Source organism: Proteiniclasticum sp. (assembly GCF_032054185.1).
Taxonomy (GTDB): Bacteria; Bacillota; Clostridia; order Clostridiales; family Clostridiaceae; genus Proteiniclasticum.
In genome coordinates this window covers 114,848-172,518 of sequence record NZ_DAMBTF010000003.1, presented here as the reverse complement: position 1 = coordinate 172,518, position 57,671 = coordinate 114,848, and the positions used below count along the sequence as shown (strand labels likewise).

The following is a 57,671-nucleotide window of genomic DNA, read 5'->3' as shown; positions in this document are numbered from 1 at the left end:
TTGTTCCGCCAAGAGGTATAATCTTTACATTATCCTTCTCTTTTGTCATTATTCAGTTCCTCCTTAATCTTTTCCTCTTTAGCGCACTCATTACAAATACCGTAAAACTTTAGGCTATGATCGAGAACTTTGAAATTGTACTTTCTTCCAATTTCCTCTTCCAAAGGATCCAGGAGGTCGTCCATAAATTCAAATACCGTTGAACAGTTCAGACATACGAGATGATGGTGAGTATGATGTTCATCATCTCTTGCCAGTTCATAACGCGCTGTTCCGTCAATCAGGTCAAGACGTGTAACGATATTCTGCTCATGCATGAGCATGATCGTTCGGTACACTGTAGCAAGACCAATCTCTGGTCTTCTCTGTTTAACGATGTCAAATATCTCTTCCACTGTCAAATGCTTACCCACGCTGTCAATTATGGTATCCACAATTGCCTGTCTCTGCGGAGTAAGTTTATAGCCACTTTTCTTGAGCTTGTTGGTTATTTTCAGGATATCCTCACTGGTATATGAATTAACCATTTTAGTTTAGCCCGTCTTCATCGAAAATGACGCTGTATGCCTCTTCAATCATGGCAATTTCCACGTCGTCATCAACAGTCTCGAAAAATTCTGTACCCTCTTCGTCATATACAACTTTTAGTGCTGTAAATACCGGGTCTTCTTCGTCGCTGTCTACTGGAGAAACGATGAAATATTCAACTTCTTCAATTTCAAGTCTCGTTACGATCTCGACTTCAACTTCATTTCCTTCGTCATCTGTCAGTACAATTAAGTCTGTCATATCTTCCATAATTTTCACCTCTTTGCTTATTTTGTGCTGCTTATTTTATCTAAATATCCTTGAAGTATGTAGGTGGCTGCGATTTTATCCACCAGACCTTTTCTCTTTTTCCTCGACATATCCGCTTCCAGCATGGCTCTGTGTGCAGCCATGGTTGTCAGTCTTTCGTCCCAGAAAATCACCTTGTGTCCGAACTCTTCTTCTAGGACCCTTCCAAATTCCATGGCTTTTTCAGCCTGGGGTCCAATGGTTCCATTCATGTTCTTCGGGAGTCCCACAATGATCTCTGAAATTTCATAATTACTGAAGATCTCCCTCAGATTCTCAAAATCCTTCTCAAGAGATTTTCTTCTTACGGTGGTTATGCCTTGTGCAGTGTAGCCTAAAGGATCGCTTACAGCAACCCCGATGGTTCTATCGCCAACATCCAGTCCTATATACCTCATCAATAAATTTAAATCCTTTCAATGGTGATACAATCATATTGTATCAAACTTTTACCAAAAAAACCTTAAGTTTTTTGTCGTATCATTCTTGCACATTATGAGAATAAAAGCAATAGGGATACCTGCTTCAGGTATCCCCTCCTATTATTTTATGTTCAAATAGGACTTCAGAACCTCTTCAAGGATTTCATCCCTCTCAAGTTTTCTTACTAGGGCTCTTGCTCCGTTATAGTTTGTAATGTACGTCGGGTCACCTGAGATGATATATCCAACCAGCTGGTTTACAGGATTATATCCCTTTTCATTAAGCGCATTATATACTTCTTCAAGTATCGCCTTGGTCAGATTGCTCTTATCCTTCTCAAAGTCAAATTGCATGGTATGATCTTTATTGTTCATAACAACGCTGCAGAAGCAGCTTCACCCCCCTTGAAAATAGTATCTCAATATCTATATTATAAGTTATTCCGTTTAAATTGTATAGACAACTTAAGGAATTAACTTATTTCATCAGAAGTGCACTGACGAGATCAAGAGCTTCATCTAGCTTTTCCGGATTCTTTCCTCCAGCCTGAGCCATATCCGGCCTTCCACCGCCGCCTCCGCCCGCAACTGCTGCGATTTCCTTGATCAGCTTTCCTGCATGAAGACCGTCCTTCACTTTATCCTTGGAGATCATTACGGAGAAATTCACCTTGCCTTCACCTTTTGAGGCAAGAACGACAACTCCGGACTGAAGCTTGTCCAGGACTTTTTCTGTGAGATCTCTAAGATCTCCAGCTTCCACATTCACCACTTCACCCTTGACAAGATGAGTACCATTGATCATTTCCTTTTTAAGCAGAAGCTCATCAACATAACCAAGTGACTGGGACTTTCTGGATTCCTCTATTTCTTTGTGCAGTGCTCTGACTTCCAAAAGATTAGATGAGACTTTGCTGACAATGTCGTTTTTCCCTGCCTTAAGTAACTGCTGAAGCTCAGCAAGAACAGCTTCCTGTTCATTGAATAGCCTGAAGGAGTTCATACCTGTAACCGCTTCAATTCTTCTCACGCCTGATGCGATTCCGGCTTCAGATACTATCTTGAAAAGCCCGATTTCTCCTGAGTTTCGAACATGGGTACCCCCACAGAGCTCTTTTGAGAAATCACCCACTGACAGTACTCTTACTTCATCGCCATATTTTTCATCAAAAAGCGCCATAGCACCAGAAGTTTTCGCTTCACTCATAGACATGATATCAGTGCTGACCGGTGTCGCTTTCTGTATTTCCTCATTGACGATCTCTTCCACTCTTCTGATTTCCTCATCCGTCATCGCCTGGAAGTGATTGAAGTCAAATCTCAGTTTATCAGGAAGTACAACCGATCCAGCCTGATTGACATGGCTTCCAAGTACAAGTTTCAGAGCTTTGTGCAGGATATGAGTTGCAGTATGGTTTCTTTCCGTACTTCTTCTGATGTGTCCATCCACCTTAAACAGAGCTTTGCCTGGCACGAGGTTTCCTTCCGTCACCACGACAAGATGTACTGTGTTTCCATTTCTGCTCTTTTTTGTATCGATAACTTCTGCTGTGAAATCTTCAGTAGAAATTGTACCGATATCGCCCACCTGTCCGCCCATTTCCGCATAGAAAGGCGTTCTGTCAGACACAACATACCCTTTATTTCCACTCTCCATCTGGTCTAGAACATGCTGATCATTATATATGAATAAAATATCAGCTTCAGTTTCCAGCGCGTGATATCCGGTGAATTCTGTTGAAACAGGCTCTTCCAGAAGATCTATTCCAGAGTTTTCCGAACCCATGTATGAGCTCTCGCCTCTGGCAGATCGGGCACGCTGCCGCTGATCGTTCATTTCCTTCCTGAACGCATCAAGATCGATCTTCATGTTCTTCTCAAGAAGAATCTCTTCAGTAAGCTCAAGAGGAAAACCGTATGTGTCGTACAGCTTGAAAGCATGCTCTCCACTGAATGTGTCACCTTCTGTCTCACGCATGAATCCGAGCAGCATTTCCATCCCGGCATCAAGAGTTTCATGGAATTTCTTTTCTTCAAGATCCACAATTTTTTCGATATATTCTCTTCGGTCCAGAAGATCGGGGTAGGCTTCGCCATAGCTGTCCATGACAGCCGCTATGATTTCATTCAGAAACTGCTTTTTATGTCCAAGAACTCTACCATGCCGTGCAGCTCTTCTTAACAGTCTTCTCAGAACATATCCTCTTCCCTCATTGGAAGGAAGAACGCCGTCACCGATGAGGAAGGCAATACTCTTAGCATGATCCGCAACGATTCTGATGGACACATCTTCTTCTTTGCTGTGCCCATAGGTTTTTCCGGTTACTTCAGAAACCTTGTCAATTACATTTCTGAGTATATCAATTTCAAATATGGAATCCACACCCTGCATGATGGTCGCCATTCGTTCAAGGCCCATACCAGTGTCGATGTTCGGGCTGGAGAGAAGGTTATAGTTACCCTCTTCATCCTTATCAAACTGAGTGAAAACAAGATTCCAGAATTCCGTCATCTCGTCACGGTCTGAAGCGGCGATAAAATCTTCAGTGGTTCTGATTTCATCCGAACCCTTGTAGTAATGGATTTCTGAGCATGGACCACAAGGTCCTACACCGATCTCCCAGAAATTATCTTCTTTTCCGAGTCTGAATATCCTTGCAGGATCGATGTCGGTCTTCTCTTCCCAGATTTTGAAAGCTTCATCGTCTTCCAGATAGACTGTTGCGTAAAGCTTTGATTTATCGATTTTAAGGACTTCAGTGACAAATTCCCATGCCCATGGAATGATTTCTTCTTTGAAATAGTCACCGAAAGAGAAATTCCCGAGCATTTCAAAAAATGTCGCATGTCTCTTCGTTCGACCTACATTGTCGATATCACCTGTTCTGATGCATTTCTGACAGGTCGTCACCCTCTTTGATGGAGGAATCTTAACCCCAGTGAAATATGGCTTTAACGGTGCCATTCCGGCATTTATGAGTAGCAGTGACTTATCGTCCTTAGGGACAAGTGGGAAACTCTCCATGACATAGTGTTCTTTCTCTCTGAAGAATTCGAGATATTTTTTTCTGATTTCATTTGTTGTCAGTTTTTCCATTATAATTCCTCCATCTTTTCAGGTCTCATTTTTATATTGATGTAAATAAAAAAGCCCTCATCCCAGCAAGGGACGAAAGCATACTTCCGCGGTACCACCCTAATTATGAATGCACAGCACTCATCTCTTAAGAACTGACTCCAAGGCGGCTTCACGACATTTCTCCAAAGGCTTGCACCAGACCGCCTTCTCTCTGCAGGTAGAAAATATAGCTACTCTTCCTCATCAACGTCACATATTGAAAACTTTGATTTATTACTTATAAAGTATACTCATTACGTTTCATAAAGTCAATCACTCCCTGCATGATCCAGCCGACATCCGAGTGATTTTTCATCTCATTCTGAAGAAATCTTTATTATTGAAGCATAAAATGCGTGCGGGCATCCTCTTTCATGACATTTTTTGTCAATGAACCCTTCATGGTCTGGATATAACATTCATAGACTCCGGTAAGTTTAGAATTTTTATTAATATCATTCAGATAATGTTATCAGCCTATTTCAGGGTTGTTTATAATTCAGTCACCGGCTGTTCCGAAATACCCCTTAGAATGGAAACATGACAAGCAGTAAAATGAATAAAACTAAAATTTAGGAGGTCAATCATGAAAAGAATCGTAGGTATTTTTCATTCAGAAGATCAGGCAGTAAGAGCGATCGAAGGTTTAAGAACATCGGGCTACACTGATGATGAAATCTCAATCATTGCCAAGGATGAAGATAAGTATAATGCCCTTACCAACAGAGTTGGAACTGACATAGGTAATGATATCAAGGACAGCAGCGGAGCAGCAGCAGGTGCAGTTACCGGTGGAACAATCGGTGGACTTGGCGGATTGCTTCTTGGATTAGGGGCACTGGCAATACCTGGTGTGGGACCCATTATCGCTGCCGGACCAATCGCAGCAGCTGTCACCGGAGCATTAGCCGGTGGAGCATTAGGCGGACTTGCAGGAGCCCTCATTGATTACGGTGTGCCGGAAGTTGATGCAAAGGAATATGAGGAAAGAATCAACGCAGGAGATATTCTAATTCTGGTTGATGACAAGGATGACGATACCAGACGTGATACCGTATATAATAACTTCTATGAGAATGACAGTATAAACAGAGACACCTATAGACATAGAGACAGAGATCCGATCGGAGACAACCGTGACTACGGAACAGACACAGATATGGGTGTCAAAGGACATAGCGGAAATACAAACAATATGGTAGACAGCTATCAGAAAACGGTACAGGATGATCCTCTCTACAAAGATAAAGTAAACCCTGCATATGATGACTCAGTCACACGTGACAGAGGTATTAAAGAGGATAACTTCGATACTGACTCAATCAACCGAGATATGGACAGAAGTCAGAGCGATCTGGACAATCCGTTGAATCCGGATGTAAGCAGAAAACCGTTTAATACAGATGACGATCCGATCAACAGAGACAGAGACAGGAGCAATCTCACTGATGAGCCAATGACAACAAACGTCAATGATCCGATTAATAGAGATATGGACCGGAACCTGCCAGATGCTGATGATGATCCATTAGGCAGAAATGCTCAAAGTCCAGCATACAGTGGTGGAATCGCTACGCCGGATAAGGGCTGGAACGAAGACATCAATAATCCGGAAGAAAATCTTGAAAATACGGATCATGTGGTTGAGGGTCATGATCAATACATCGATGAGAACGATCCGCTGAAGCCCAAAAAGCCTCATGAACTGGATCCGAACCTGAGAGATGTAGATAAAGGTTTAAGATAATCTTTCCCCCCTTGGAATCGAAGAGGCTCTCGCCTGAGAGCCTCTTCCTTCTGTACTTCATTCATCATCTGGTCATCTTTTAACTTTCTTCTTTCTTTTTTTCGGTTTCCACCCGCCTGAGAGCTGGAGCCAAAGCACCATGATGAGCATGGAAGCACCAATGAAAAATGTATCATTCCGATACAGAAAGTAATAAATGAGTGCAGTGATTAGAAATAGTCCCGTGATCAGATATGTTCTTGGCTTCATTTTCAGCATTCTATCCTATCTCCTTTGAATCTCTTTCTACTGTCCCAGCTGCCCTTCATACGTTGTAAGCTCCAGGACAAATTCCTCTTTCCAGTCAGAAAGTACTGCATCCCCTTGATACTCCACTTCCATAAACCTGTCATCCTATCGAAGGATCAGATACTGAGTTCCATTTCCTTTGTAAAATATCGTATCAGCTCCATCATGCTCTTCTTCCAGTCCATCTTCTGAGCCTGTATTTTCAGCAGCTGTTTTCTCGGACTCATCCAAAAGTACGTCTATGAAATAGGGTGAGACCAGGTCGTAATAAGTTACGGTCATTCTTGAAATGGATGAACCGTACCTTCCTTTTATGCTGGACTGATATACAATCTGTTTTTCCTGAATGATGATGCTGCTGCTGCTGAGCGAGTAAATATCGAAAATATGATTTTCAGAACCTCCATCTGGATCCGATGATCTGTCAACTCGTTCCAAAGAAACAGAAGGATATTTTTCAGCCTCATACTGTCCTTCCTGAATAATGTTGAAATCCTCTGTGAAAACTGTATATCCCGACCATAACATGACCAAAGTAATCATCCCGGTTCCGAAAATTTCTACTGTCCTGAACATTCCAGTTGACGTATTATGCGATTCATCATCAGTATCAAGCTTGTCCATAATTGTCTTGTATCTTCTTAAGGCAATCACCCTGCCGAACAATCCGGATACAAGAATAAGAATCAATCCTCCGAGGGTGAAGATATCCAGATCCTCAACTATCCAAAGCTTAGGATTTCTTGACAGTTTCTGTATGTCTATCTGAATCAGGAGCAAGATAAAGGCAAGTATGGATCCTAAGATTCCCCATTTCTCTGACTTCATCTTTCTTTGCAGTTTCAGTTTCTGTGCATCTTTATCCACCTGCAAAAGAGGTGTACCTTCGGGTGCGTGGAAGATATGATAATGATTTTTAAGAGTCCCGGCATAGGTCCATCCGCTCATTTTACTGCTTTCCAGAATCTCTCCCTCTGGTTTATCCCAGTCTTTCAGAGCCGGTTCAATATGATAGATCAGTTCTACCCGGTCACTTTCTTCAAAAACTGCAAAATAGGGTCTCATTTTATGCAGTCTGTAGCCTTCCCCTGCCTTTTCTTCAAACCATACCTTCAGACTATCCAATTCATAGGGATCATACGGTACCCAGAAACGTTTCTTTCTGACCATAAATCTATCACTCACTTTCCGTCATATTACGAATTGTCTTCAGTACTGATTATTCCTATAGGATTCGAGTTTTGCAGTGAATTCCTCTTTCCATTCTGACAGATCGGCTTCTCCGAAATACCTGAGCTCCAGAAGCTGCTGTGCATCATTAAGAATCAGATACTGCACATGAATGCCATCATAATAAGTTATGCTGACCCCGTCGAGTATTTCACTCTCTCCTTCAGCGCCAGAGCTCTCCTTTGCGCGCTTTCACGCTTCCCTGGCCAGAACCTCTATCGCCTTTTCTAAACGCGGCTTGTAATAGACACTGGAAAGATCTGAGCTGTAGTGCTCCACATGACCAATAGACGCGTACTGATCAAGATAGAGTCTTTCTTTCAGAAAAAGACTGCTGGTGCTGCCGCTATTATAGTTGTATTTGACATATTTTGCCTCTCCAATCGACGGATTCTCCTTAAGCTCAATGTCTTCAATAGTAATAAAAGGATACTGATCGATTTTCAAGGCAGATCCGATATCCTTTGTGCTGCCCACCTCAAATATCATCGACAGTCCCAAAACGATCACGGCCAGATAAACCAGAACTTGTCCCATTAAGCCAATCACCCTGAAATTATCACTTGATACAGGATAATCATCACCATTCCCGGCCATCCTTTCCACAATTCTCTTCTGATTCCGGTAATTCAGGTGCTGGCTGATCACGCCAAGCACCAGAGGAACAAAGGCGAGCAGATGGAATAAACTCAGTTCTTCGATCATCCATATGACAGGATGGTGAAAAAGATTCCAAAAACCCATCTGAAGAAGAAAGACATAGACAAATAACGGGATCTTCCACAGCAGTTTCCACTTATCTCTCTTCAGCTTCTCTTCCAGTTTCCATCTCACAGAGTGTTCGTCTGCATGAAAATCCTTTGTGCCTGCCGGCGATCGAAATACATGGAAATGGTCTGCAACTGTTCCGGCGTAAGACCATCCTCTCTCTTTTCTGCTTTCAAGTATGTCATCCATTGGCCTTAATGAATCCTTGAGCGTAGGCTCAAGGTGGTACTTCAGATCCTGCCTTTCCGTTTCTTTGAAGACGGCAAAGTAGGGCTTCATATTTTTCAGTTCATAACCTTCTCTGGCCTTTTCTTCCAGCCACTCTTTCATGGCCTCTATATCATAAGGCTCTATCGGGACCCACAACCTCTTTCTCTTTCCCACTATTACCTCCATTTATGTTCACCATCAATATTCAATATATAATTATCATAACGGTATTGTATCTTCAGGTCAAGAATTTATGACAATGAAAAAGAGGTTCAAATGAACCTCCAGATCAATGTAAATATATTCAGTTTATTAATCTTCTATCTCGTAAATGGTTCCCCCACCTAAGACAAAATTATCCTCATAGAAAACCACAGCCTGCCCCTTTGTGATGGCTCTCTGCTTTTCCTCGAAAACAACTTTAACGCTTCCGTTTTCAAGCGGATAGATGGTACAGTCAGCGGGCTTTGCAGAGTATCTTATCTTGGCTTTTGCCTTATAAGGCTCAGTAACTGCATCACGGGATATCCAGTTCAGTTTGTCTGCAATGAGGGTATTCTTGAACAGCGCACTTTCATCGGTAAGGACGACCTCATTGGTATCTTTATTGATATGCGATACAAAAACCGGTCTGCCGATGGATAGTCCCAGTCCCTTTCTCTGACCGATGGTGTAATAGGCGATACCCTTATGAGTGCCCATGACGTTACCTTCCGGATCCACAAAGTTTCCGGGTATCCTAAGCTCAGGCTTTTTCTCATAAATATATCTTCCATGATCATTATCATCTATAAAACAGATTTCCTGGGAATCTCTCTTGTTGTGCACCCCAAGATCCATTTCTTTGGCAATCTCTCTTATTCTGGTCTTGCGATATTCTCCGCAAGGCATAAGCGTTTTTCTCAGCTGTTCCTGAGTTAGATTATAAAGCGCATAAGTCTGATCCTTGGTATCGTCCTCTGCCTTTTCTATGACCATTCTTCCATCTTTTTCGTAGATCTTTGCGTAGTGTCCAGTGGCAACAAAGTCTGCTCCTAGAGTTTCTGCCCTATGCAGAAGCTCGTCGAATTTGATGTATTTATTGCAGGCGATACATGGATTAGGTGTTCTGCCTTCAATGTATTCTTCCATGAAATAGTCAATGACTTTTTCTCTGAAGACCTCCTTGAAGTTCATGACATAAAACGGGATTTCAAGCGTATCCGCCACCATTCTGGCATCATCCACAGCCGAAAGAGAGCAGCATCCGCCTTCTCTCTCCTTGAATCCGTTGTCGTCCTGCCATACCTGCATGGTCACTCCGATGACCTCATAACCCTGTTCTCTTAAAAGGTATGCCGCTACTGCGGAGTCTACTCCGCCTGACATACCCAGTACTACTCTTTTTTTCATTTCTTCACCTTTACTATGTTTACTCTAACATCACACATGTTATGGTCTGTCCAGTTTACGCTGCCTCCTGAGGATTTCACGAATCGTTTCTATGGTTTTATCCACTTCTTCCTCTGTATTATATTTGCTCAGTGTCAGACGAAGGCTACCCCTGATAAATGATTTTTCCACACCGATCGCTTTAAGCACATGGGATTCATCAATGGCTCCAGATGTGCATGCACTTCCTGAAGATGCAAGTATGCCTGCAAGATCAAGGTTCAGAAGCAGCGCCTCCCCATCAACACCTGTGAAAGAGATGTTGATGTTATTGGGCAGTCTTTCTTTCCCTGCCGGACCATTCAGTCTGCTTCCTTCTATTTCAAGCAGTCCCTTAATGAATCTGTCCCTTAACGAACTGAGTGTATCGTTCTTATGATTCATTTCGTCCAGAACTGTTTCCAGTGCCTTTCCAAGTCCCACGATGCCGGCAACATTCTCAGTGCCTGAGCGTCTGCCTCTCTCCTGATTTCCACCGTGTATCAGATTTTCAATGACGATTCCACTTCTTAAATAGAGAAATCCCACACCTTTCGGCCCATGGAATTTATGTGCAGAAGCGGAAAGAAAGTCGATGTTCATCTCTTCCACATCAATATGGACCGAACCGATTGCCTGAACAGCATCTGTATGAAAGAAAGTCCCCTTCTCCCTGCAGATTCGACCAATCTCTTTAAGCGGCAGAATCGTTCCGATTTCATTATTCGCAGCCATGATACTCACAAGAACCGTATCCTTGCGAATCGCCTGTTCAAGGACTTTAAGATCAATAAATCCTTCATCATCCACATCCAGGTAAGTGACTTCAAACCCCATCTTTTCAAGAAACTCAAGGGTATGAAGTGTAGCATGATGCTCCACTTTTGTGGATACGATATGTCTTCCTTTATCAGGATTTCCGTATACCACACCTTTGATTGCCCAGTTGATGGCTTCACTTCCGCCTGAGGTGAAGTAGATGTCTTTAGGCTTTGCGCCAAGAAGCTTTGCTGCCACATCCCTAGTTCTCTTCATAGCAGATTTGTTCTCTCTGGAAAATGAATAGACACTGGAAGGATTGGAATATCTCTCCATGAAATAAGGCTCCATCGCTTCTTTCACTTTCTCATCCATCCATGTGGTCGCTGCATTATCAAGATATATAAAATCATTCATTTAGGAAAATCCCCTCTTTGATCGGAGTTGCCTGCATCGATCTGTAATCATTCAGCATATCCTGAAGGGTAATCCCTCCCATCACTGAATTGATCGAATCTCTTATCTTTCTCCATAATACTCTTGTTGCACAGGCATCAAGGTAATCACACTCATCATTTGTGAGACAGTCTGATATTTCAACGGGACCTTCAAGCACATCCATAATTTCAAGGATGGTAATTTCTTCAGGCAGTTTATTGAGAATATAGCCGCCCTGAGCACCTCTCACACTTTTGACAAGCTTTGCCCTTCTAAGAGGAGCAAAAAGCTGTTCCAGATAATATTCAGATATTCCCTGTCTTTCAGAGATACTCTTTATGGATATGGGCAGGTTCCCGTAATGAACTGCAAGATCCATCATCGCTTTAACGCCGTATCTTCCTTTTGTTGATAGTTTCATTGCACACCTCCAAGGCATTTCATCAATAAATTGTATCAATTCCGAGTGAAAGTGTCAACTTTATCCGGATATCAGTCTTCTTTAATATTTTTCCAGTAAAGCTTTGTGGCTTCTTCATATTTATTTGTACCAGGCTTGTAGAAAATCTTTCTTTCCAGACCCTTTGGCATATAGTTCTGCTTGACATAATTGTTTTTGAATCCATGAGGATAAACATACTTCTGCATACGCCCAAGAGATTTTGCACCCTCATAGTGTCCATCTCTAAGATGTGCAGGAAGCTCCAGAACTGATGTACTGTCAATGATATTCATTGCAGAATCCACTGCAGTGATAACAGAATTTGACTTAGGAGAAGTTGCCAGCAGTATCACTGCCTGTGCAAGGGGTATCCTAGCCTCGGGCAGCCCTAAGGTCAGTGCGGCATCCGTACAGGCTTTCACGATTGCAATAGCCTGAGGATTGGCAAGCCCGATGTCTTCTGCGGCAATGACAAGAAGTCTCCTGTTTACCGATATCAGATCTCCGCCCTTAAGGAGCATAGCAAGATAAAGAAGTGAAGCATTTTCATCACTTCCTCGGATGGATTTCTGGAAAGCACTGAGCAGATCATAGTGATAGTCCCCATCCATATCGAAGTTGATGATTTTTCTCTGAAGAATCATCTCCACATCACTCTGACTGATTTCCATTACATTCTGATTCACTTTGTCGTTGGCCATAAGAATCAGTTCAAGATTATTGAGCGCTTTTCTCATATCACCATTGGCAAGACTCGCAATAAACTGAAGAGATTCTTTAGTGATATGGATATCGGTAATATCATGTTCTTCTTTATAATACTCCAGAGCTCTTAGGATGCCATTCATGACATCTTCAAACTCCAGAGGTTTGAATTCAACCACGATTGCCCTTGAAATGAGCGCTTTAAACACGGCAAAATGAGGATTTTCCGTGGTCGATCCCACAAGGATAATCCGTCCGCTTTCCATATAATCAAGAAGGACCTGCTGATTTCTGCGGTTGAACAGATGAATTTCGTCGATATAAAGGAGCAGGCCCTTCTGTCCCATGAACATATTCAGTTCATCCAATGCATTCTTGACATCTTTTAAGGAATCTGTGGATGCATTCAGACTGATGAACTTTCTTTCAGTAAGATCTGCAAGAAGACGCGCAACAGTCGTTTTACCGATTCCGGGCGGTCCGTAAAAGATCATATTCATGAGTGTCCCACTTTTCACCATACTGGTCAGCAGTTTCCCCTCACCGATGAGGTGCGTCTGACCCAGAACTTCATTCAAAGATTTTGGCCTTAATTTACTTGCTAAAGGTTCCATCTTTTATCACCTCAGATAAAATTATACCACCGTTCACGGAATATTTCTTCACCATCACACATGCCGATGATATAATAGAACCAAAGTAAGGTGATGAAAAATGGAAACCAAGTATATTATCGGGCTTCTAGTTGGCCTTCTCATCTATGTCGGCGCTGTATCCGGACTTTATCTGGTATACAAGCCTAATATTGATTATCAGAGAGAAAGACGAAGAAAACTGAAAGAAGACCGTAGGAAAGCTCTTGAGATGGCAGCGGAGGCAAAAAAATTCCAGAGGGAGAACACTGAAAAAGATCCGGACAGTAAGGAAACTGATCACAAGTAAAAAAGATGCGATTTCTTGAAGAGATCGCATCTTTCTTATTTTCATCTTTTTATTTTTTTGCACGCGTTCTGGCAGCTGCTTTCAGAAATTCCCCGTTGGCTATATGAACAAGCACTTCTCCCATATATTTCGGCATTTTATCCGGAGACACAAGAGTCAGCCTTTTTATAGGGGTCTGCATAAACATGGCATGAATCACCTTGTAGGCACTGTCATTCCTGCTTTTTATTCCTGATGCCTCCATGAGCATATTGCTGAGTTTCCTGATGACGATTTTCATCTGGGGGACCTCGCTCATCTCGAATAATGTGTTGTCTACCGTGAAAGGTTTCTCGCTGATTCTTGAAGGCATCTTTTTACCGATGAGCGTTTCAAAATCTTCAAGTGAAGGCTTACCTGAAGGTCGACTATAAAATTCCGGAACAGGAACTTTTATGTATGGTTCACCGGAAATATAGACTGTCCCTTTAAGTCTGATATCCCTTGAAGATGAGCCGATCAGGATGTCATATTCCCCTTCGTAGATCATTTCTTTCCCGGAAGAAAGATCATACTGAAGAAAATCTTCTCTCTTCAGCTTCATCATGACTTCTTTCTCTTCCCCTGGTTCCAGCGATACTTTCTTAAAGCCTTTCAGATCTTTAACCGTCATGTACCCGTCACTTTCGGTTTTTCCGACATAAAGCTGTACCGTTTCTTTTCCTGCCACGTTTCCGGTATTTCTGATTCTGAGCGAAATCAAGATTTCTCCCTTACCCTCACGGCTTAACCGGTCATGCGAAAGACTGAGGTCATCATATCCAAAACTGGTATAGGACAGTCCGTAACCGAACGGATAAAGAACCTCTTTCTTCGCTTTATCAAAATAGCGGTAACCAACATATATTCCTTCTCGATAGCCCACTTCGTAATTTTCTCTACCGTAGATTTCCGAAGTGACGTGATCGTTATAGCGTAAAGGATAGGTTTCCGGAAGCTTGCCTGATGGGCAGGCTTCACCAAAAAGAATATCAGCTGCTGCCTCTCCTCCCGCCTGTCCAGGCAGATACAGATTGATAAGGCCTCTTACCCGGTCTATCCAGGGTAATTCCACAGGAGCTCCTCCATAAAGAAGAACGATGATGTTACTGCTGATACGTGCAATCCTTTCTAACAATTCATTCTGTTCATCAGGCAGCCTCATATGCTCACGGTCGAACCCTTCCGACTCGTACTCGTCAGGCAGTCCCGCTGCAAAAACAACGGTATCGTCTTTGCCGATTGCCTTAAGGATATCCTCAGAAAATCTATCCGGTTTATGTCCAGTTTCAAGGGAGTACCCTTCAAAATAGGTATATTCAACACCTTTTTCCTTCAGTGCATCAAGGAGAGAAGTCAGTCTGTAGGGAATGATATGTGAGCTTCCTGCACCCTGAAATCTCGGTTTCTCAGCCAGTGCACCGACAACGAATATTGTTCCGTGCTCCTTTTTCCTCAGCGGAAGGATATGATCTTCATTTTTCAGAAGAATCACTGATTCCAGTGCGATCTTTTTGGCTAATACATGATGCTTTCCGATACTGAAAGTATCTGCCGGTTCCGAGACATGCTTATCCCTTGCGGTTTTTATGATCAGTTCCAGAATACGGTCAACTGCCTGATCAAGTATGCCTTCATCCAGCCTTTTACTTCTGATATTCTCTTCGAGTTCATCATCAAAATAATCAGCTCCTCCTGGCATTTCCAGATCAAGTCCTGCTTTCATTGAAGCAGTTTTGTCGTTCATGGCCGCCCAGTCACTAACAATGACTCCTTCAAACCCGAATCTGTCACGTAGAATATCTTTCAGCAGCACTGTGTTTTCACTGGCATAGACACCATCTACAAGGTTATAGGAACACATTACGGTATAGGGTCTGCCTTCTTTAACAGGTCTTTCAAAAGCCTTCAGATAGATGTCATACATCGCTTTTCTATCCACGATACTGTTGGACTTCATTCTGTTTTTCTCCTGATTATTCAAGGCGAAGTGTTTGAGGCTGGCACCCACGCCCACTGACTGAAGCCCTTTAATCCATGCCGTACTGAGTTCAGCAGCAAGATAAGGATCTTCTGAAAAATACTCAAAATTTCTGCCGCAGAGCGGATTTCTTTTAATATTCACTCCAGGTCCAAGGACCACCTCAACATGATCGTTAAGTGCTTCAATTCCTATAGCTCTGCCCATCTCATAAAGAAGCTCTTCATCAAAAGAAGCGGCACTGAGACAAGCTGGGGGAAAGCAGGTGGCAGGATTGCTTTCATTGATGCCAAGATGGTCCTGTTCCTCTTCCTGGTGCCTCAGTCCGTGAGGTCCGTCACTGAGTGTGATTTTCGGAATGCCAAGTCTAGGGAATTCTTCTGTTCTCCAGTTGTCCTTACCCGATGTGATTCTGATTTTTTCAGTTAAACTCATTTTATCGATCAGTTCCTGATGTTTCAGCATTTATATCCCTCGCTTATCCATATTTTCTAAGATCCTAGTCCATTATTTCTATTCTTCTTTTCAGTTCATCTAAAGAAAGCTGACCTGGTGCGGAGGACTGATTAAGCGGAGCAAATGTTATGCAGGTCTGAGAACCGGTTCTGGCATATCGTGAAGACATTCCATGATCACCCATGACCAGTGCGATATGTGGAACATCAAGAATCTCAGCTGCATGCCTTGATACCTCTAGCACCCTTGACGTATCCTCCTCGGTTTTTGCCATGGTGGTGATTTTACAGATGTCCGCGCCAAGACGCATCTGTGTAACAAGAATTTTCAGCAGCATATTCTCTTCAGGTGTACCATTAAAGTCATGCCAGGAAAGTATGCAGCGGATTCCCGAAGACTTCATCTTCTCAAGAAGACGGACATACATCTCCATTTTTTCATCACTCTGAGTATTGCGCAGCCAGTGCATTTCCACATCCATAAGATCGATATGTCCTGATTCCGCAGCCATATTTCTGACCAGATAAAGATCTGAGATACTGATCGGATTCTTCCCACCCTCCTGATCCCAGCGAAAAGTGAATAGTATGGGCTTATCCGGAAACGAAATCCTGATGAGTTCAAGTCCCTCTGAAAGCTCGCTCATCAGCTCGTTCTTATTGATGAGATAGTCCGCTCTCCATTCCAGAAGATCGAACTCCTTGGATTTCAGCTCTACCAGATCCTTTCTGAGTTCCTGAATGCCCGTAGAAGCCAGAGTTACACAAAGTCTGAAAGAACCATCCCGAAAAATAGTATCACGTATGATCAGCGGTTTCATCTTTCTACCTCTCTCCCGCTTCAAATAAGATATCTTCGATGTTATAGAGTGCGTCAAAAACAAATTTATCCTGAATTCTTTTCAGTCTCATGATGGAACAGTTGTAGATTTCTATACTGAAAAATGAATCGGTTTCGTGTCTGAATATATGTGAGAATATGGTTTTCATCGTTCCGCCATGGCAGACAACAAGAACTTTGTCTCCACTTCTGTGATTTTTGCTGATGTCGGACAGAAAGCTTTCTATGCGTCTTTGAAAATCATAATGGCTCTCTCCGCCGCCTGGCTTATAGTTCAGCCAGTCACTGTTCCACTCTTCAAAAAGCTGAGGCTGCTCCTCATGAAGCACTCTGTAATTCAGTCCTTCCAGATCTCCAAGATGTCTCTCATCCAGTCTGTCATCCTTCAGAGCATCCTCCAGAGAAAAACCCATATTCTCGAGCGTTTCATGAGTCCTGACCAGGCTTGAAACATAGACTTTATCCGGAACGAACTTCATGTTTCGGATGATCTTCCCTGCACTTGCCGCCTGCTTCTTCCCTACCGGTGTCAGTTTGTAATTGCTTGATCCGTACATGAGATCCAGAATGTTCGCTTCCGATTCCCCATGTCGTACAAATAATATTTCCAATTATTTTCTCCTCCTGTATAGAAATAGGGAAAAGCGAACTTTTCCCTATTTTTTCATTTATTCTCTTAAGATCTGTATTTCTCATCAAAAAAACCGATGAGTTTATTAAGGGCCTGAATCAGAACCTCTTCTTCTCCATCATCCAGCGCTTCGATGACACTGCTGATCATATCCTGATGAAATGAGTCATGCATCCTTCTAGCCTCAATTCCTTTTTCGGTGAGTTCTACTAGAACTACTCTTTTATCTTCTTCAGATCTTTTTCTGACCAGATACCCTTTCTTGATCAGTTTGTCCACCCCAGTTGTCAGCGTACCCATAGTGATGTTGAGATCCCTTGAAACTTCAGTCATTGTTCTGGGCCTTTCTTCACCTACTGCATGAATGGTATGCATCTCCGTGATGGTTAAATCGCTACCGCTCTCACGTAGTGATTTCTCTTCAATTTCCAGAATATCATGAAAAAGATCGACTAAAAGTTCATTCAGTATGATTTTACTCTGGTTGATACGACTCACCCTCTTCCAAATTCCCTATTACCTGCTGCATAGGATTCTTTTTCTGTTCTTATAATAACAAATCTCAAGTCCGATATCATCCATCATTCTTACGGCATCATCAAAATTCCTGCCCACATCTTCAGCGATATGTGCATCTGATGCCAGAGTGATGTATCGGCCGCCATTGAGATAATAACCCTCATAGACACTCTTGAATGAATCATAGACTTCGCCGACAAGCGGTCTTTTGAGATTGATTTCGAGTGTCACATCCTTATCCATCATGGCTTTGAAGAGACCCTTGAATTCTGTTTCGTACTCCTCATAACGAAGCTCACGAAAACCTGAATATCTTGTGGGATAGTCAAAATGAGCCAAAGTATCTATGAACGGACTGTCTATGATCATTTCTTCAGCATACTTCAGATAGGTTTTATAAAAGGTCTTTTCATCAAGTCCTTTAAAGTACTTTCTGGAAGACAGATTGATTCCTGCCATGGTATGCAGAGATCCGATGACCATATCAAACTCATAGTTTTCCGAAATTTTTCTGATTTTATCCGTGTAAAATTTATCCAGCCCCAATTCAATGCCCATGAGATAGGTATCGCTTCGATATTTCTCATATTTTCTGAAGTATTCATCCACATTGAAATCTATAGGAAACCCGCCAACTTCAAAATAATTGAGATCCTTATGTTCAGTAGTTATGACACCAAGATTTTTCTGCTTTCCGGCATCCAGTATCCTGGTGATCTGCTCACTGGAATCAAAAGAGAGTTCCGTGTGCATGTGTGTATCAAAAATCATTTATATCATCCTCTATTATAAGTCATCTTTTGTATATGAAGTCACGATCTCTCCATAGAAAATTTCATGATAGTCTCCATCCATGTAGCTGGTCACATCCACGTCGCCTCTTAGGAGTTTAGGATCGACCTTATGATTGTAGATGATCCTGCATTCGTAAAAAATGTTTGCTTCTTTTACCACAGGAGTCTCCATCGTCTTGGCTTTATAAGGTGTAAGATTTGCAACCGCCCACTTGTCCGTGTCTCTTCCCGATAGGCTGCCCACCGTGTTCAGCGCTTTTTTCATTGTTGATGTGGTCGGTATGGAAACGGTGAATTCCACATTATCCTGCAGAAGTTCATGGTTGTGTCTTGAACTTCTCACAAGAATGGTAAAGACCGGTCTACCCCACTCAAACCCGATATTCCCCCAGCTGATGGTACTGACGTTGACTTCATCACCTTTTTTCACTGTAAGAAATGCACCCTGTCTGTGCAGGTACTTAATGCTCTTGTCCAGATACCTGATAAATTCTACTGCCATATTTCTATTACCTCCGTCATAATTCTTATTTCATTATACCCTAAGGTCTAATCAATTGCATAAAATTTATAATTATTAATAAAAAATCTACAATTGTTAAAGCATTTTGCTATGCAGTAACACTAGACATCGTATTTTCTCAGTTTCTTCCTGAGACGGTACCATAAGGCCAGTCCAGAATTCCTCCGAAATCATAAACCTCTGTATAACCCATTTCCACAAGCATTCCGGCCGCCTGGCTGCTTCTGTTTCCGCTTCTGCAGTAGAGAAGATAGGTCGCTTCTTTATCCGGAATCACACTTGACGCCTTTGACTCAATCTGATCCAGCGTAAGAAGCAGTGCTTTGTCGATGTGAGCATCTGAGAACTCTTCCTCGGTTCGTACATCCACAATGATTACCTCTTCATCATCCATCATCTTCTTTGCCTCTTCAGCATCAATTTTTACAGCCTGTGATGACGGCATATCCTCATTTTCTTCTTTTCTGTCGTTTCCGCATCCCGCAGCAATTACACCGGAGAGCAGAATGAGGCTTAAGGTGTAACCCAGTTTTTTCATTCCAATCATCCTTCCTTTTTAATTCTATTATAGAACCATTACCTTAACGGGAAAAGAGACTGGACGTAAAATGTCCAGTCTCCATCATCAGTTTTTAATTACAGCCTCTTTTAAAGTATGCCATGCAAGCACCGCACACTTTACCCTTGCAGGCAGATTGGATATCCCCTGAAGAATTGATGCCTCATCCAGCACATCTTCAAGATAATCCATATCATGGATTTCTCTCTTGATCATCCCAAGGAAAACCTCGATGATCTCCAGTGCTTCCTCTACGGTTTTTCCCGTAAGAAGATCCGTCATCATGGAAGCCGACGCCTGACTGATGGAACAGCCATGACCGGTATAAGCCAGGTCCTTGATGATTCCATCCTCGATCTTTGCCTCTACCGTAATGTCATCTCCACAGCTGGGATTATGACCTCTTTCTTTATGGGTATAGTCTTCAATTTCACGTCTGTTTTTTGTCTCTTTATTGTGTTCGAGAATGACTTCAGTATAAAGATTACCTAGATCCATATCCCATCCACCTCCTGACTTCGCTTAGATTATCCACCAGCACATCGATTTCCTCTTTCGTATTGTAGAAAGCAAAACTTGCTCTTGAGCAGGTAAAGACTTCCAGATATCGAAGCAGCGGCTGAGCACAGTGGTGACCTGCCCGAATACCGACACCATAGTTATCCAGTATACTTGAAACATCATGAGGATGAATATCCTCAACGACAAAACTGATGACTGCACCACGATCATTCATATCCTCAGGTCCTATGATTCTGATGTAAGGAAGCTCCTTCAGTCTGGATAAAGCGTAGGCGGTAAGTTCCATTTCTCTTTCATGTATATATTCGAATGTAACTTCTTCCAGATAGTCGATTGCTGCACCAAGTGATACAACGCTTTCGATGCCCTGTGTACCGGCTTCGAATTTAAACGGCAGTTCATTGAATGAGGTCTCTTCCTCATAAACATACTCGATCATATCCCCACCATAAAGGAAAGGTTCCATTTTATCAAGAATCTCCTCTTTTCCATAAAGCACACCCACACCCATAAGGCTGTACATTTTATGTCCGGAAAACACATAGAAGTCAGCATCAAGTTCTGATACATCCACAGGCATATGCGCCACAGCCTGAGCACCGTCTATAAGAACTTTTGCGCCCATCTGATGTCCTCTTTCGATGACTTTCTCTATGGGGAAGATTGACCCCAGCACATTGGACATATGGGTACAGGCTACAATTTTTGTTTTCTCATCGATTTTATGGAGCTCTCCCAGCGGAAGCCTTCCACTGGGGTCGACATACATAAATACGAGTTCCGCTTTTGTCTTTTTGGCAATCTGCTGCCAGGTGACCAGATTTGCGTGATGCTCAGCTATGGTGATGACGATTTTATCACCAGGAAGAAGATTATTCAGCGCATAACTGTAAGCAACGAGATTGATTGCTTCTGTGGCATTTTTAGTGAATATGATTTCCTTTGTGCTTTTTGCACCAATGAACTTTCTGACTTTTTCCCTTACCTGTTCAAAGGCTTCTGTGGCTCTCATGCTGAGGGTATGGGATCCCCTGTGGGGATTCCCGTTTGCCTCATGATCATATTTCAGGACAGCTTCCAGGACCTGATTCGGTCTCTGGGATGTTGCTGCACTGTCAAAATAGATGATCTTTCTGCCATTGACTTCTTCATTCAGTATCGGAAAATCTTCTCTGAAATTTCTCAAATTACTCACCTGTCAGTTCTTTTTCAACAGCCTCAAGAATAATATTCTTTATAGACTCCACTGGTATCAGATCGATGATCGGTCTGATATGGGATTCGATGATGATTTTCTTCGCTTCATTTTCGCTGAAACCTCTTGCCATGATGTAGAACAGTTTTTCCTCATCAATCTGACCGTTGGAGGCAGCATGATTTCCTATGACATCGTCTTCTCTGCACAGCAGCAGTGGTATGGCATAAGACTTCACCTTAGGGCTAAGAAGGATTGTGAATTCCTCTTCATTACCTTCGGAATGAGTTGAGCCGTTCTTGAAATCAAGGGTTCCTCTGAACGCCTTCTTGGACTTGTCCTTAAGTGCGCCCTTGAAGATCATATCGGAGTTTGTTCTCTTTCCGAAGTGATTCATATGGTGGGAAAGGTCAAGGATTCTTTCGCCGAATCCCAGATACACGTTTTTCACATGCCCTTCCGACTCGTTTCCGAGTAGATCAGTCATATAATTCACGACGGTTTCCTTACCTCCGATTTCAACGGAGATATAATTGACTCTGCCCTTTTCAAGAACTGTGGAATATCTTGATTCCAGATGTCTTGAGAGGGAATTCAGTCTCTGTATTTTTATGATGTTCAGTTCTGCATCTTCTGCCACACTGATTTTATTCAGAATATTGGAGAATGTTTCAGAGTCATCTGAGGTATAATCCATGATCAGATTCATCTTCGAGCCTTTCTCTAATACAATGATGTTCTTTTCGATGAGCGTATTGTTTTCTCTGCCCAGTAAATGGGTGATATGCAGATTCTGCTCTTCGTTTTCCTGAAGATGGATGAACAGACCGGCATTAGGTTTCTGATCAGCCATAACAAGCATGCGGTCATTGACCCCTTTGAATTCTGCTGATAAAGGCAGATCTTCATTGGTACGGTTTCTATACCCTTCACCGACTAAGCTCTTATAGGTATATTCCTTCTCTTCATTCACTTCCATGGTATTAAGAAGCAGTTCGTTTGCCTTGACCCATCTGAAGGTCAGTCTAGGCAAGACATTATATGTTTCTTTTATTGCACTCATTAATCCACCTCTATCCTATCGTTCCTTCAAGTTCCAATGTGATCAGGTTGTTCATTTCCACCGCATATTCCAGAGGAAGTTCCTTGGAGATCGGTTCTACGAAGCCCCTGACGATCATTGCTTTGGCCTCTTCTTCAGAGATACCTCTGGTCATGAGATAATATATGGCTTCTTCTGAAATTCTTCCGATTTTAGCCTCATGTCCCATATCCACATCATCGGTTTCGATATCGATAACAGGTATTGTGTCTGATCTTGATTCACTGTCAAGCATCAGTGATTCACAGGTAACCGTAGATTTTGTTCCATGTGCATTAGGCGCAACTCTTAAAAGCCCTCTGTAGATGGCCTGTCCGCCTGACTTGGAGATGGACTTTGAATTTACGGTAGAGGTTGTATTCGGTGCAGCATGCACCACTTTTGATCCTGTATCCAGAAGCTGACCCTTACCGGCAAAAGTGACACCTGTGAATTCAGCTCTCGCTCCTTCACCTCTTAGTATACTCATCGGGTAAAGCATCGAAACCTTAGAACCGAAAGATCCGGATACCCATTCAATGGTACCGTTCTTGTCCACAACAGATCTCTTGGTGTTGAGGTTATACATATTCTTGGACCAGTTTTCAATGGTTGAATATCTCAGTGTAGCACCTTCCTTGACATAGAGCTCAACAGCTCCAGCATGAAGATTGTTGACTGAATATTTAGGTGCCGAGCATCCTTCTATGAAGTGACACTTTGCATTCTTTTCAATGATGATCAGTGTGTGTTCAAACTGTCCTGCACCTGGTGCATTCAGTCTGAAATAGGACTGCAGCGGAATATCCAGTTCCACACCTTCTGGAACATACACAAATGAACCTCCTGACCAGACTGCGCCATGAAGAGCAGCAAACTTATGATCAGTATTCGGAATCAGTTTCATGAAGTATTCCTTCACGATGTCTTCGTACTCTCTCAGTGCTGTTTCGATATCTGTATAGACAACACCCTGCTTGGTCAGCTCTTCCTTTATGGAATGATACACGACCTCTGAGTCGTACTGTGCACCGACACCTGCCAGTGACTTTCTTTCCGCTTCAGGAATGCCCAGACGCTCGAATGTGTCCTTGATTTCCTCAGGCACATCGTCCCATGAGTTGTTCATGCTTGTCTTAGGTTTTACATAGGTGACGATATTTTCGATGTCAAGATCTGAAATATCCGGTGCCCATGTAGGCACATCAAGCTGGTGATAGATCTTGAGAGACTCAAGTCTGAACTTCAGCATCCATTCCGGCTCATTTTTCTTTTCTGAGATTTCTCTTACGATATCTTCCGTCAGTCCTGACTGAGATTTGTAGTCGTAGTTGAAATCATTTTTGATGTCATATACGCCTCTATCTAAATCATCTATATAAGTTTTATTTCTTTTTTCCATTCTGTCTCACCTTTCGCTTCCCTGTACTTGATATAGCCGTTCTTTTCAATTTCTCTTGCCAGGGATATATCGCCAGTTTCTACAATTTTGCCGTCCACCATAATATGCACCACATCAGGGTTCAGGTAGTCCAGAATATTGTTGTGATGAGTGATGATGAGGATCGCATTTTCTTCGCTCTTGAAATCTATAACACCCTTAGAAACGATTTTAACCGCGTCAACATCCAGCCCTGAATCTGTTTCATCAAGGATGGCAAGTTTAGGGTTCAGTATCTTCATCTGAAGGATTTCGTTCTTCTTCTTTTCTCCACCTGAATATCCCATATTGAGATATCTCTGTGCATAGGAACGGTCGATGTCCAGTTCCTTCATCTTCTCCACCAGTTCTTTCTTGAACTGAATCGCCTTCACCGGCTGACCGGTGACCTGAGCTTTAGCTGTTCTTAAAAAATTCTCTATATTTATTCCAGGAATCTCCTGAGGAGACTGGAAAGATAAGAATATTCCTTTTTTCGCTCTGATGTTTACAGCTTCATCGGTGATATCTTCATTCTCAAATACAATGCTGCCTTCTGTAACTTCGTATTTTGAACTACCCATGATCACATTGGCCAGAGTGGATTTTCCCGCTCCGTTCGGTCCCATGATGACATGTACTTCACCCTTGTTCACAACAAGATCGATACCTTTTAAGATTTCTTTTTCATTGACCTGGCTTTTAAGGCCTGTTATTCTTAATATTTCTGACATTCTAACTCTCCTTCAATTCTGAGCATTTTAATCTGATATTACCTGTTTTCCATTTTAACTGTTAATCTGATTTGAGTCAACACGATAAGGACATTTCTTTGGAATATTTTGATTGATATAAAAGTATAAAAGCCCGTAAATCAAAGATTCAGGGCTTTTATCAATTATACAATTTAATTTTTGTTTATTCTAGTACAGAGGGTGTTTTTTACACAGATCTGCTACTTTTTCACGGAGACCTGACAGATCTTCATCTCTATGAGTAATGGCATAGTCAAAATATTCAACCATCGTTCTGATATCCTCTTCTTTGAATCCTCTGGTTGTGACCGCCGCGCAGCCCATTCTCAGACCTGAAGTAATGAACGGACTTCTTGTTTCAAACGGAATGGTATTCTTGTTCGTTGTAATTCCTATGGTATCCAGAAGCTTTTCAGCATCTTTTCCTGTAATGTCCTTATTGTTCAGGTCCACCAGAATCAGGTGATTGTCTGTTCCACCGGAAACCAGTCTGTATCCTCTTTTTACAAGTTCTTCACCAAGGGTCTTTGTGTTCTTCAGCACCTGTTCCATATATGCTTTAAAATCAGGACTCATGGCTTCCTTGAAGCAGACGGCCTTAGCGGCGATGATGTGCTCCAGGGGTCCACCCTGCATGCCTGGGAATACGGATTTATCCACAGCTTTGGCATGTTCGGCTTTGCAGAGGATTGCTCCGCCTCTTGGGCCTCTTAATGTCTTATGGGTTGTTGTGGTCACAAAATCAGCAAATGGTACAGGACTTGGATGATGCCCCGTTGCAATCAGCCCTGCAATGTGCGCCATATCAACCATAAAGTATGCGCCGACTTCTTTTGCAATCTCGGAAATCTTTTCAAAATCGATCTGCCTTGGATAGGCCGATGCTCCGGCAACAATCATTTTCGGTTTTTCTTCTATGGCCATTTCTCTTAATCTGTCGTAATTTATGGTTTCAGTTTCCTTGTCCACTCCATAGGAAACGAAGTTATACAGTTTTCCTGAGAAGTTTACAGGACTTCCGTGAGTTAAATGTCCACCATGGGAAAGGTCCATTCCAAGAATCTTGTCACCTGGTTCTAGAACTGCCATGTATACTGCCATATTGGCCTGTGAACCCGAGTGAGGCTGAACATTGGCATGATCTGCATGAAAGAGTTCTTTCATTCTTTCAATGGCTAAAGTTTCCACCTTGTCAACCACATGACATCCGCCGTAGTATCTTTTATTCGGATATCCTTCTGCATATTTATTGGTCAGAGCTGTGCCCATGGCTTCCATTACTGCCTTTGAAGTGAAGTTTTCAGAAGCGATAAGTTCGATGTTATACTCCTGTCTTCTTTCTTCCTCTTCAACGAGTGCGAAAATTTCCTTATCCTGTTCTTTAAGATACTTACTGTCCATTTTTACCCCCTATTATTAAACACGTGACAATTTTCAGTTTATCTATACTTAATAATCATAGCAATCCGAAGACATTTTGTACATTGAAAACCTCATATATAAGCGAGAATTATCATCCTCACAGATAACCGCCAGTTTATGTAATGGTTTTCTCTGTTATACCCTATAATTACTAATGATTTATTTACTCCAGCAAAAGAAACTTCATTTTTTATGGCGAAAGAAATCTTCTGAATAGACATGATAACGTTACCTTAAGGTTTCAGCCTATTTCAATAAACAGCAGCTTACTTTATAATATAGTAGGATAATACTACTTGAATGGGAGAATTTTGAATGGACAACAGAAGATTAATCAAGCTCGCCACTCTGGCGGGACAGATCATCCTGGAATCAGGCGGCGAAATCTATAGAGTTGAGGATACCATTACGATGATTCTCAAGTCTTATGACATCAGAGACGCGGAAAGCTTCGTGACACCTACAGGAATAATGGTTTCTCTTACCGACAACGACGGGAACGTCATTTCTCTTATTCACAGAGTATCAAAGAGTACCGTGGATCTTGAAAAAGTATCTCTTGTGAACTCTCTCTCCAGACAGCTTATGGAGAACCCTCTGCCGCTTAATGAGCTGGAATATTCTCTGAATGAGATTTCTGCAAAGGAACCCTATTCAATAGGTTTTCAGCTGATCATGGCAGCTATGTGCGGTTTTTCTTTCACTATGCTCTTCGGAGGCAGTCTCATCGATGCCATCGTCTCCCTTGTAATCGGAATTTTTGTCAGACTGCTCCAGCTGGCAACGAGAGAGGTCAAACTGAACGGCATCTTCACGAACATCATCGGAGGTGCATTGGTCGCTGTTCTGATGACCATATTTACCCATATTATACCGTATGAAACAAATGCGGATATCATCATTATCGGCTCCATCATGCTCCTCGTACCAGGCATCGCATTTACAAATGCCATCAGGGATACCCTTATGGGAGATTACCTCTCAGGCGTTTCAAAAGGCATGGAAGCTTTCCTTATTGCTGTCGGAATCGCCATAGGTGCAGGTACCGCACTTTCTATAATGGGAGGTTTATAAGATGCTGCTGCAGATCATCATGGCTTATATAGCCTCACTCAGTTTTGCTTTTATTTTTAACCTGAACCGGAAGACTGCTCTTATGTCTGCCATCGGCGGCTCCATCGGGTGGCTTTTCTACAGTCTGGGACTACATTACTTCAACGATGTTAATACCGCCTATTTTCTTGGTGCTGTCGCCCTCTCCTATTATGGGGAAGTCATGGCCAGAAAAACAAGAACACCGGTGACCAGCTATATCACCCCAGCCCTTATTCCTCTCGTTCCAGGAAGCGGACTTTACCAGACCATGCTTCAGTCCCTTGAGGGCAATTACAACGGCGCACTTCGTGAAGGAATCACCACACTTATGGCATCAGGCGGTCTTGCCATCGGTATCCTAATGGTATTTACACTGATCAAAATTTATTATCTGATAAAAAGGAGAGTATTACGTGAAGCGAACTAAACTGGTATACGGCAACCGGAATGAAGATATCGAAGCCAAGGTTCAGGAAACCATGCGGAAATATCATATCAGACAGGAAGATGTCATAGAAATCAGATACTCTGAAAAGGACAGCACAAAAAATGCGCTGATCATATACAACAGCAGATAACAGGAGGAATCACACTTTGAACAACATCAATACGATACTATTCGATCTGGACGGCACACTGCTGTCCATCAATATGAACGACTTTGAAACCATCTACTATAAGAGTCTGTCAGAATCTTTCAAGGACCTCATCGCACCCGAAGAATTCATGAAAATCCTTTATCATTCTGTTGTGACCATGGTGAAAAACACTGAGCACAGAACAAATGAAGATGTATTTATGGAAGCGATGAAAAATCATGTTGAAGGGGATCTGGAGAAATATGAAAGGATCTTTAAGACATACTATGAATCCGGTTTCAGTGTTCTAAGGGATGCTGTGCTTGATACTAAGGAAATGCAGACCGCAACAGCAATTCTTAAAGAGAAAGGATATGAGCTTGTCATCGCCACAAATCCTCTGTTCCCGAAATCAGCTATAGATCAGAGAATTGAATGGTCAGGCATCAACCGCGACCACTTCTCCTATGTGAGCTATTTCGAAACCAATCATTACTGTAAGCCCAACATCCAGTATTATCAGGAAATTCTGGAGAATATCGGCAAAGATCCTTCAGAATGCATGATGGTGGGAAATGACGCTCTTGAAGATCTTATTGCGGGCAGACTGGGGATCAGGACCTACCTCATAACCGATCACCTTCTGAACAGAAACAACGTGGAAATCATAGCCGATCATGTAGGCACTTATCATGATTTTCTCGATTTCGCACAGAAGATGCCCACACTCAATCAATAATCATCATAAAAAAGCAAGATGCCCTTTAAACAGGCACCTTGCTCTTTTTTGGGTTTATTAATGTGTAGCTTATCTTTTGTTGACGAAACTCAGTATCCATAGCAGGATCAATGCACCTGCGATAGAAACGATGAAGCTCCAGATATTGAGACCTGTTGCTGGCCCTAGACCTAATAGACCTGCAACCCATCCACCGATAAATGCACCGATGATACCTACTATGATATTGGCTAGTAGTCCCATCTTAGCATCTTTGCCTGCGATCATGCTGGCAATCCAACCGGATAATCCACCAAGGATCAGCCATACGATAATATTGCTTACTTCTGGCATATAATATACCTCCTATAAATATTATTTGAACTTAAGGATTAGTTCTTGGGCTTATTATAACTTTTACTTCTCCGCATCGTCAACGGCTACAGCCCTTTATTCTCAACTGTTCTCACAATGTTTTAGGTATTGATTTATTTATATCAGACTATTCATATTATTTAAAGATAAGCCATACTTTCATAACAGGTCATTTACAATCTATATATATCCAGTACACGTTTAGCTAAAGTCTTTTTCTATTTTCTCTGACATTTTTGTTCTATTCGGAGTAGATTCAGAATAAAACAGACTAAAGACGAGAAAGGTCGACAAGATGAAAACCGTATAGATCAGAATAAAGGAAAGAGATAATCCGTCAGAAGATCCTATTAGGCTTCGGAACAGAACAGTCGGATTCAGAATATCCCAGCTGTTGAATCTGAGAAAGCGTCCGATGTAAATCCCTACACTGGACAGAAGTGAGATCAGAAACACATATAGGAATCTTTTTGCCCCTCTTCTTTTCGGATCAGCCATATCAAGAAACACTCTGGATGATTCCAGTGCTGCCAGAAGCGCATAAAAGGCGCCGAGACTGATGATCAGAAGTCTTGCCCATAAATATGGATCCATAGTATATCTCATTCCGCTTTGTCCCGAATAAGGCTCTACAGGTATGACCCAGATCATGGGATGATTTGTGATATGAATGAAATCCGTGATCATATAAAAGGCGTTGGGGAGAAAGAGTATCCAAAGGAGCATAAAAGCACCTCTCATCCATGATTTATCCGTTTTTTTCGCCTGAATGATCATAATGAGCGGCACCGTGGCAAGCATCACGTTCCAGATCAGCATGAGATAAAGAAAATCTCTTTCTTTCCAGAACATTAATACACTGAGACCCCCATAAACTATAATAAACATCAGTATCTTCCAGTAATTTCTCATTTTTATGTCCCCCTGACTGAATATATTGTTCTTGTTGATAGCTGTACATTTAATTATCATATCGAATATCTGAAAAACCATCCGTAAAATAAAAGCAGGTATCTCACCTGCTTTCACATTAACCTGATTATTTGTTTGTATCGATGAATTTCCAGCCGTTCTTGAAATAGTCCCATCCGGACAGTATGGTGAAGAACACCGCCACATACATGGCTACCGGCGGGAATATGGTGAAGAATGAATCAAGAAACGGTGCACTCTGGAAAAGATTCATCAGGTACTCTTCCTGAGTGGAAATCAGTTTGATCAGCATGGAGATGATTGCAACAATCTGGGTTGTGGTTTTGATTTTTCCCCATATGCTCGCAGCGATAACAACATTCTCGCTCGCTGCAATTGTTCGAAGACCTGATACCGCAAATTCTCTTGCTATGATCACTACTGCAATCCAAGCTCCGATAAGGTTGAACTCCACAAGTGCGATAAGCGCCGATGTGACCAGCAGCTTATCTGCCAGGGGATCCATAAACTTCCCAAAATTCGTAATGAGGTTGTCCCTTCTTGCGATCTTTCCGTCTAAATGGTCAGTATATGCCGCTATAATAAATACTATAGTTGCAAGGGTGACATTGTAGGGGATTTCCTTGACCGATACAAGAACCAGAAAAACCGGGACCAGAATAACTCTAAATAACGTCAGTTTATTTGGTAAATTCATAATATCCACTCCAAACACAAGTTTTCTCATTTATTTTTTGATTAGTCTCTGGATGCCTATCCAGTTTAATTTTTATATTCATATCTTCTCACATTATTCCCGTTTTAACAAGAACTACTCATTATCCAGATCATATTCATTTATGAGGACTTGTCTGGGTTTAGAGCCATCTCGTCCCGAAATCACGCCTCGTTCTTCAAGTTCATCCATGATCCTTGCTGCACGGTTATATCCTATACGCATCTTTCTCTGCAGAAAGGATGTTGAAGCCTGCTGGTTTTCTACGACCACCCTGACCGCTTCAAGATAAAGCTCATCGCCGTCCTCAGCTTCTCCTGACTCATTTCTTCCCTTTTCGATATGATTAAGGATTTCTTCATCATAGGAAAGCTGATCTTTGTTTACCTTGATTCTGGAAACAATAGCTTCCACTTCTTCTTCAGAGATGAAAGCACCCTGAATTCTTTTCGGCTTCTGTTCACCCACAGGATAGTAAAGCATATCACCTTTACCCAGAAGCTTTTCAGCCCCGCCTGAATCCAGAATGGTTCTGGAATCGATAGCGGAGGAAACAGCAAAGGAAATTCTGGATGGGATGTTCGCTTTGATTACACCTGTGATGACGTCAACAGAAGGTCTCTGTGTGGCGATGACAAGATGCATACCTGCAGCTCTTGCCATCTGAGCAAGCCTTGCGATATAATCTTCCACTTCATTTGCAGAAACCATCATAAGATCCGCAAGCTCATCAACAATGATGACAACATAGGGGAGGCTCTGCAGTTCTTTCTTCTTTTTGCAGAGATCGTTGAATCCCTCAATGTTTCTCACACCGTACTCAGCAAAGGACTGATATCGTCTCGTCATTTCATTGACTGCCCAGTTAAGTGCACCTGCAGCCTTCTTTGGGTCTGTCACGACAGGAATAAGAAGATGCGGTATGCCGTTATAGACATTCAGCTCGACGACCTTAGGATCTACCATAAGCAGCCTGACATGTTCCGGATCATATTTGTAGAGTATGGAAATGATGAGAGAATTGATGCACACACTCTTACCTGAACCGGTGGCTCCGGCTATGAGCACATGAGGCATCTTAGACAGATCGCCGATGATTGCTTCTCCTGAAATATCCTTACCAAGAGCGACTGAGATTTTGCTTGTGCTCCTCTGGAACTTCGAGTCTTCAATAACTTCTCTCAGATACACAGGTGTAGTCTCTTTGTTCGGTATCTCAATGCCAACCGCCGCTTTCCCAGGAATCGGCGCCTCTATTCTTACCCCTCTGGCTGCAAGCGCCAGTGCGATGTCATCAGACAGATTGACGATTCTTGACACCTTCACCCCTGCCTTTGGCTGCAGTTCATAACGGGTCACTGAAGGACCTTTGGACACATTGATCACTCTGGCTTCAACCCCGAATGACATGAGTGTCTCTTCAAGCTTCTTCGCATTTTCTATGATTTCATTTCGGTCTTCATTTGCAAGCATTCCTTTGATGTTCTGTTTCAGAAGAGCAATCTCCGGGAATTCATACTGCGGTTTTTCAAATTCTTCAAGACCGATCTGATTTCCTTCGATCTTGTCGTTGTCGCCAGTCACTTCTCTTCTCTTTTCCTCAGTGATCAGCGGCTTTTCAGGTTTCTTCTGAGGCTGATTTTCCTCCACTGTTTTTCCAGCTGTTTCCGGTTGAGATTCAGCCGGTTCAGGTTTAACGATTTCCGCATTTTTCCCGATGATTCGGATCTCTCTGGACAGATCATCTTCCTTCGACAGCACTCTTTCAAGTCCGTCATTCTCATCCAGATCGAGATTGACAAAGGGGGATCTGGTTTCCTTCACAGCTGGTGCTGGAATATGTGACTGAACAGGATCCTGATTTGCTTCTGTATGATTCATCATATCAAGAATCTTCAGCTTATCCTGAATCTTCTTCTCCTCCGGATCATCCTTCTTCAGTTCTTTAAGCGCCTGAGCTTCCTCTCTCTTCACCGCAATTTTAGAAGAAGCATCAAGTCTCGCCTGATTGCTCTTTCGCAGCATATCATAGATGGTTGTATTAAAAACAAGAATGATTCCAACCACATAAAGACATCCGGCAATAATGTAGGTTCCAAGAGGACCCAGAAGTCTGTAAAACGGTACTGCAATAGACAGACCCAGTATTCCTCCATGATTGATGTCGTTGATGTTCATCAGATTCTTGAGGGTCACCATAAAACCTTCTCTGTGCACGGACTCCATCCGGTTAAGAGAAAGAAGCATCGCCGTTGTGACCACCATCAGAAGGAATCCATAAGTCTTCTTGTTTGAGAAGATCCACGGTCTTCTTATGATGAGTGCTGTACCCATAAGGAGAAAAATAAAGGGAAAGATATAGGACATGGTTCCGAGTATGGCAACAAGAACCTCTTTTATGGATTCTCCAAGGATGCCTACACTTCCCGAAATCATCGAAATAAGCGAAAAAATACCCAGGCCCAGAAAGGCAAGACCAATCAGTTCCTGATAAAAATATTTTCTTTTTTCGTCTACTGTTTTAACTACCGTTTTTCCGCGTGTTCTTTTCTCCGCAGTTTTCGCTGCAGGTCTTTTAGCGGCGGAAGTAGGTTTTTTCGTTCCTGATGCTGACCCGCTTCTTTTTACAGGGGCCTTTTTATTACTGGCTGTTTCTTTCAAGAAAACTACCTCCACAATCTCTCTAGATTCGATATCATCTATATTCTATCACATTCTGCAAGTCATTTAAAATGATTCGGAAACTGGGAAGTCGTGAAAATCGTTGACAATATTTATCCTTATGCTACTATTATGTTATACGATATATCGTTACACATAATAAAGGAGGTTTTCTCATGTCCTATACAGGCGGTCCCATGACTGAAGCCATGTACTATGTCCTACTCACTCTGATGTACCCAAATCACGGTTATCAGCTCATGCAGGAGATCAGCGAGATTTCGGGGGGGAGAGTCAAGATGGGTCCAGGAACCCTGTACGGCCTTCTAAACCGCATAGAAGAGGAAGGTCTCATTGCCAAAGAAAGTGATGACGGCAGAAGGAAAACCTACAGAATCACCCTTTACGGAAAAGAGCAGCTCTACAAAGAATATGAGAGGCTGCACAAAATGATATCAGATGGAAAAATTATTGGTGAATGGAGGTCTGGCAATGATAAATAAGTTCACATACAGACCAACACTGCTTACACCGTATGACTTTGAAAAAATCGAAAAATGGCTGGAGGCCCAGTCAGAAAAAGGACTGCATCTTTCAAAGTTCGGTCAGTTTTTTATACGCTTTAAGCGTGGAGAACCTGAGACGCGAACCTACAAGATAGAATATTTTGATGAGTTATCAAATGAAGAAAGATTGAATTTCTATTCAGATTCAGGCTGGTATTATGCATCGAAACTCCAAGGCGGCACACACATTCTCTATGCGATGAAAGATGAGGATTATATCCCTCTTCATACAGACCCTATAGAAGAAAGCATCCAGCTGAAGAAAATCATCCGGATCTTTAACAGAAGAACACTATATCTCTCCCTTATCTCCCTGTTTATGATCCTTGTGAAGATTGCTTTAATTAACAGTTATGATGGTCTTGGATCATTTCTTGTGAAAAATGTGACTGGTAATGATATCTTCTGGATTCTCTACCCTCTGTTCCTGATGCTCATTCCCCTGTCTCACAAAAGAAAAGTATTAAAGAAAATCAGGGAACTTGAAACCGGATCACACCGTAAAGAGAAAGGAGACAATTGGAAACGGACACGCCTCATAAACGGATTTTTAGTCGCATTCTATTTTCTTGCAATGACTTTTTTTCTGACCTGGCCGCCCGGTGATGAGATAATTTACTTACAAGGTGGCAGATATGTGACAAATGAAGAATATTACACCAGACTCCCCCTTCTTTCATTGGCGGATCTTCGGGAACCTGCTGAAGTAGATGGATACTTCAGCTCTCGGCGCACTTTACTCGCCCATGATATTCATCAGGCCATTTCCTACTCGACTGATGAAAAAGAGGATGAGGTGCCCGAGGAAACCCTTACTTCAGAACTGTATATCTTAAAACTGACAGTGCTTGCAGGAAAACTGGCGGATGAAATGATGGAGACAGACGGCCTATCTTCGTGGAGAGAGATAGATTCAGAGATTCCCGAAAAGCTCTATATCCGAAGTGACGGAGATGGGAAGGAGCTCATTGCTTCACACGATAATCTTGTAATAAATTTATTCTACCGAGGTGCAAGAAGCCAAGAAGAAGTGATTGATTCGATTACTGAGAAATTCAGCAGTTACTACGACAATTAAGGAGGTTATATTATGGCAAAAGAAGACGACCGCTTCATCAAGACATTCAGTCAGGGAAAACTGAACGTGACTGAAATATGGGTGGACAGGGAAACTGGTGTCAACTACCTATACCGTATGTCCGGCTATTCAGGCGGCCTAACAGTAATGGTGGACCAGAATGGAAAACCAATCGTGACACCGGTATCCACTTATCCCTACTAGCACAAAACCCTATGCCTCGGCATAGGGTTTTGTCATTCTTCAATAATGTATTTAAGATAATTCATCTCAAAAAATGGGATAGCATAAGCTATCCCATAATGATTATTCTTCTGTCTTTTCAGCCTTTTCTTTCTTTTCCATATCCATGAGTGCATCTCTTCTTGAAAGGTTGATTCTACCCTGCTGGTCAATTTCAGTAACCTTAACCAGGATTTCATCGCCCACTTCAACAACATCTTCCACTTTTTCCACTCTCTTGACATCGAGCTTGGAGATATGAACAAGACCTTCCTTGTTAGGCAGGATCTCAACGAAAGCACCAAATGGCATGATCTTGATGACCTTACCAAGATAGATTTCGCCTGGCACAACTTCCTTGACGATTCCTTCGATGATGGCCATGGCTTTCTTGACCATGTCAATATCCGGACCACCAACAAACACTTTACCTGTATCGTCGATATCGATTTTAACGCCAGTCTCAGCGATGATCTTGTTGATGACCTTACCGCCTGAACCGATGACGTCTCTGATCTTGTCAGGGTTGATGTTCAGTGTATAGATCTTAGGAGCATACTGTGAAACTTCAGGTCTTGCTTCTTTCAGTGCGCCATCCATAACACCAAGGATTTCCATTCTTGCAGTCTTGGCATCCATAATGGATTTTCTGATACATGCTGGTGAAAGTCCGGCAATTTTGGTGTCTACCTGAATCGCTGTGATACCTTCTGAAGTTCCTGCAACCTTGAAGTCCATGTCGCCGAAGAAATCTTCAACGCCCTGAATATCTGTAACAACTTCTTCCATGGAAAGATCATCTGTTGTGAACAGACCCATTGCAATACCTGCAACTGATCTCTTAAGCGGAACACCCGCATCAAGAAGTGCCAGTGTGGACGCACATACAGAAGCCTGTGATGTGGAACCGTTTGAGGACAGAATCTCAGATACTACTCTGATGGTGTATGGGAATGTTTCTTCATCAGGAATGACAGGTTCAAGAGCTTTCTCAGCTAACGCGCCATGTCCGATTTCTCTTCTTCCTGGTCCTCTCATCGGTCTTGTTTCACCTACTGAGTATGATGGGAAGTTATAATGGTGAATATAACGCTTGCTCTCTTCTTCACTCACACCGTCAAGGATCTGAATGTCTCCGATTGCACCAAGTGTTGTAACCGCCATAACCTGTGTTGATCCTCTTGTGAAGATTCCTGAGCCATGTGTTCTAGGAAGGATTGCCACTTCGGCAGAAAGATCTCTGATCTGATCAAATCTTCTTCCGTCGATTCTCTTATGTTCAAGAATCGCCATGTCTCTTACAGTTTCTTTCTGAAGCATGTAGAGTGTCTCTGCGATATCGCTCTTGCCTTCGGGATATTTTTCTCCGAAAGCTTCCTGGACCTTAGTTTTCACCTCGTCCATCTTGGCGCCTCTTTCAGATTTATCCACGATATGCATAGCTTCAGCGACCATTTCTCCTGCAAATGCACGAACTTCGGTCTCAATATTCTGATCCAGTGTGTAAAGTACCGGTTCCTTCTTTTCCTTACCATAAGCTGCAGTAATCTCTTTCTGCATCTTTATGATCGGCTGACAGGCATTGAATCCGAAATCGATAGCAGAAATCATTGTCTCTTCATCAATTTCCTTGGCGCCTGCTTCAATCATCATCACTCTGTCTTCAGTAGCACATACTGTAAGTGTCAGTGAGCTGGCTTCTCTTTCCTTTGATGTAGGGTTAAGGACAAACTCTCCGTCAACATATCCGACCATAACCGCAGCAAGTGGGGTTGTGTATGGAATTGAGGAAATGAGCAGCGCGAATGTCGCTGCATTGATTGCCAGAATTTCCGGCAGATTGTCGTTTTCTACAGAAAGCACAGTACAGACAACCTGTACGTCATTTCTGAATCCCTTAGGGAATAACGGTCTTAAAGGTCTGTCGATCGCTCTTCCAGAAAGGATGGCCTTCTCGGAAGGTCTTCCTTCTCTTTTGATGAAGCCTCCTGGAATCTTACCTACTGCATACATCTTTTCTTCGTAATCCACTGCAAGCGGGAAGAAGTCTATACCGTCTCTTGGTTTTTCTGATGCATTGGCATTAACCATGACCACTGTATCTCCATAATTCATGAAGATCGCAGCATCAGAAAGCATTCCTCTTTCTCCGAACTCGATACCGAAATTTCTTCCAGCTACTTGAATTTCCTGTTTAATTTGCATTGATTCATCTCCTTTTTTTTCGCCTTCATAAGCGTTCAGAGATTTCATGAGATTCCTGTATCCGATAGATTTTTTAAAAATCAGAAGATCAACGCATTGCATCCTTTGATTTTTAAAAAATATCAGATGGTTAATCTTATGAAATCCGGGCAGCTCATGAAGCCGGTTCATAACTGATCTACTGAAACAGGCTTTTCCATGAAAAGCATTAACTCCAGTATATACTAAAAGCCTGCTTCAGAAAAGCAGGCTCAGAGTACATTTTGTAATTATCTTCTGATTCCCAGCTTAGCTATGATGTCTCTGTATCTTTCGATATCCTGAGCCATCAGGTAGTTAAGAAGTCCTCTTCTCTGACCAACCATCATAAGAAGTCCTCTTCTTGAATGGTGATCCTTTTTGTGCATCTTAAGATGTCCTGTCAAAGAGTTGATCCTCTCTGTGAGCAGTGCGATCTGCACTTCTGGTGAACCTGTGTCACCTTCATGTCTTGCGTGTTCCTGGATGATTTCCAGCTTTCTTGCCTTATCCATTTTGCTATACCTCCTGATCAATTATCCCCAATGACCATGTTAAAAGACAGCAAACCTAATAACATAGTTCATGGTTCGTTACGTATTATACCACACCATAAGCGGTTCTGCAATTATAAAAGAGTTGAAATTTCCTGATCTCTTGCGTACTGCTCATCCCTCTTAAGCTGCTCCACAAGCTCATCCAATGTGGCATATTTTTCTTCATCTCTCATATATTCCACGAAGTAAAGTTTGACTTCTTCTCCGTAGATTTCTCGATCAAAATCAAGAATAAAAGTTTCGATGCTTAAATTCTTGCCATCCACTGTCGGGTTATACCCTACAGAGGTTATGCTTTTATGGAGTTTTCCCTCGATCATGATATTCGTATAATACACTCCTGTTTTAGGAATGACATACTTTGGATCATAACTCATATTGGCAGTCGGGAAACCCAGCTTTCTTCCAAGCTTCTTTCCACCGATGATTGTACCTCTAAGCATAAAAGGTTCAAAAAGGAGTTTATTGGCTGCTCTCATTTCACCCTTCAGAATCAGGTTTCTGATCCTTGTACTGCTGATGACATCGTCATTGCTCAGTGCAGCATCCATGATAAAAAGCTTGAATCCGTATTTATCTGCCATGGCTCTAAGTGTATCCACATTTCCTTTATTCTGATATCCATACTTATAGTTGAATCCCACAACAAATCCTTTGGCATTGAAGTCATTAATCAGACTGAGAATGAACTCTTCAGCTTCTGTCTGCATGTACTCCATTGTAAATGAAACAAAAATCGTCACATCTACACCTTTTGCTTTAAGAAGATGGATTTTCTGTTTGTTGTCCATGAGCAGTTTAGGGGCAATCTCCGGCTTTGCTATAGTCAGCGGATGATTCTTGAAGGTGTATACGGCACTTTTGAGTCCGTCAGCCATTGCTTCATCTACCACTTTATTGATCAGTGTCATATGGCCTTTATGAAGGCCGTCAAAACTGCCTAAAGCGATATAAGTACCTTCACTGAAATCACCTTTGACATTTTCATCTATTATTATCATTTCAAACCTCACATAAGATTTACTTTAAGGTAAAGGAAGTCTTCGTCCCTTTCCAGTATCCCCAAAAGTTCTCCCTTATCGGAATAACCCCTATAAAGCCCTGGAACAATTTTATCGGTCAGCCGTCTGTCCTTGACCCTGACACCATTGGTGATGAGCTTGTAAAACCCGTCTGGAATGGTTACAGCATCATACTCCTTCAGAACCTGTTCCATTGTGATCAGATGCTTCTCGAAGCCATCTTTTTCAAGGACCTCAAGTGTCACTGAATCTTTGCTGTCGAAAGATCCTGTCCCTTCTCTCACGAGACTGGTCATGATGGCGCCACATCCAAGAAGACGGCCCAGATCATCGATGATGCTCCTGACATAAGTGCCTTTTGAGCAGGTCATAAGAAGTTCCCCCGTGTCATCCTGGAATCTGGTCAGCTCTATATGAAAGACTGTGATCGGCCGCTCCTCGCGGTGCACTTCCACACCTTCACGAGCAAGATCGTACAGTCTTTTACCATTTATTTTCAGTGCAGAGAACATCGGCGGACGCTGCATGGTTTCCCCGAGAAAGAGTTTAAGTTTCTCTTCCACAGCGTTTCTTTCTGGCAAAGGCAGACCTGTGCTTTCCACCTGACCGAAGGCATCCAGTGTGTCGGATATCTTGCCCAGGGAGAATCCTGCACGGTAGGTTTTATGTCCTGCCATAATGTAATCCACAAGCTTTGTCGCCTTGCCTATGCACACAGGCAGAACGCCTTCAGCTTCCGGATCAAGTGTTCCTGTATGTCCCGCCTTCTTTACTCTTGTGATTCTTCTCACAGCAGCAACTGCTGTAAAGGAGGTGATCCCTCTCTCTTTATAAAGGTTGATTACTCCGTTCAAACAGCTCTCATCCTTTCTATTTCATGAAGAACAGCGCTTTTCGCCTCTTCAAGTGAATCGGCCTTGATATTGCATCCGGCGGCTCTGATATGTCCCCCGCCCTCGAATTTCCCGCATAGAGCAGAAGCATCGATTACCGATTTGGTTCTTACGCTGACGCGGAAAAACCCTTCGGCTTCCTTGAAAAGAACTGAAACATCCGCTTCAGGTGGCTCCAGTCCGTAATTGACAATATCACCTGAATCTCTGTCCGAGATGGACAAAGTATTAAAATCAGAGGCGACAAGATTCATAGTGGACACAAATCCATCCTGATGGCTTTCCATCGTCATCAGCGCCCTGCCTAGGAGCTTGATGCGCTTGAACTCTGAAGAGCCGAACAGAATCCGCTGAATCCTGGAGAAATCAATTCCTGTTTCCAGTATCTCTGCAGTGATCCTCAGCGTTTTTGCAGTAGTTGAGGGAAAACGGAACGACCCGGTGTCTGATACGATACCGGTATAGAGGCACTCTGCCATGCTTACATCCATCTGAATCTTCAAAGCCTTTATCAGTTCAAAGACGATTTCGGCAGTTGACGCGGATTTCGTGTCCACATGATTGAGCATCCCGTACATTTCATTGGAAATATGATGGTCGATATTGATTTTGTCGATTTGCTCAAATCCGTCTCTTTCCATCGAAAGCCTATCTTTGTTTCCACAGTCTAGTGCAATGAGCAGCTCCCGGTCTTCTGTCAGAACTTGTAAAGTTCCATATTCGTCATATAGAGCCAGATATGACAGATTAAGAGGAGCAGGTTCCTTAGAAAGGATTTCCACGTCTTTTCCGATACTTCGCAGTGCAAGTGCAAGGCTCATGGTACTCCCCACGGCATCACCGTCAGGTGATGCGTGGGTGACCAGGGCCATTTTTTCTGTCTGCATGATTTTTGGGACGATATCCTCGAACTTCATAGCTAAAGATCCTTTTTTTCATTGGCTTTACGGATCAGCTCGTCTATATGCATTCCGCGATCAAGGGTGTCATCCACCACAATGATCAGTTCAGGCACATATCTCATCTGGATCCTTTTGCCGACTTCTCTTCTGATATAACCGGCTGAGCTTTTGAGTGCAGTCAGAGATTCTTCCTTCTGCTCATCAGTACCGAAGATACTTGCAAATACCTTGGCATATCTTAGATCTGAGGTAACCTCAACATCCGTTATGGTTATCATGGCAGTGATTCTCGGGTCTTTCAGGCCGTTCATGATGATGGAAGAAATCTCTTTCTTCATCTCTTCATTGATTCTGCCTGTTCTGTACTTTGCCATTTATTCCACCTCACTTTTTATGTTTTTCTCATTGGTGATTATAGTTCTTTTCTGACAATGGACTCCATGATGAAGGCTTCAATAATATCGCCTTCCTTGATTTCGTTGAACTTGTCGATGGACAGTCCGCACTCGAATCCGGCGTGAACTTCCTTGGCATCATCCTTGAATCTCTTCAGCGATGCAAGTCTGCCTTCATGGATGATGACACCGTCACGAAGCAGTCTGATTTCAGAGTTTCTTGTGATCTTTCCGCTTAAGACATAACATCCTGCTATGGTACCAAGTGCTGAAACCTTGTATGTCTGTCTGATTTCCACTCTTCCCTGAATGACTTCCTTGATGTCAGGAGCAAGCATACCGATCATGGCAGCCTTGATGTCGTCCACTGCATGATAGATGACTCTGTAAGTCTTCACATACACTTTGTCCTTTTCTGCAAGGATCTGTGCATTGTTGTCCGGTCTTACATTGAATCCGATGACAACTGCATTAGATGCCGCTGCAAGGGAGATGTCGGTTTCTGTGATGGCACCGACTCCACCATGGATGACTCTGACTTTGATTTCATCTGTTGAAAGCTTTTCAAGTGTGCCTCTTAAAGCTTCGATGGAACCCTGTACGTCAGCCTTGATGATGATTGGAAGTTCCTGAATTTTACCTTCCTTAACCTGATTGTACAGGTCTTCTAGAGAAACTCTCATGGTACTCTGCTGAAGGCTCTTTTCCTTGATCTTTCTTGCTTCAGCCATACCTCTGGCAGTCTTCTCATCCTTGACTTCATTGAATTTGTCACCAGCCTGTGGCACTTCTGAAAGACCTAGAATCTCTACAGGAATTGAAGGACCGGCACTCTTTATTTTCTTGCCCTTGTCGTCAAACATGGCTCTGATTCTTCCGTATGTGGAGCCCACAAGTATGGAATCTCCAACGTTTAGTGTACCCTTCTGTACGAGAAGTGTCGCAACTGGACCTCTTCCCTTATCAAGCTCAGATTCAATCACTGTACCTGCAGCTCTTCTATTTGAATCCGCTGTAAGCTCTTCCACTTCAGCAGTAAGAAGAACCATTTCCAGAAGATCATCTATGCCGATCTTTGCCTTGGCGGATACTGGAACGCAGATGGTGTCTCCACCCCATTCTTCAGCAACCATACCGTACTCTGTAAGCTCCTGCTTGACACGTTCGATATTTGCGCCTTCCACATCAATCTTGTTGATTGCGACGATCATCGGAACGCCTGCAGCCTTACAGTGATTGATGGCTTCAGCTGTCTGAGGCATGATTCCGTCATCGGCTGCTACAACCAGAATAACGATATCCGTAACCTGCGCGCCTCTTGCTCTCATAGCAGTAAACGCTTCATGTCCAGGTGTATCAAGGAAAGTGATTTTCTCTCCGTTGATGGTGATGGTGTAAGCTCCGATGTGCTGAGTGATTCCGCCGGCTTCGCTTTCCATAACCTTTGCTTTTCTTATGGCATCAAGAAGTGAAGTCTTACCATGATCGACGTGTCCCATTACGGTTACGATCGGAGGTCTCTTTTCAAGATTCACATCTAAAGCGTCTTCCTGGTCTTCATCGGCAATTCCTGATGAAGCATCCTTCACCTGAACGATTTCAACTTCCAGCTTTTCTGCTGCTTTCTGTGCAGTTTCGAAGTCGATTTCCTGATTGATTCCTGCCATGATGCCGCTGAAAATCAGGGCTTTAATCACTTCTGCAACAGGCTTTCCAAGCTTGTCCGCAAAATCCTTGACCGTGATGAACTCACCGATCTGAATTCCTGATGTGACTTCCTGTGCTTTTTCAGCATCTATTTTTTCCTGAGCGAGCTCTCTTTTTGACTTTTTCTTCTTCTTGGCAAGATTAACGACTTCTTCTTCTAGAATCTCTTCGTATTCATCTACAAGACTCTTCTCCGTTTTCTCTGTGCCCGGTTCTTTATCCTCGCCGCCAAGCAGCTCCTTGATCAGCGCCGCATCTTCCTCTTCAACCACACTCATGTGATTTTTAACTTCTATTCCAAATTCATCTTTTAGTATCGCTATCAACTCTTTACTGGTTATTTCCAGTTCCTTTGCAAGTTCATACACTCTGATTTTTGACAATAGGACCACCTCCGTATTTATTCTTCTTCCTTATTGCTGTCGTAAATATGCAGTAATTTCTTTGACATATTCTTGTTTGTTATTCCTACGACCGCAATTCCTTCATAACCCAATGCATATCCTAATTCATCAGGAGTGAAATCCTCGATTAAAGGCACCTTGTATTTTTCACAGTAACCTTTGAACTTATCTTTCGTGTTTTCTGAAGCATCCTTAGAAACAATCAGAAGTGATACCTTCTTTGTTTTTATGGCTTCTTCGTTTTTATTGTAACCCAGGAGCAGTTGACCGGATTTTCTGGTCAGCCCCAGGAAGGACAGCATTTTATCCAAGTTCCACCGCCTTCCGGAGATCATCGTAAATCTCCTGGCTGATACTGGTTTCCAGATTTCTGGAAAGCCTCTTTGTCTTGAATGATTTTTCAAGACACTCTACATTCCTGCAGACATATGCACCTCTGCCCGGTTTCTTCCCCACAAGGTCTATGGAAAGTTCATCATCCTTGCTCTTTACTACACGGATCAGCTCTTTTTTAGGCTTCATTTCCATGCAGCCGGTACACATTCTCAGTGGTATTTTTTTCACCTTCAAATAAAACACCTCTCTTTCCTATAGATTCAAGTTCTACTTATCTTCGTCCTCATCAGAAGGCTCCACTTCGGATTCTGTTTCAGGAAGAGTTTCCCCGACCAGAACTTCCGCTTCAACTTCGATCTCCTCATTGAGATCTGGCGCGTTCACTTCTGTGTCCGGCACTTCCGAAGCTTCCACTTCGACGCTCTTCAGTTCTTCCCTTGCAGCAAGATCAGCTTCATACTGTTTCTTGCTCTTGATGTCGATCTTCCATCCAGTAAGCTTTGCGGCAAGTCGGACATTCTGCCCTTCTTTACCGATGGCAAGTGACAGCTGGTTGTCATCAACGATGACCTTGCAGGAATTCCCGTCTTCAATGATGATGACATCAAGTACCTTTGCAGGACTCAGCGCATTTGCAATAAACTCTTTCGGATCCTTGGACCATCTGATGATATCGATCTTCTCATTACGGAGTTCGTTGACGATATTCTGGACTCTTGTTCCTCTTGGTCCCACACAAGCTCCCATCGGTTCAACTTCAGGGTCATTGGAATGAACTGCAATCTTGGTTCTTGATCCGGCTTCTCTTGAAATGGCTTTGATTTCCACAATTCCATCGTAGATTTCCGGAACTTCCTTCTCGAAAAGTCGTTTCACGAGACCTGGATGAGTTCTGGAAACAGAAATCATAGGCCCCTTCGGATTCTGCTTGACTTCAACAATATAAAGCAGTATTTTATCGTTGAATTCATAGTTTTCTCCAGGGATCTGTTCGGATGGGGTAAGTACAGTTTCTGTCTTCCCTAAATCGATATAGATGTTTCCCTTGTCTTTTCTTTGAACTGTGCCAGTGATCACATCAAATTCTTTCTCATGATACTGATTGTACAGGATGCTTCTTTCCGCTTCCTTGATTCGCTGTGTCACAATCTGCTTCGCAGACTGAGCAGCAACACGGGCAAAATTTGCCGGTGTGACTTCATTTTCCACAAAGTCAAGAAGTTCGTATTTGGGATGAATCGCTTTCGCTTCTTCCAGTGTGATCTCATCCTGGTCATCCTGAACCTCTTCAACGACCTGTCTTAAAGAGAACACCTTTATTTCTCCGGTTTCGCGATCGATATTGACTCTAACATTCTGTGAGCCGCTGCTGACATAATTTTTCTTGTAAGCTGCAATCATTGCATCTTCAAGTGTTTCAAACAGCATCTCCTCACTGATCCCCTTCTCTTCTGCTATGGCTTTGAGTGCGAGAATAACTTCATCTTTCTTTTTAACAGTTGCCTTTGCCATTTTATCCTCCTTGTACTTGTTATAAATCTACTTCGATGTTGACAGATCTCAAATTTTCAAAACTGACTTCAAGTTCTTCCTTGTCTTTCAGGATGATTAATCCCTGGTCTGTGACTTCCTTCAGGATGCCCACAAATTTCTTGGCACCTGATACAGGTTTCTTTGTCCTGACCATAACTTTTTCGCCAAGAGCTTTTTCCATATGTGCTTTGGTGAAGAGGGTTCTAAATATTCCTGGGGAGGAAACCTCCAGATTATAATCTTCTGCAATGGGGTCTTTTTCATCAAGTATATCGCTCATTCTCCTTGAAACTTTTTCACAGTCCTCAAGAGCAATCCCTTTTTCGTGATCGATATAGAATCTCAGGATATTCATCCCGTCTTCATGGACATATTCCATGTGATACAGTTCATAGCCCAGTGCTTCAACTTCTTCTGTGAACAGTCCTTCCAGGTTTTTCAGTTTCTCCATAATCTCACCTCTTATCTTATTTCTTGACTCGCTTCCCTATGTCCATCTTTCAGGTAGTTCAGGGTATTGAAAAGCGCAACCGGAAAAAAGTTGCGCCACAAAACGAAAGAGCGGGTTGTGCCCACTCTCAAAGTTCAAAGTTATTCTTCTGTTAAATAGTATCATATAAAAGGAGAAATTTCAACCCCTTCTATAAATTGAAGAATGACAGCTGATTCGTATCATTCATACCTTCCAGTGCTCCACAGTTATCGAGAGTTTCAATTACAGTCTTCGATATTCTACACCTGAGCCTCAAATCTTCCTTGGAGATGAATTCACGGATTCTCGCTTCTTCATAGATGCTGTTCGCAGCATTTACGCCGACACCCACAAGGCAGCTTAGAGGAGGCCTGATGGCACCGTCTTCGATCAGAAACTTCTTTCCGTGTGACAGATAAAGATCCACCGGTTTGAAGCTCAGTCCTCTCTTGTACATCTCAAAGACGATTTCAAGAATGGTGATCATGTTCTTTTCCTTCGTGGAAGCATTGTTTCCCAGTTCATAATACTCATCAAGTTTCTTTCTTACTGCAAGTTCACCCTGCAGGATAAGCTCGCCGTCAAAATCGGATGCTCTCGTAGAGAAGTAGGCGGCATAGTAGGCCAGAGGATGGTAGACCTTGAAGTATGCGATACGCATGGCCATCATGACGTACGCGACGGCATGTCCCTTAGGGAACATATACTTGATTTTCTTGCAGGATTCGATATACCACTCAGGCACATCATTCTCCCTCATCACCACTTCATCATCTTCCTTCAGGCCCTTACCTTTTCTCACACTCTCCATGATGGTGAACGCTTTCTTCGCCTCGAGACCTTTATAGATCAGGTAAACCATAATGTCATCTCTTGTACTGATACATTCACTTAGCGTAGTAAATCCTTCTTTGATATAATACTGAGCGTTGTTCAGCCAGACATCTGTTCCATGGGATAACCCGGAAATACGGACAAGATCTGCAAATGTTGAGGGCTTGGTATCAAGAAGCATTCCTCGAACAAATTTCGTTCCGAATTCCGGAAGACCAAGCGCACCAACGGGTATGCCCAGCTCTTCCGCCGTTACACCAAGTGCTCGGGTTGATGTGAAGAGCGATAGGACCTTCTCATCATTCAGAGGAAGCGCTTTCGGATCGATACCCGTAAGATCCTGAAGCATTCTCAGCATGGTCGGATCATCATGCCCCAGGATATCCAGCTTAAGCAGTCTGCCGGAAATGGAATGATAGTCAAAATGAGTTGTTGTAATGTCTGATTCCTGATCATCCGCCGGTCTCTGGACAGGTGTGAAATTATGCACATCATTATCCCTAGGCACGACCATGATCCCTCCGGGGTGCTGCCCGGTTGTTCTTTTAACACCGACCATTCCCTGAGATAGTCTTTCGATTTCAGCAGAAGGCAGATTCATCTCCTTCTCTTCCAGATATTTCTTCACATAGGCATAAGCGGTTTTCTCTGCAACTGTACCGATGGTGCCCGCTTTGAATACATAGCCCTGACCAAACAGTTCCTCTGTATATTTATGAACTACAGCCTGATACTCTCCCGAGAAGTTAAGGTCGATATCCGGTTCCTTGTCTCCCTCAAAACCGAGGAAGGTTTCAAACGGAATATCATGTCCGTCACGGATATATGGAGTACCGCAGGAAGGACAGTCCTTAAGAGGAAGATCTGCACCGCTGCTTATGCTGCCGTCAAGGAAAAATTCATTGTGCCGACAGTTCGGACAACGATAGTGAGGAGGCAGACCATTAACCTCAGTGATTCCAGTGAATGTGGCCACAAGTGAGGACCCGACAGATCCTCTTGAACCGACAAGATAACCGTCAGAGAGCGACTTTGCAACCAGTTTGTGTGCAATGAGGTATAGAACGGCATAACCGTTGCTGATGATGGAATTGAGCTCCTTGGCCACACGTTTTTCAACCACCTCCGGGAGTACATCTCCATAGAGCCTGTGGGCTTCGTTCATGGTCATCTCTCTGATTTCCTCATCAGCACCTTCAATTTTAGGTGGGAAAGTGCCATTGGGGATCGGCAGGAATTCTTCTATGGAATCCGCAATCTTATGAGTGTTCTCTATAACGATCTCTCTTGCCTTTTCATCTCCCAGATAGGCGAATGCATTCAGCATCTCGTCTGTGGTTCTGTAGTAAAGATCCAGTTCACCGTTCTGATTGCTGTAGCCCTGAGACGCCAGCAGAATCTTTCTGTACAGTTTGTCTTCCTTATTGAGATAATGCACATCGCCTGTTGCCACAACGAGTTTGCCCTGGGATCGGCCAAGAGAAATGATCCTGCGGTTAAGATCTCTTAATCCTTCCAGATCTTTTATCCTTCCGTCCTTAAGAAGGTCAAGGTTGTTTTCGATAGGCTGAACTTCAAGATAGTCATAGTAGGAAGCCATCTTTTCAATTTCTGCTTCGGTTCGCCCTTCCATGATGTACCTCACCAGTTCCGAATTGATGCATGCTGAGCCGAGAAGAAGACCTTCTCTGCTCTTTTCCAGTACACTTTTACGAATTCTCGGTTTCTGATGGAAAGTGTCCAGATGGGAGGAAGTGACCATTTCATAAAGATTTTTAAGTCCCACAAGATTCTTTACAAGAATCGTCGTATGGAACATGGGCAGTCTCTTATAATCCATCTCCTCACGACTCCTTTCATTGAGCTCCCTGAAAGAGGTGATGCCCATTTCCTTCATCTTCTCCAGTGATTTGCTAAGGATTCTGTGGGTCGTTTTCGCATCGTCCACCGCCCTATGATGTGAGCCCATATCGATGCCCAGATGCCTTGCGATGACATCAAGCCTGTGCCGCTTGAGTTCCTTATAGAGGAATCTCGACATAGGAACGGTATCAAGTATCGGATTATCGATGGTGAGGCTTAGATCGGCAAGATTTTTGCGGATGAAGCCCACATCAAAATATGCGTTATGGGCAACGAGGGTTGCACCTTTGATAAACTCATAAAATTCCAGAATGACTTTTTCAATTCCTGGTGCATCCTTGACCATGGCATCGGTAATTCCGGTGAGCTCTGTGATTTTCATGGAAATCGGCCGATGGGGATTGATAAAGGCGGAGAACTCATCAATGACTTCTCCGTTTCTCACCTTGACTCCTCCGATTTCTATGATTCTGTCATTGACAGAGGAGAAACCGGTGGTTTCGATATCGAAGATGACCATATCCTCAAGAGATTCGTCGATGTTCTCTATGATGTTCATTTCATCATTCACAACATATGCTTCCATTCCGTAGATGGCTTTAACCCCTGTTTCTCTCGCCTGATCCATAGCTTCAGGGAAGGCCTGTACAACACCGTGATCGGTGATTGCTACAGCCTTGTGTCCAAAATCCTTTGCCTGTCTGAAAATACGTTTGGCTGATGCCAGGGCATCCATGCTGCTCATACTCGTGTGCATATGGAGCTCGATACGCTTCTCTTTGGCTCTGTCTGTACGTTTTATCTTCTCCATGCGATTGATGTCTTTAGCGATCATAGTCAGTTCTTTGGAATACATATCATAGGTGACATTACCCTTGAACCGGAAAACCTGACCTGTCTTTATGGGCAGTTCCTCATCTTCCTTCATGAAGACTTTGACCGAAATGGAACTTGTATTGTCTGTAACATATAGAAGAAATAGATTCTTTCCGGTCTTCAGTTTACGGATATCCATCTTGAACACTTCCCCGTCAAGAACACATAGACCCGAGTTGTCATCCAGATCCTTTATTCTGACACTGGTTTCCCTTATGGGCTTACCAAGAAGAATATTATCATCTTTCTGCTTCTTGCCTGATTTTGTCTGTTCGGGAAGTGAAGCTTTAATCGGTTTTCCCACCGGAGCTGAACTTCCTGGAAGATCACCCTTGATTCCCGCCTCTTTCCTCATAACATTGAGTTCATGCCTGACGTCGATTTCCTGTCTTTCAGGCGTAAGACTTTCATCCAGTCTGATGTCTATATGCAGCACTTTCTCATAACAGCTCTTCAGAACACTGTCCATATGCCTAAGAGCATCTTTGGTTCTGAAGTTTCGGATGAGCGTACTACTGTAGTGTCTGATGATGAGTTTGTCTTCTTCAAGGCTGATTGCCGCATCCTTCAGAAAGTTGTACTTTAAAGGTTCTGTCAGAAAAATGCCCATGAGAACATCCTGGATGTTTTCACGATGAAAATCACCCAGGATATCAATTATTGAAGTCTCACAGCTCTGCCCTGTTATTCTGCAGAGAAACTCCCCTATAGGTTCCTTTACCTTGGCATCAAGAAGACGGCTTGTCTTGAGATACACTCTGAACAGGTTGTGTTTTTTGACAAATTCCACTTTTAAAACGTTGCTTATATCAAATTGCTTCAGCGAGGATTCTTTGTCCATAAGCTCCTGTATTCCCAAAAAGTCCTCCCCCTTTCTACGATGTTCATTCTGATCTACATTTTTTCGATTTCTTCAAGAAGTGCACGAACCAGTTCATCTTCTTTTACTTTTTTGATGATGAGTCCTTTCTTGAAAATAAGACCGACCCCGTTTCCACCTGCAATACCGATATCGGCTTCTCTGGCTTCGCCCGGTCCGTTAACGACACAGCCCATTACAGCGACTTTAATATGCTTCTTGCTGTCTTTCAAGGCTTCCTCCACCTCATTTGCGATACCGATGAGATCGATCTGAGTTCTGCCGCATGTGGGACAGGAAACAAACTCGATGCCTTCTTTGAGATGACCGGTGGCTTTAAGGATCTCTCTTCCGGCTTTGATTTCTTCAATGCTGTCTCCTGTAAGTGAGACCCTTATGGTATCTCCGATCCCTTCTGAAAGAAGTCCGCCGATACCGATTGAACTTTTAATGGTTCCTCTCCAGATGGTTCCGGCTTCAGTTACGCCCAGATGAAGCGGATAGTCTACAGCTTCTGAAAGAAGCCTGTAACTGTTCATCATGGTCAGCACATCTGAGGATTTGATGGAAATGATGATGTCACGGAAGTTGTTGTCTTCTAGGAGCTCCACATTCCTCATGGCGCTTTCCACAAGACCCTCAGGGGTGACTTTTCCGTATTTCTCCAGAATATCTTTTTCCAGAGAGCCTGAATTGACCCCGATTCTTATGGGGATTCCCTTTTCCTTACAGGCATCTGAAAGAATCCTTACCTTGTCTTTTCCCCCAATATTTCCAGGGTTTATTCTGAGCTTGGAAACTCCGTTTTCTATACTCTTCAAAGCCAGTCTGTAATCAAAATGAATATCGGCAACAACAGGAATAGGCAGCTGTCTTGTGATTTCCTTAAGCGCTTCCGCAGCCTCCATGTCAGGAACTGCAAAACGTATGATATCACAGCCAGCCACCATAAGTGCCCTTGTCTGATTAAGTGTCGCTTCCACATCTCTTGTATCTGTATTGGTCATGGACTGGACCGAGATTCTGCTGTCTCCGCCGATATAGATATCCTTGACTCTGATCTTTCGTGTCTCTCTTCTAGTCATGAACTAAAATCCTCCTGGTAAAAAGATATCCTTGAAAGTGATCAGGAGCATGAAGCTCATGAGAATCACGAATCCTATGGTATTCCATATTCCTACAAACTTGTCTGGAAGCTTTCTCCTTGTGATCAGCTCAACAAGAAGGATGAGTAGCCATCCACCATCCAGAGCAGGAAATGGTATGAGATTCAGCACCGCAAGATTGATGCTGAGGAATGCAGCAAACGAAGCCAGTCCCCATAAGGAAACACTTGCAACTTCTGATGAGATCTTGAAAATGGTCACCGGTCCTCCGAAATCATTGAGACTAGCTCTGCCTGTAAACAGGATTTTCAGCGAGAAGAGTGTCTGCGTGATCAGAGATCTTGCCTGATCGAAACTTTCTCCCATGGATTCAAAGAATCCCGGATTTTCAACCGATTGGGGTACGATGCCCACAAGAGCTCTTCCTTCAGATTCCATTGGGGTCATGGTCTTTATTACAGTGCCTTCTGATGTTTTCATCTCCAGAGTGACTTCATTCAACCCATTATATGCGATATAGGTCGATACATCCTGGAATGTATAGGCACGTTCTCCATTGACCCTGATGATTTTGTCTCCTGGCATGATTCCGGCTGCCTGTGCCGGTGAATCAGGAATCACTTCCGAAATCACATTGCTGCTGTATCCGGTAAAAAGTATGACCGCAAAAAGCACAAGAAGCGCCATGATGATGTTCATAATCGGTCCTGCTGCAATGATTGTCATCTTTCTTAATGGACTCTTGGAGAAGAATGAACCCTCTCCTGCCTCATCAGCAGTTTCTCCATACATTTTTACAGAGCCGCCAATGGGCAGCGCTTTAAGTGAGTATAGCGTATTCTTGCCCTGTTTCTGCCAGATTCTTGGACCCATCCCAACGGAGAACTCTTCAACTGTAACTCCGTTGGCTCTGGCCATGATGAAATGTCCGAATTCATGTCCCAGGACAAGCAGACCAAAAGCGAATATTGATAATAATAGATACATTTCTACACCTCTTTAAACTTTCTTCTAACGTAATCTCTGACTTGAATATCTGTTTCCAGCACTTTATCCAAAGTGATTTCTCCCAGATTCCTGAACTGATCCATTGTTTCCTCAACAACTTCAGAAATCCGATAATATCTGATTCTGTCATGGAGAAACAGTTCTACCGCTTCCTCATTTGCGCTGTTCATGACAGCAGTCTGGAGTCCCCCTCGTCTGCCTGCTGTATAGGCCAGATCAAGGAGTCTGAATGTATCGGTATCCGGTTTCTGGAAAGAGAGATTACCGATTTTCAGAAGATCAAGCTCATTCGCCACGGCTAAAGCACGATGAGGATAATTCAGTGCATACTGAATCGGCAGTCTCATATCAGGTGCACCCAGCTGTGCGATGATGCTGTTGTCCCTGTACTGCACCATGGAATGGATAATACTTTCAGGATGTACATAGACTTCAATATTATCATACCCTACATCAAAGAGCCATCTGGCTTCTATGACTTCAAGCCCCTTATTCATCATTGTGGATGAATCAACTGTTATTTTCGCGCCCATGACCCAATTTGGGTGTTTCAAAGCCATTTCTTTTGTTACGGTCTTCAGATATGCCTTATCTCTCCCTCTGAAAGGTCCACCGGATGCTGTGAGGATAATCTTTTCGACCTCTTCATGCCTTGATCCCTGGAGACTCTGAAATATAGCTGAATGCTCCGAATCGACAGGCAGTATGCTGACATGATATTTATCCGCGAGCGCCATAACGATTTCCCCGGCCGCTACCAGTGTTTCCTTGTTTGCCAGAGCAATGTTTTTACCTGCTTTAATCGCCTCTACTGTCGGCTTGAGACCTACCATACCCACAAGAGAAGTTACAACGGTATCCACCTCATGGAGGGTTGCGATATGAATCAGTCCTTCTATGCCGAAGCTTACCTCACCCTGAAATTCAAGCTCATTCAAAAGCTCTTTTGCTTCCTCATAATGCTTTTCACTGGTGATTGCAACTGCTGTAGGATGAAATTCCATAATGATCTCTTTTAGCTTACTCATGTTGGAGTGGACCGATACCCCGATCAGTGATAATCCGCTGTCTTTGCGGATTACATCTAAAGTCTGTGTCCCAATAGAGCCCGAAGCTCCAATAATCGATATCTTCTTCAATGGGCTTTCCCCTTTCCGGTTAGTTATACTTCTTTCCTATTATACAGAAGAATTATTAAGAAAATCATAGTTTTGACTAACATTCTTATGAATTACAAAGAATCATTACATGATAGTGAGTTCATTCGGGCTTAATGCTTTGTTCATACACATCCAAATAAATTCAGTTTAAGTATGATCAACCACATATCTTACAATTTTCATGATCTTTATATCAGAATCTTTATGTAACCTATTTTAGTGCCACGATAGTTTAAGAATCATCAGACTGATCAGGATATCCGGATTATTTTCACAGTCTAAAATTACATTCTAAAATAAATAAAGGTTTGAAGCTGCTTGCTCCAAACCTATAAATACTGTCCGCTCTATACGTCTCTAATTATTTCTTTTCAGCAATAGTGTAAGAATATAGTTATTCAATGATCTGTTTTCCTTCTCAGCTTCCTTTAATAACTCTTCTTTCAGGTCCACTGGTAAAGTAAATAGTATTTTGGTTTTAGGTTCCTTCTTCATAACGCACCCTCCTCTTTGAGTTATATGATAAAACTACTGTTGTATATAATATATACCCGCACCTCAAATAATACAATATATATTATTTAAACTTCCTATGAACATCATAAACTTTTTTCTATTAAAATGAATAAGAGCCATTCCATGGGAATGACTCTTATTTATCACCGTATCTTATTTAATTTAACTATGATTCCATGGTTCTATTATGCGAGGACGTATGTTGTATAGACATAAATCAGGAGAGAAACAAAAAGTATCGAATCAAACCTGTCCAATATCCCGCCGTGTCCCGGAATGATCTTTGGATAGTCCTTCTCATTTGCATAACGCTTCAAGGATGATGCTGCCAGATCTCCTATCTGTCCGAACATTGCGCCGAAGAAACCCATGATGAGAAAATGCCAGACTGCAGCCCCTGTAGTCTCTGTGACGAACAGTCCAAGAACGAACGCACCTATAGCACCACCAGCAAGTCCGCCGATAGCCCCTTCAACAGTTTTCTTCGGACTGACCCGTTCATTGAGTTTATGTCTGCCAAATCGTCTGCCGCTGTAATATGCAAGTGTATCGCATACCCAGGAGATGATGAATACGGCATAGACAAAATTCTGTCCGTTTTCTTTCTGAGACAGGAGAATGAGGAAACTGAACAGTACTCCCGTATAAATGAATCCTGAAATGGTAATTCCCACATCCACAATGGTTGTCTTTTCATGAAAAATCATATAAACAAAGCCCATTGTCAGAGAAAGTGCAAGGACTACACCCAGATGCTCAAGAGGATTCTCCATGAACAGAATAATGGCATAATAGGCCACCCAGGTCAGATAGCCGAGAATACTCAGCGGTTGATGACCTTTTTTCTCCATCACATGGAAGAACTCATACAATGCTCTTACGGATAAAAGCAGTACGGTGATTTTCAGAAACCAGCCACCGATAAAAATCATAAACAGCAGAGGAAGAAGAAACAGTGCACCGATGTATCTATTATTCACTCTTCACTCCCCCAAACCGTCTGTCTCTTTTCTGAAAATCTGAAATAGCCATCCTAAGATGTTCTTCAGTGAAGTCGGGCCAGTTGATGTGATTAAACCAGAGCTCACTGTAAGCCCCCTGATAAAGGAGGAAGTTTGATAACCTCAGCTCACCGCTGGGTCTGATGATCAGTTCAGGATCAGGCTGTCCTTTTGTATAGAGAAAGTCCTTGAAGGATTCTTCGGTGATTTCATCTTCCGAAATCCTGCCCGATTTTACTGCCTGAATCACCTCTTTGACTCCCTGAACAATTTCCTCTCTTCCGCCATAATTCAGCGCAAGATTCATCTGAACACCTTTATTGTTCTTTGTTTTTTCCTTGGCGTCAAGAAGCGCTGCCTGCGCGATCTCCGGCAGTCGTGAAATGTTACCTACAAAGCTGATCACTACATCATTTCTGTTCAGTTCTTCCATTTCACCTTTAAGGTATTCCACCAGAAGGGTCATGAGTGCATTGACTTCGTCTTTGGGTCTTTTCCAGTTTTCCGTGGAAAAGGCGTAGAGGGTCAGGTACCTGACCCCCAGCCGATTACATTCCTTTAGAATTCTTCTGATGGTTTCCACTCCAGCTTTATGGCCCATGGTTCTAGGCAGATTTCTCGCCTTTGCCCATCTGCCATTTCCATCCATAATAATGCCGATATGACGGGGCATCCTGTCCATATCCAGCTGTACATCATTATGTTCGATGGATTTAGGCTTTTTGAAAATATTAAACATGTTATACCTTCCTTCGAAATGGAAACTAGACTGTCATAATCTCCTTCTCTTTCGCCAGGAGAATAATATCCACTTTCTTTATGTAGTCATCCACTTTCTTCTGGACGTCTTCTTCGCCCTTCTTGATCTCGTCTTCTGAAACTTCTTTCTTCATTCCCTTGATCTTTTCGATGGTGTCTCTTCTTATGGATCTTATGGCGATTTTAGCCTCTTCACCTTTTTTGTGTACGACTTTGACAAGATTTTTTCTTGTCTCTTCTGTAAGTTCCGGAATGATCAGTCTGATGACAGATCCGTCATTGTTCGGATTGAGATTGAGATCAGACATATTGATGGCCTTCTCAATAGCTTTCAGAGCGGATTTCTCCCAAGGAGTGATCATAAGGATTCTTGGCTCAGGTGTGGATACATTTCCCACCTGACTGATCGGAACCATACTTCCGTAATACTCGACTTCAATTCTGTCCAGCATGGTTGGATTGGCGCGACCCGCTTTAAGTGTGGCCAGTTCAGCATCAAGATTGTGAATGGTCTTACCCATTTTTTCTTCCAGGTTTTTCATTAAATCTTTAAACATTGTCTATCCTCCCGTGATTGATTAATTATTACAATTATATCGTTTCAGAGTCAATAATGGTACCATTAGATTCTCCTGAGATGGCTTTTACGATATTTCCTTCGCCATCAAGTCCGAATACAATGATCGGAATATCATTATCTTTGCAAAGTGTTATGGCTGTTATATCCATCACTTTAAGATCCTGTTCTATGATTTCCTTATAGGAAAGCCTGTCGTACTTCTTAGCTTCAGGGTAGATGTTGGGGTCCATATCATAGACACCATCCACTTTCTTGGCCAACAGGATGCATTCAGCATCTATTTCAGCTGCTCTTAGTGCTGCGGCTGTATCTGTTGTGAAATAGGGATTACCGGAGCCTGCGGCAAATATGACCACTCTTCCTTTTTCCAGATGCCTTATTGCTCTTCTTCTGATGAAGGGCTCAGCAATCTCTCTCATTTCAATAGCTGACTGTACTCTTGTTTCGATTCCGAGGTCTTCAAGCGAATTCTGCAGAGCAAGTGCATTGATACACGTGGCCAGCATACCCATATTGTCTGCTGTCACTCTGTCCATACCGCTGCCTTCTCTGCCTCTCCAAATATTGCCCGCTCCAATGACTGCACCAACTTCCACTCCCATATCCACCAGATCTTTGATTTCTTCGGCAATTCTCTTAGCAACGCTGAAATCAATTCCAAAACCGGTCTTTCCTGCTAGGGACTCACCAGACAGTTTAAGCATGACTCTTTTGTATTTAGGTTCACTCATATTAACCTCCATAAGTGCATTATGATTCTATTCTAGCAATTATTTCAAAAAAAGAGAACACAAAGGTGTTCTCTTTTAAATTCTTTCGAATCCATGTTTCAAGTTTTACTTGTTCAGACCCATCTGAGCGGCAACTTCTGCAGCGAAATCGACTTCTTCCTTTTCGATTCCTTCACCCTTTTCAAATCTTACAAACTTAACCAGTTCAATCTTTCCATGTTTCTTGGACTCTTCATTGACGAATGCCTGAATTGAAAGATCAGGATTCTTGACGAACATCTGGTTAACCAGACAGACTTCTTTGTAGAATTTGTTGATTCTTCCTTCAACCATCTTGTCAACGATCTTTTCTGGCTTTCCTTCATTCAGCGCCTGTACTCTGTAGATTTCCTTTTCTCTTTCAATCGTATCTGCATCAACAGATGTATTGTCAAGGAACTGTGGGTTAAGGGCAGCTACATGCATAGCTACATCTCTTGCTACAGTTGCTACAGCATCATTAGCCTCTTCTGATCTGACCTGAACGAGAACACCGATCTTACCACCCATGTGGTTGTATGCTGAAACCAGTCCGTCTGCAGCATCGATTTTCTCGAATCTTCTCAGATTCATGTTTTCTCCAAGCTTTGCAATAAGGTTAGTTACAGCTTCCTGTACAGTTATTCCTTCGTATGGCAGTGCCTTAACTTCCTCGATGTCCTGTGGAGTTGTTTCAGCTACCACTTTGGCGATTCCGTTAGCAAGATTTATGAAATCTGTGTTTGCAGATACGAAATCAGTCTCGCAGTTCAGTTCGATAATGGAAGCCTTCTTCATATCTTCTGAGACATAAGTAGCGATTACACCTTCAGATGCAACTCTACCGGATTTCTTAGCAGCAGATGCCAGTCCCTTTTCTCTCAGAATGTCAATTGCCTTTTCTATATCGCCTTCAGCTTGGGTCAATGCTTTTTTACAGTCC

Annotated in this window: 61 protein-coding genes and 1 other annotated feature (2 of these 62 running past the window's edge); of the genes, 9 read left to right on the top strand and 52 right to left on the bottom strand. The window is 42.7% G+C overall.

What is annotated here, in order from left to right; genetic code table 11:
- From RTX25_RS02870 to alaS, 6 genes are all read right to left on the bottom strand, one after another.
- Window positions 1-49: the 5' end (the start) of a ribonuclease J gene (locus RTX25_RS02870; protein ID WP_312650235.1), read on the bottom strand. Its footprint begins 1,619 nt before the window's first position; 49 of the gene's 1,668 nt are visible here — the first part of the coding sequence; the start codon lies at window positions 47-49; the stop codon falls past the left edge of the window.
- Entirely contained in the window at window positions 30-527 is a 498-nt protein-coding gene (locus RTX25_RS02865; RefSeq protein WP_312650232.1) for a Fur family transcriptional regulator, read from the bottom strand. The genes RTX25_RS02870 and RTX25_RS02865 overlap by 20 nt, the downstream gene beginning before the upstream one ends.
- Window position 528: 1 nt before the next feature.
- A complete protein-coding gene (locus RTX25_RS02860) occupies window positions 529-798 on the bottom strand; it encodes a DUF1292 domain-containing protein (protein ID WP_312650229.1) in 270 nt (89 codons plus the stop codon).
- Window positions 799-815: 17 nt separating this feature from the next.
- Complete coding sequence (gene ruvX, locus RTX25_RS02855; protein WP_312650270.1) at window positions 816-1,235, bottom strand: Holliday junction resolvase RuvX; 420 nt, start codon at window positions 1,233-1,235, stop codon at window positions 816-818.
- A gap of 144 nt (window positions 1,236-1,379) precedes the next feature.
- Window positions 1,380-1,634, bottom strand: coding sequence for an IreB family regulatory phosphoprotein (locus tag RTX25_RS02850; RefSeq protein WP_312650228.1), 255 nt, complete (start codon window positions 1,632-1,634; stop codon window positions 1,380-1,382).
- 103 nt (window positions 1,635-1,737) lie between these two features.
- Complete coding sequence (gene alaS / locus RTX25_RS02845; protein WP_312650225.1) at window positions 1,738-4,356, bottom strand: alanine--tRNA ligase; 2,619 nt, start codon at window positions 4,354-4,356, stop codon at window positions 1,738-1,740.
- A gap of 65 nt (window positions 4,357-4,421) precedes the next feature.
- Window positions 4,422-4,594: a binding site (T-box leader), on the bottom strand.
- Between the two features lie 369 nt (window positions 4,595-4,963).
- Between alaS and RTX25_RS02840 the strand changes: the two genes are divergently transcribed.
- A complete protein-coding gene (locus tag RTX25_RS02840) occupies window positions 4,964-6,124 on the top strand; it encodes a general stress protein (RefSeq protein ID WP_312650222.1) in 1,161 nt (386 codons plus the stop codon).
- A gap of 72 nt (window positions 6,125-6,196) precedes the next feature.
- Here the strand turns inward: RTX25_RS02840 and RTX25_RS02835 are convergent, their stop codons facing one another.
- The 8 genes from RTX25_RS02835 to RTX25_RS02800 form a co-directional block, all read right to left on the bottom strand.
- A complete protein-coding gene (locus RTX25_RS02835; RefSeq protein WP_312650219.1) occupies window positions 6,197-6,382 on the bottom strand; it encodes a hypothetical protein in 186 nt (61 codons plus the stop codon).
- A gap of 135 nt (window positions 6,383-6,517) precedes the next feature.
- Window positions 6,518-7,597, bottom strand: a complete 1,080-nt coding sequence (locus RTX25_RS02830; RefSeq protein ID WP_312650216.1) for a DUF2812 domain-containing protein — start codon at window positions 7,595-7,597, stop codon at window positions 6,518-6,520.
- Between the two features lie 24 nt (window positions 7,598-7,621).
- Window positions 7,622-7,750, bottom strand: coding sequence for a hypothetical protein (locus tag RTX25_RS02825; RefSeq protein ID WP_312650213.1), 129 nt, complete (start codon window positions 7,748-7,750; stop codon window positions 7,622-7,624).
- A gap of 84 nt (window positions 7,751-7,834) precedes the next feature.
- Window positions 7,835-8,806 carry a DUF2812 domain-containing protein gene (locus RTX25_RS02820; RefSeq protein ID WP_312650210.1) on the bottom strand — a complete coding sequence of 324 codons (972 nt, stop codon included), beginning with the start codon at window positions 8,804-8,806 and terminating at the stop codon, window positions 7,835-7,837.
- A 126-nt stretch (window positions 8,807-8,932) separates the two neighbouring features.
- Window positions 8,933-10,012 carry a tRNA 2-thiouridine(34) synthase MnmA gene (gene mnmA, locus RTX25_RS02815; protein WP_312650206.1) on the bottom strand — a complete coding sequence of 360 codons (1,080 nt, stop codon included), beginning with the start codon at window positions 10,010-10,012 and terminating at the stop codon, window positions 8,933-8,935.
- 39 nt (window positions 10,013-10,051) lie between these two features.
- Entirely contained in the window at window positions 10,052-11,206 is a 1,155-nt protein-coding gene (gene nifS, locus RTX25_RS02810) for a cysteine desulfurase NifS (RefSeq protein WP_312650203.1), read from the bottom strand.
- The gene (locus RTX25_RS02805; RefSeq protein ID WP_312650201.1) at window positions 11,199-11,648 is read right to left on the bottom strand and encodes an Rrf2 family transcriptional regulator; all 450 of its coding nucleotides are present in this window, start codon (window positions 11,646-11,648) and stop codon (window positions 11,199-11,201) included. Before RTX25_RS02805 ends, nifS begins: the two co-directional genes overlap by 8 nt.
- 71 nt (window positions 11,649-11,719) lie before the next feature.
- Window positions 11,720-12,988 (bottom strand): replication-associated recombination protein A, encoded by a 1,269-nt coding sequence (locus tag RTX25_RS02800; RefSeq protein WP_312650198.1) that lies wholly within the window; start codon window positions 12,986-12,988, stop codon window positions 11,720-11,722.
- 100 nt (window positions 12,989-13,088) lie between these two features.
- Between RTX25_RS02800 and RTX25_RS02795 the strand changes: the two genes are divergently transcribed.
- A complete protein-coding gene (locus tag RTX25_RS02795) occupies window positions 13,089-13,316 on the top strand; it encodes a hypothetical protein (protein WP_312650195.1) in 228 nt (75 codons plus the stop codon).
- A 49-nt stretch (window positions 13,317-13,365) separates the two neighbouring features.
- Here the strand turns inward: RTX25_RS02795 and RTX25_RS02790 are convergent, their stop codons facing one another.
- From RTX25_RS02790 to glyA, 13 genes are all read right to left on the bottom strand, one after another.
- On the bottom strand, window positions 13,366-15,780 hold the full coding sequence (locus tag RTX25_RS02790; protein ID WP_312650193.1) for a glycoside hydrolase family 3 C-terminal domain-containing protein: 2,415 nt from the start codon (window positions 15,778-15,780) through the stop codon (window positions 13,366-13,368).
- A 34-nt stretch (window positions 15,781-15,814) separates the two neighbouring features.
- Entirely contained in the window at window positions 15,815-16,591 is a 777-nt protein-coding gene (aroD, locus tag RTX25_RS02785; RefSeq protein ID WP_312650190.1) for a type I 3-dehydroquinate dehydratase, read from the bottom strand.
- A gap of 4 nt (window positions 16,592-16,595) precedes the next feature.
- On the bottom strand, window positions 16,596-17,222 hold the full coding sequence (locus tag RTX25_RS02780) for a histidine phosphatase family protein (RefSeq protein ID WP_312650185.1): 627 nt from the start codon (window positions 17,220-17,222) through the stop codon (window positions 16,596-16,598).
- A gap of 65 nt (window positions 17,223-17,287) precedes the next feature.
- Window positions 17,288-17,731, bottom strand: a complete 444-nt coding sequence (locus tag RTX25_RS02775) for a transcriptional regulator, SarA/Rot family (RefSeq protein WP_312650267.1) — start codon at window positions 17,729-17,731, stop codon at window positions 17,288-17,290.
- A gap of 27 nt (window positions 17,732-17,758) precedes the next feature.
- Window positions 17,759-18,532 (bottom strand): PHP domain-containing protein, encoded by a 774-nt coding sequence (locus tag RTX25_RS02770; protein WP_312650183.1) that lies wholly within the window; start codon window positions 18,530-18,532, stop codon window positions 17,759-17,761.
- Window positions 18,533-18,547: 15 nt separating this feature from the next.
- Complete coding sequence (locus RTX25_RS02765; protein WP_312650180.1) at window positions 18,548-19,057, bottom strand: flavin reductase family protein; 510 nt, start codon at window positions 19,055-19,057, stop codon at window positions 18,548-18,550.
- 139 nt (window positions 19,058-19,196) lie between these two features.
- Window positions 19,197-19,616, bottom strand: coding sequence for a rhodanese-like domain-containing protein (locus RTX25_RS02760; RefSeq protein ID WP_312650177.1), 420 nt, complete (start codon window positions 19,614-19,616; stop codon window positions 19,197-19,199).
- An 87-nt stretch (window positions 19,617-19,703) separates the two neighbouring features.
- Complete coding sequence (sufU, locus tag RTX25_RS02755; protein ID WP_312650174.1) at window positions 19,704-20,135, bottom strand: Fe-S cluster assembly sulfur transfer protein SufU; 432 nt, start codon at window positions 20,133-20,135, stop codon at window positions 19,704-19,706.
- On the bottom strand, window positions 20,122-21,354 hold the full coding sequence (locus RTX25_RS02750) for a cysteine desulfurase (protein ID WP_312650172.1): 1,233 nt from the start codon (window positions 21,352-21,354) through the stop codon (window positions 20,122-20,124). The genes sufU and RTX25_RS02750 overlap by 14 nt, the downstream gene beginning before the upstream one ends.
- Window positions 21,347-22,417 (bottom strand): Fe-S cluster assembly protein SufD, encoded by a 1,071-nt coding sequence (sufD, locus tag RTX25_RS02745; RefSeq protein WP_312650169.1) that lies wholly within the window; start codon window positions 22,415-22,417, stop codon window positions 21,347-21,349. Before sufD ends, RTX25_RS02750 begins: the two co-directional genes overlap by 8 nt.
- 10 nt (window positions 22,418-22,427) lie before the next feature.
- Window positions 22,428-23,837 (bottom strand): Fe-S cluster assembly protein SufB, encoded by a 1,410-nt coding sequence (gene sufB / locus RTX25_RS02740; RefSeq protein WP_312650166.1) that lies wholly within the window; start codon window positions 23,835-23,837, stop codon window positions 22,428-22,430.
- Complete coding sequence (sufC, locus tag RTX25_RS02735; RefSeq protein ID WP_312650164.1) at window positions 23,810-24,589, bottom strand: Fe-S cluster assembly ATPase SufC; 780 nt, start codon at window positions 24,587-24,589, stop codon at window positions 23,810-23,812. The genes sufB and sufC overlap by 28 nt, the downstream gene beginning before the upstream one ends.
- Window positions 24,590-24,778: 189 nt before the next feature.
- On the bottom strand, window positions 24,779-26,011 hold the full coding sequence (gene glyA, locus RTX25_RS02730; RefSeq protein WP_312650161.1) for a serine hydroxymethyltransferase: 1,233 nt from the start codon (window positions 26,009-26,011) through the stop codon (window positions 24,779-24,781).
- Window positions 26,012-26,347: 336 nt separating this feature from the next.
- Between glyA and RTX25_RS02725 the strand changes: the two genes are divergently transcribed.
- Genes RTX25_RS02725 through RTX25_RS02710 form a run of 4 tightly spaced genes read left to right on the top strand, consistent with a single transcriptional unit; the run spans window position 26,348 to window position 28,444 of the window.
- The gene (locus tag RTX25_RS02725; RefSeq protein WP_312650158.1) at window positions 26,348-27,106 is read left to right on the top strand and encodes a threonine/serine exporter family protein; all 759 of its coding nucleotides are present in this window, start codon (window positions 26,348-26,350) and stop codon (window positions 27,104-27,106) included.
- 1 nt (window position 27,107) lies between these two features.
- A complete protein-coding gene (locus RTX25_RS02720) occupies window positions 27,108-27,554 on the top strand; it encodes a threonine/serine exporter family protein (RefSeq protein ID WP_312650156.1) in 447 nt (148 codons plus the stop codon).
- Window positions 27,541-27,705 carry a hypothetical protein gene (locus tag RTX25_RS02715; RefSeq protein WP_312650153.1) on the top strand — a complete coding sequence of 55 codons (165 nt, stop codon included), beginning with the start codon at window positions 27,541-27,543 and terminating at the stop codon, window positions 27,703-27,705. The genes RTX25_RS02720 and RTX25_RS02715 overlap by 14 nt, the downstream gene beginning before the upstream one ends.
- 16 nt (window positions 27,706-27,721) lie before the next feature.
- Window positions 27,722-28,444, top strand: coding sequence for an HAD family hydrolase (locus RTX25_RS02710; protein WP_312650151.1), 723 nt, complete (start codon window positions 27,722-27,724; stop codon window positions 28,442-28,444).
- A gap of 69 nt (window positions 28,445-28,513) precedes the next feature.
- Here RTX25_RS02710 and RTX25_RS02705 read toward each other — a convergent pair whose 3' ends face one another.
- From RTX25_RS02705 to RTX25_RS02690, 4 genes are all read right to left on the bottom strand, one after another.
- Entirely contained in the window at window positions 28,514-28,777 is a 264-nt protein-coding gene (locus tag RTX25_RS02705; protein WP_312650148.1) for a GlsB/YeaQ/YmgE family stress response membrane protein, read from the bottom strand.
- A 222-nt stretch (window positions 28,778-28,999) separates the two neighbouring features.
- A complete protein-coding gene (locus RTX25_RS02700; RefSeq protein WP_312650147.1) occupies window positions 29,000-29,710 on the bottom strand; it encodes a DUF1361 domain-containing protein in 711 nt (236 codons plus the stop codon).
- Window positions 29,711-29,837: 127 nt separating this feature from the next.
- The gene (gene pgsA, locus RTX25_RS02695) at window positions 29,838-30,428 is read right to left on the bottom strand and encodes a CDP-diacylglycerol--glycerol-3-phosphate 3-phosphatidyltransferase (RefSeq protein ID WP_312650144.1); all 591 of its coding nucleotides are present in this window, start codon (window positions 30,426-30,428) and stop codon (window positions 29,838-29,840) included.
- A 114-nt stretch (window positions 30,429-30,542) separates the two neighbouring features.
- Entirely contained in the window at window positions 30,543-33,107 is a 2,565-nt protein-coding gene (locus RTX25_RS02690) for a DNA translocase FtsK (RefSeq protein WP_312650142.1), read from the bottom strand.
- 176 nt (window positions 33,108-33,283) lie between these two features.
- On the opposite strand from RTX25_RS02690, the gene RTX25_RS02685 reads away from it, so the two are divergent.
- The 3 genes from RTX25_RS02685 to RTX25_RS02675 are packed head-to-tail and all read left to right on the top strand — an operon-like array spanning window position 33,284 to window position 34,955.
- Window positions 33,284-33,610, top strand: coding sequence for a PadR family transcriptional regulator (locus tag RTX25_RS02685; RefSeq protein ID WP_312650139.1), 327 nt, complete (start codon window positions 33,284-33,286; stop codon window positions 33,608-33,610).
- Window positions 33,600-34,751 carry a DUF2812 domain-containing protein gene (locus tag RTX25_RS02680; protein WP_312650137.1) on the top strand — a complete coding sequence of 384 codons (1,152 nt, stop codon included), beginning with the start codon at window positions 33,600-33,602 and terminating at the stop codon, window positions 34,749-34,751. Before RTX25_RS02685 ends, RTX25_RS02680 begins: the two co-directional genes overlap by 11 nt.
- A 12-nt stretch (window positions 34,752-34,763) precedes the next feature.
- On the top strand, window positions 34,764-34,955 hold the full coding sequence (locus RTX25_RS02675; protein WP_312650135.1) for a DUF6440 family protein: 192 nt from the start codon (window positions 34,764-34,766) through the stop codon (window positions 34,953-34,955).
- Between the two features lie 102 nt (window positions 34,956-35,057).
- Here the strand turns inward: RTX25_RS02675 and RTX25_RS02670 are convergent, their stop codons facing one another.
- The 21 genes from RTX25_RS02670 to tsf all read right to left on the bottom strand — a co-directional run.
- Entirely contained in the window at window positions 35,058-37,178 is a 2,121-nt protein-coding gene (locus RTX25_RS02670) for a polyribonucleotide nucleotidyltransferase (RefSeq protein ID WP_312650133.1), read from the bottom strand.
- 269 nt (window positions 37,179-37,447) lie between these two features.
- A complete protein-coding gene (rpsO, locus tag RTX25_RS02665) occupies window positions 37,448-37,711 on the bottom strand; it encodes a 30S ribosomal protein S15 (protein WP_312650131.1) in 264 nt (87 codons plus the stop codon).
- A 113-nt stretch (window positions 37,712-37,824) separates the two neighbouring features.
- Complete coding sequence (locus RTX25_RS02660; protein WP_312650130.1) at window positions 37,825-38,754, bottom strand: bifunctional riboflavin kinase/FAD synthetase; 930 nt, start codon at window positions 38,752-38,754, stop codon at window positions 37,825-37,827.
- Window positions 38,755-38,762: 8 nt separating this feature from the next.
- Window positions 38,763-39,629 carry a tRNA pseudouridine(55) synthase TruB gene (truB, locus tag RTX25_RS02655; protein ID WP_312650127.1) on the bottom strand — a complete coding sequence of 289 codons (867 nt, stop codon included), beginning with the start codon at window positions 39,627-39,629 and terminating at the stop codon, window positions 38,763-38,765.
- Window positions 39,626-40,585: a bifunctional oligoribonuclease/PAP phosphatase NrnA gene (locus RTX25_RS02650; protein ID WP_312650125.1), complete on the bottom strand. Its 960-nt coding sequence runs from the start codon at window positions 40,583-40,585 to the stop codon at window positions 39,626-39,628. The genes truB and RTX25_RS02650 overlap by 4 nt, the downstream gene beginning before the upstream one ends.
- A gap of 2 nt (window positions 40,586-40,587) precedes the next feature.
- Entirely contained in the window at window positions 40,588-40,944 is a 357-nt protein-coding gene (gene rbfA, locus RTX25_RS02645; protein WP_312650124.1) for a 30S ribosome-binding factor RbfA, read from the bottom strand.
- Window positions 40,945-40,982: 38 nt separating this feature from the next.
- Entirely contained in the window at window positions 40,983-43,055 is a 2,073-nt protein-coding gene (gene infB / locus RTX25_RS02640; protein ID WP_312650122.1) for a translation initiation factor IF-2, read from the bottom strand.
- A 17-nt stretch (window positions 43,056-43,072) separates the two neighbouring features.
- Window positions 43,073-43,378, bottom strand: coding sequence for a ribosomal L7Ae/L30e/S12e/Gadd45 family protein (locus RTX25_RS02635; protein WP_312650264.1), 306 nt, complete (start codon window positions 43,376-43,378; stop codon window positions 43,073-43,075).
- A 1-nt stretch (window position 43,379) separates the two neighbouring features.
- A complete protein-coding gene (gene rnpM, locus RTX25_RS02630; protein ID WP_312650119.1) occupies window positions 43,380-43,646 on the bottom strand; it encodes an RNase P modulator RnpM in 267 nt (88 codons plus the stop codon).
- A gap of 33 nt (window positions 43,647-43,679) precedes the next feature.
- Window positions 43,680-44,924, bottom strand: coding sequence for a transcription termination factor NusA (nusA, locus tag RTX25_RS02625; protein ID WP_312650117.1), 1,245 nt, complete (start codon window positions 44,922-44,924; stop codon window positions 43,680-43,682).
- Between the two features lie 19 nt (window positions 44,925-44,943).
- Window positions 44,944-45,396, bottom strand: coding sequence for a ribosome maturation factor RimP (gene rimP / locus RTX25_RS02620; RefSeq protein ID WP_312650115.1), 453 nt, complete (start codon window positions 45,394-45,396; stop codon window positions 44,944-44,946).
- A gap of 190 nt (window positions 45,397-45,586) precedes the next feature.
- Window positions 45,587-49,831, bottom strand: a complete 4,245-nt coding sequence (locus RTX25_RS02615; protein ID WP_312650263.1) for a PolC-type DNA polymerase III — start codon at window positions 49,829-49,831, stop codon at window positions 45,587-45,589.
- A 53-nt stretch (window positions 49,832-49,884) separates the two neighbouring features.
- The gene (gene ispG, locus RTX25_RS02610) at window positions 49,885-50,934 is read right to left on the bottom strand and encodes a flavodoxin-dependent (E)-4-hydroxy-3-methylbut-2-enyl-diphosphate synthase (RefSeq protein ID WP_312650113.1); all 1,050 of its coding nucleotides are present in this window, start codon (window positions 50,932-50,934) and stop codon (window positions 49,885-49,887) included.
- A 3-nt stretch (window positions 50,935-50,937) separates the two neighbouring features.
- The gene (rseP, locus tag RTX25_RS02605; protein ID WP_312650112.1) at window positions 50,938-51,942 is read right to left on the bottom strand and encodes an RIP metalloprotease RseP; all 1,005 of its coding nucleotides are present in this window, start codon (window positions 51,940-51,942) and stop codon (window positions 50,938-50,940) included.
- Between the two features lie 2 nt (window positions 51,943-51,944).
- Window positions 51,945-53,102 (bottom strand): 1-deoxy-D-xylulose-5-phosphate reductoisomerase, encoded by a 1,158-nt coding sequence (locus RTX25_RS02600; protein WP_312650110.1) that lies wholly within the window; start codon window positions 53,100-53,102, stop codon window positions 51,945-51,947.
- A 378-nt stretch (window positions 53,103-53,480) separates the two neighbouring features.
- Window positions 53,481-53,618: a hypothetical protein gene (locus RTX25_RS02595; RefSeq protein WP_312650108.1), complete on the bottom strand. Its 138-nt coding sequence runs from the start codon at window positions 53,616-53,618 to the stop codon at window positions 53,481-53,483.
- Window positions 53,619-53,824: 206 nt separating this feature from the next.
- Entirely contained in the window at window positions 53,825-54,619 is a 795-nt protein-coding gene (locus RTX25_RS02590) for a phosphatidate cytidylyltransferase (RefSeq protein ID WP_312650107.1), read from the bottom strand.
- A complete protein-coding gene (locus tag RTX25_RS02585; RefSeq protein WP_312650105.1) occupies window positions 54,612-55,379 on the bottom strand; it encodes an isoprenyl transferase in 768 nt (255 codons plus the stop codon). Before RTX25_RS02585 ends, RTX25_RS02590 begins: the two co-directional genes overlap by 8 nt.
- A 25-nt stretch (window positions 55,380-55,404) precedes the next feature.
- Window positions 55,405-55,956, bottom strand: coding sequence for a ribosome recycling factor (gene frr / locus RTX25_RS02580; RefSeq protein WP_312650103.1), 552 nt, complete (start codon window positions 55,954-55,956; stop codon window positions 55,405-55,407).
- A 34-nt stretch (window positions 55,957-55,990) separates the two neighbouring features.
- Entirely contained in the window at window positions 55,991-56,710 is a 720-nt protein-coding gene (gene pyrH, locus RTX25_RS02575) for a UMP kinase (RefSeq protein WP_312650102.1), read from the bottom strand.
- Window positions 56,711-56,815: 105 nt separating this feature from the next.
- Window positions 56,816-57,671, bottom strand: partial view of a translation elongation factor Ts gene (gene tsf / locus RTX25_RS02570; protein ID WP_312650100.1) — the 3' portion only. 56 nt of this gene lie beyond the right edge of the window; the window shows 856 of its 912 coding nt (coding positions 57-912); its start codon lies off the right edge, out of view; the stop codon is at window positions 56,816-56,818.

Bases quoted from the DNA above. Each gene is read 5' to 3' on its own strand.
- RTX25_RS02725 (WP_312650158.1), top strand. From the start codon at position 26,348: ATGGACAACAGAAGATTAATCAAGCTCGCCACTCTGGCGGGACAGATC.
- rseP (WP_312650112.1), bottom strand. From the start codon at position 51,942: ATGTATCTATTATTATCAATATTCGCTTTTGGTCTGCTTGTCCTGGGA.
- RTX25_RS02700 (WP_312650147.1), bottom strand. From the start codon at position 29,710: ATGAGAAATTACTGGAAGATACTGATGTTTATTATAGTTTATGGGGGT.
- nifS (WP_312650203.1), bottom strand. From the start codon at position 11,206: ATGAATGATTTTATATATCTTGATAATGCAGCGACCACATGGATGGAT.
- pgsA (WP_312650144.1), bottom strand. From the start codon at position 30,428: ATGAATTTACCAAATAAACTGACGTTATTTAGAGTTATTCTGGTCCCG.
- ispG (WP_312650113.1), bottom strand. From the start codon at position 50,934: ATGACTAGAAGAGAGACACGAAAGATCAGAGTCAAGGATATCTATATC.
- alaS (WP_312650225.1), bottom strand. From the start codon at position 4,356: ATGGAAAAACTGACAACAAATGAAATCAGAAAAAAATATCTCGAATTC.
- RTX25_RS02720 (WP_312650156.1), top strand. From the start codon at position 27,108: ATGCTGCTGCAGATCATCATGGCTTATATAGCCTCACTCAGTTTTGCT.
- aroD (WP_312650190.1), bottom strand. From the start codon at position 16,591: ATGAAACCGCTGATCATACGTGATACTATTTTTCGGGATGGTTCTTTC.
- RTX25_RS02760 (WP_312650177.1), bottom strand. From the start codon at position 19,616: ATGAAAAAACTGGGTTACACCTTAAGCCTCATTCTGCTCTCCGGTGTA.
- RTX25_RS02820 (WP_312650210.1), bottom strand. From the start codon at position 8,806: ATGGAGGTAATAGTGGGAAAGAGAAAGAGGTTGTGGGTCCCGATAGAG.
- rimP (WP_312650115.1), bottom strand. From the start codon at position 45,396: ATGGAGAAACTGAAAAACCTGGAAGGACTGTTCACAGAAGAAGTTGAA.
- frr (WP_312650103.1), bottom strand. From the start codon at position 55,956: ATGTTTAAAGATTTAATGAAAAACCTGGAAGAAAAAATGGGTAAGACC.
- rbfA (WP_312650124.1), bottom strand. From the start codon at position 40,944: ATGGCAAAGTACAGAACAGGCAGAATCAATGAAGAGATGAAGAAAGAG.
- sufD (WP_312650169.1), bottom strand. From the start codon at position 22,417: ATGAGTGCAATAAAAGAAACATATAATGTCTTGCCTAGACTGACCTTC.
- RTX25_RS02770 (WP_312650183.1), bottom strand. From the start codon at position 18,532: ATGATTTTTGATACACACATGCACACGGAACTCTCTTTTGATTCCAGT.
- RTX25_RS02800 (WP_312650198.1), bottom strand. From the start codon at position 12,988: ATGGAACCTTTAGCAAGTAAATTAAGGCCAAAATCTTTGAATGAAGTT.
- sufC (WP_312650164.1), bottom strand. From the start codon at position 24,589: ATGTCAGAAATATTAAGAATAACAGGCCTTAAAAGCCAGGTCAATGAA.
- RTX25_RS02850 (WP_312650228.1), bottom strand. From the start codon at position 1,634: ATGAACAATAAAGATCATACCATGCAATTTGACTTTGAGAAGGATAAG.
- RTX25_RS02805 (WP_312650201.1), bottom strand. From the start codon at position 11,648: ATGAAACTATCAACAAAAGGAAGATACGGCGTTAAAGCGATGATGGAT.
- RTX25_RS02650 (WP_312650125.1), bottom strand. From the start codon at position 40,585: ATGAAGTTCGAGGATATCGTCCCAAAAATCATGCAGACAGAAAAAATG.
- ruvX (WP_312650270.1), bottom strand. From the start codon at position 1,235: ATGAGGTATATAGGACTGGATGTTGGCGATAGAACCATCGGGGTTGCT.
- sufU (WP_312650174.1), bottom strand. From the start codon at position 20,135: ATGGATCTAGGTAATCTTTATACTGAAGTCATTCTCGAACACAATAAA.
- RTX25_RS02865 (WP_312650232.1), bottom strand. From the start codon at position 527: ATGGTTAATTCATATACCAGTGAGGATATCCTGAAAATAACCAACAAG.
- RTX25_RS02635 (WP_312650264.1), bottom strand. From the start codon at position 43,378: ATGCTGTCCTTCCTGGGGCTGACCAGAAAATCCGGTCAACTGCTCCTG.
- glyA (WP_312650161.1), bottom strand. From the start codon at position 26,011: ATGGACAGTAAGTATCTTAAAGAACAGGATAAGGAAATTTTCGCACTC.
- RTX25_RS02835 (WP_312650219.1), bottom strand. From the start codon at position 6,382: ATGCTGAAAATGAAGCCAAGAACATATCTGATCACGGGACTATTTCTA.
- RTX25_RS02840 (WP_312650222.1), top strand. From the start codon at position 4,964: ATGAAAAGAATCGTAGGTATTTTTCATTCAGAAGATCAGGCAGTAAGA.
- RTX25_RS02705 (WP_312650148.1), bottom strand. From the start codon at position 28,777: ATGCCAGAAGTAAGCAATATTATCGTATGGCTGATCCTTGGTGGATTA.
- RTX25_RS02585 (WP_312650105.1), bottom strand. From the start codon at position 55,379: ATGTTTAATATTTTCAAAAAGCCTAAATCCATCGAACATAATGATGTA.
- RTX25_RS02790 (WP_312650193.1), bottom strand. From the start codon at position 15,780: ATGCTGAAACATCAGGAACTGATCGATAAAATGAGTTTAACTGAAAAA.
- pyrH (WP_312650102.1), bottom strand. From the start codon at position 56,710: ATGAGTGAACCTAAATACAAAAGAGTCATGCTTAAACTGTCTGGTGAG.
- mnmA (WP_312650206.1), bottom strand. From the start codon at position 10,012: ATGAAAAAAAGAGTAGTACTGGGTATGTCAGGCGGAGTAGACTCCGCA.
- RTX25_RS02660 (WP_312650130.1), bottom strand. From the start codon at position 38,754: ATGATAATAATAGATGAAAATGTCAAAGGTGATTTCAGTGAAGGTACT.
- RTX25_RS02795 (WP_312650195.1), top strand. From the start codon at position 13,089: ATGGAAACCAAGTATATTATCGGGCTTCTAGTTGGCCTTCTCATCTAT.
- RTX25_RS02860 (WP_312650229.1), bottom strand. From the start codon at position 798: ATGGAAGATATGACAGACTTAATTGTACTGACAGATGACGAAGGAAAT.
- rpsO (WP_312650131.1), bottom strand. From the start codon at position 37,711: ATGGATAAGGCAAGAAAGCTGGAAATCATCCAGGAACACGCAAGACAT.
- RTX25_RS02615 (WP_312650263.1), bottom strand. From the start codon at position 49,831: ATGGACAAAGAATCCTCGCTGAAGCAATTTGATATAAGCAACGTTTTA.
- RTX25_RS02765 (WP_312650180.1), bottom strand. From the start codon at position 19,057: ATGGCAGTAGAATTTATCAGGTATCTGGACAAGAGCATTAAGTACCTG.
- sufB (WP_312650166.1), bottom strand. From the start codon at position 23,837: ATGGAAAAAAGAAATAAAACTTATATAGATGATTTAGATAGAGGCGTA.
- RTX25_RS02680 (WP_312650137.1), top strand. From the start codon at position 33,600: ATGATAAATAAGTTCACATACAGACCAACACTGCTTACACCGTATGAC.
- RTX25_RS02670 (WP_312650133.1), bottom strand. From the start codon at position 37,178: ATGCAAATTAAACAGGAAATTCAAGTAGCTGGAAGAAATTTCGGTATC.
- RTX25_RS02685 (WP_312650139.1), top strand. From the start codon at position 33,284: ATGTCCTATACAGGCGGTCCCATGACTGAAGCCATGTACTATGTCCTA.
- RTX25_RS02595 (WP_312650108.1), bottom strand. From the start codon at position 53,618: ATGAAGAAGGAACCTAAAACCAAAATACTATTTACTTTACCAGTGGAC.
- nusA (WP_312650117.1), bottom strand. From the start codon at position 44,924: ATGGCAAAGGCAACTGTTAAAAAGAAAGATGAAGTTATTCTCGCACTC.
- RTX25_RS02675 (WP_312650135.1), top strand. From the start codon at position 34,764: ATGGCAAAAGAAGACGACCGCTTCATCAAGACATTCAGTCAGGGAAAA.